We start from the raw sequence: 55,237 nt of genomic DNA, 5'->3' as shown, positions 1-55,237 counted from the left end.
GGCCCGGTCTCGGGGCGTTTATGACCCCGCCGACCCTCCGATCCGGCATGAGCGAGGCCGACGAGCAGACGGCTGCGACCGCGACCGGCCGGGAGATCTGGATCGAGAAGTACCGGCCGCAGTCGCTCGACGACATCCACGGCCAAGAGGAGATCGTCGAGCGGCTCCAGAGTTACATCGAGCAGGACGACATCCCGCACCTCCTCTTCAGCGGCCCTGCCGGCGTCGGAAAAACGACCGCCGCCACCGCGATCGCTCGACAGGTGTACGGCGAGGACAACTGGCGCGGCAACTTCCTCGAACTCAACGCCTCCGACCAGCGCGGGATCGACGTGGTGCGCGACCGGATCAAGGGGTTCGCGCGCTCGTCGTTCGGCGGCGACTTCCGGATCGTGTTCCTCGACGAGGCGGACTCCCTCACCGACGACGCGCAGTCGGCGCTCCGCCGGACGATGGAGCAGTTCTCCGACAACACCCGATTCATCCTCTCGTGTAACTACTCGTCGAAGATCATCGACCCGATTCAGTCGCGGTGCGCCGTCTTCCGCTTCTCGCCGCTCTCGGACGAGGCCGTCGCCGCGCAGACCCGCGAGATCGCGGCGGCGGAGGGGATCGAGGTGACCGACGCCGGCGTCGACGCCCTCGTGTACGCGGCCGACGGGGACATGCGCCGCGCGATCAACTCGCTGCAGGCGGCGGCGACGACCGGGGACGTAGTCGACGAGGAGGCGGTGTACGCGATCACGGCGACCGCGCGCCCCGAGGAGATCGAGTCGATGGTGACGAACGCGCTGGAGGGGGATTTCACACGGGCGCGGGCGACCCTCGACACCCTCCTCACGGAGACCGGGATGGCCGGCGGCGACGTGATCGATCAGCTCCACCGGTCCGTCTGGGAGTTCGATCTGAGCGAGCGCGAGGCGGTCGCGCTGATGGAGCGGATCGGCGAGGCGGACTACCGGATCGCCGAGGGGGCGAACGAGCAGGTGCAGCTGGAGTCGCTGCTCGCGTCGCTGTCCTTGGAAGAATAGTCGATCTCGGACGATGCCGGGATCGGTTGTAGGGGTGCTGGCAGACTGACGGCGAACGCCTTCGAGGCCCCGATAGCCCGGCGATACGTGATCGGCGTTGCTGCGGTGAACAGCTTCAAAGCCCCAGCCGCGACGACTCGCGCGCTTTGCTGCGCTCCTCAGTCGCTCGTTTCACTCGCTCCTTGCGGTGCTTGCAGCAGCGTGCTTCGTCCTCGCGGCAGCGAGGCGCTTCGCGCCTCTGGCAGCCGGCGGCTCCGCCGCCGGCGACTGCCCCTTTGAGTCCCGCCCGACCGCACAGCACCGCAGCCTCACGCCTCCCCAGCCTCGCCGCGGCCGCCACTGGCGGCCGCGGGCTCCCTCGCGCGTGCTCCTCGCGCCCGCTGGGCGCTCGGAGGCACGCGCCACCGCATACACGCTCAAGTGTGAGTCGGCGTCGACGCCGGGCGCGATTTTTAAGCCGGACGCGAACCGACGGCGAGTATGCTCGTCGTCGTCTCGGACACCCATTCGCGCGAGGAGACGAAGCTGCAGGGCCGGACCGCGGAGGCGGTCCGCGAGGCCGACCTCGTCGTTCACGCCGGCGACTTCTACCGCGAGCCGGTGCTCGACGCGTTCGAGTCGACCGCGCGGAGCCTGCGGGCCGTCTACGGCAACAACGCCGACCCGGCGATCCGCGACCGGCTGCCCGAAATCAGGACGGTCGAGTACGAGGGAGTCCGGTTCGCGGTCACGCACCGACACCGCAGCGGCGACACCGGGCTCGTGATGCTCGGCCGCGAGCGCGACGCCGACGCCGTGATCTGCGGCCACAGCCACCGTCCCCGCTTCGACGACTCGGGGGCGCTCCCGATACTGAACCCCGGAAGCCACGCGCAGCCCCGCGGGAACCGACCGGCGCACGCGGAGCTCGAACCGGTCTCCGGAGGGGAGCGCGCGCTGAACGGACGGCTCGTCACGCCGGACGGCGACGTCTTCGAGGAGTTCCGGATCGCGCACTGAGTCGGAGGAAGGGTGAAACGGTACCGCCCGCCGAACCGGGAAGGGGGGAGGGATCGGCGGGCGAACGCGACGCCCCGCGTGGATCGGTCGGACCGGGAGGCGGGCGTGGAGGGAGGGAAGGGGGCTGAGCGGGGAGGGTGGTAGAGACCCGAGCGGGTGCGGGTCGTGTGCCGTCGCAGCTCGCCGGTCGGCGACCGATCGTGGGGAGAGGGCCGAAGCGGGGGTCGCATCGACACCTTGCGCCGGTGATAGCTTATAGGTAGCTTATGGACAAAGGCGCGTTTTAGTCACCGGGCGACTCCGGTCGGGAGCGACGCCCGAGATCGACGCCCGAAACCGGCGGCCGGGAGCGACGCCCGGAACCGGCGGACTGAACCGGCGGTCCATCGCCTGCCGAAACGCATAACACCGTGCCGACGGATTCGAGTGTATGCTCCCGGTCGAACCGTTGTTCGTCGTGATCCTCCTCGTCTTGCTCGGGTTCTTCTTCTTCGCGTTTCTGCTGGTCCGGCGCACGCTGACGGGGCTCCGCGAAGGGTACGAGGACGGGCAGCGGTAAGATGGTCGTCGCAACTGTCGCCACCCTCGGGGTCGCCGCCGCGGCCAGCCTCTTCATGGCGTGGTCGATCGGGGCCGGCTCCTCCGGGTCGACCCCGTTCGCGCCGGCGGTCGGCGCCAACGCCATCTCCGTGATGCGCGCGGGGCTCGTCGTCGGGGTGTTGGGCCTGCTCGGCGCGATCCTGCAGGGCGCGAACGTGACGGAAGCGGTGGGGACCGAGCTGATCGGCGGCGTCACGCTCACCGCCGGCGCCGCCATCGTGGCGCTGCTCACCGCGGCCGCGCTCGTCGCGATCGGGGTGTTCGCCGGCTACCCGATCGCGACCGCCTTCACGGTCACCGGCGCGGTCGTCGGCGTCGGGCTCGCGATGGGCGGCGACCCGGCGTGGCCGAAGTACACCGAGATCCTCACGCTGTGGGTGCTCACCCCGTTCGCCGGCGGCGGGGTCGCCTACGTCGTCGCTCGCGGGCTCATCGGCGACGCGCTCCCGGAGCGACCGCTCACCGCCGCGCTCGCCGGGCTCGTCGGCGCGATCGTCGCGAACGTCGGATTCGCGCTGCTCGGGCCGGCGGGCGAGCAGGCGTCGCTGTCGGAGGCGCTCGGTCCCGGGCTCGGGCTCGGCGCGATCGGGACGCCCCTGATCACGGCCGCGGTCGCCGCGATCGTCGCGGTCGCGGTGTACGCCGACCTCGGTCGCGACCGCGAGGGCGCTCAGCGCCGGTTCCTGCTGGCGATGGGCGGGCTCGTCGCCTTCTCGGCCGGCGGCTCGCAGGTCGGCCTCGCGATCGGCCCGCTCGTGCCGATCTTCAGCGACGTGGGCGTCCCGCTGTGGGCGCTGCTCGTCGGCGGGGGCGCGGGGCTGCTCGCCGGGTCGTGGACCGGCGCGCCGCGGATGATCAAGGCGATCTCGCAGGACTACGCCTCGATGGGACCGCGGCGGTCGATCTCGGCGCTCATCCCGTCGTTCGCGATCGCACAGACCGCCGTCGCGTTCGGGATCCCCGTCTCGTTCAACGAGATCATCGTCTCCGCCATCGTCGGCGCGGGCTACGCCGCGGGCGACGCCGGGGTGAGCCGGGCGAAGATGGGGTACACCGTGTTCGCGTGGATCGCGTCGCTCGTCGGGTCGCTGGCGCTCGGGTTCGGCGTGTACTCGGCCGTGCAGTTCGTGCTGTAACGATCACCCGGATCCACGAGCGGTGAGTCTCCAGTTATATAGATTAACAGCGGATCGGTGGTGAATACCTCCAAAGCCCCAGTCGGCTCCGGTCGAGGGGCTCGCTCGGGGCTCCCTCCGGTCGCCCACTCCGCTCACCGCTCCCTCGCGCGTGCACCTCGCGCCCGTATCAGGGCGCTCGGCGGCACGCACCGACCGCAAAGCGACGGTGGGAACTACTCGTCGCTCGGGTACGTCGGCAGCCGGGCGGACTGCGCGCTCCCTCTGACGGAGGGGAACGGGAGGTCGGCGCGGGTCGCCGGCACCTCCTCGCCGTCGACGCGCACGGTGGGGTCGGCGAGGTCGGCGTCGAACCTGACGAGCGCGAGGGCGATCGGGTCGCCGGCGGCGGGACCGACCGCCGCGCGGGTCACCTCGCCGACCGCCTCGTCGCCGTCGAAGACGGCCGCGCCGGGATCGGGCAGGACCTCGTCGTACCCCTCCGGATTCGCGTCGCCGTCGATGTCGGCGGTCGCGTCGGCGAGGCCGCCGAGGTCGAGCCCGACCAGCCGCCGGCTCGGTCGCCCCTGGTTCTCGACGCGGGAGACAACCTCCTGGCCGACGTAACAGCCCTTGTCGAAGTCCAGGGCGTTGCGGAGCCCGAGGACGTTCGGCACCGTTCCCTCCAGTTCGTACTCGAAGAGGGGCGTGCCGGCCTCGAGCGAGAGCGCGTCCCACGTCCGGTAGCCGAAGGGGGCCGCGTTGAGCCCGCGGTTGAGCAGCGTGTCGAGCACCTCTTCGGCGTCCTCGGCGGCGCAGACGACCTCGTACCCCTCCTCGCCGAGGGGCGCGTCGGTCGCGATCACGGTGACGCCGGCGTCGACCATCGACCCGCGGACGAAGGAGAGCGGCTTCTCGGGGGCCCCCGGTCCGCCGAGCACCGAGGCGATCTTCTCGGTGGACTTGGGACCGTGGACCCCGAAGACGCCGAGCTCCTCGGAGACGTCGTCGATCGCCACGTCCTGGATGAACACCTTGCTTGCCCAGTCCTCGGCGACCGCCTCGGCCCGCTCGGGCGGGAGGAAGACGAGCAGGCGCTCGTCGGCGTTGTACACGTACATGTCCGTCTCGATGCCGCCCTGCGGGTCGAGCAGGAGCGCGTACACCCCCTGTCCGTCCTCGTCCGGCACCCGGTTGGAGACGGCGTTGTCGACGAACTCGACGCGGTCTTCGCCCGTGACGGCGAGCACGCCGTACCCCATCTCGATCGCGCCGACGACGTTGCGGACCGCCTTGCCGACGCGCTCGGGCTTCCGGTAGTGGTCGACCACCTGACGGCCGCCGCGGTCACGGTACACCGCGCCGTGGGCGCCGTGAGTGTCGGAGACGAGAGTCATACCGGTACGGAGTCGGGCGAGCGGCAAAAGGCCGCTGGCTTCGGCGGACGCGGGGCGATACCCTGCCGCCCCCGCACCTCGCGGGTGCGTTTCGTGTCGTTACGTCCCGATCCGGTGTCCCTACAGACCGAGCCGGTCGCGGACGGCGTCGACGAGGGAGCCCGCTCCGTCGTCAATCTGGTCCTCGGGGTCGGGGATGACGCGGTCGTGCGGGTACACGCGGACCCGTTCCCGACTCTCGACGGTGATGAGCGAGTCCTCTTTCAGCGCCGACAGCGCCTCCTCGACGGCGTCGATGTCGGCGTCGACGGCCGCGCGCAGCTCCAGCACCGTCATCCCCTCGTCGCCGCGGTCGACGAGCGCGTCCAGCAGCGCGACCTCGACGTCCGGCCGGTCGCGGTACTCCGGCTTTGCGGCCATACACCGCAGTTAGACAGGATACGGTTTACGTCTACCGGCGGCGGGGAGTCGCCGACGGAGCAGCGAGACGTCTACCGGACGAGCCGCGAACAGGAGCCGCAGAGGTTCTCCTCTTTCACGTCGACCTCGCGGACCGTCGGCGAGAAGGACATGACGCACTTGCTGTTGTCGCAGTGCTCCAAGCCGAGCGTGTGGCCGATCTCGTGGACGACCTCCTTGCGGACGCGGTCGGAGAACACGTCGACCGCGGGCTTCGTCGAGACGCCCCCGTCGGAGGAGGTGCGGAGGCGATGGGTCGAGATCACGGAGCCGCTGCCGTTGAGGTACGCGAGCCCGAACACGTAGTTCCGGCGGCGGTAGTAGAGGTCGCGTGGGGTGATCCCGATGTTCTTGTCGCCGCCCCCGACGCGACCGACGGTCTCGATGAGGTCCTCGGCGCGGTACTGGTCGCGGTCGCCGTCGTAGGCCGTCTCGGGGATCGGCTGGTCGTCGTGGACGGTCACGTCGCAGTCGTACACCGAACGGAGCGCGGCGGAGGCCTCGCGTTTCACGCGGGGGGTGACCTCCCCGACTGGGACGATGTCCACGAGCATGGAACCGCTTATGACCGCCGCAATCATAAAGCCCGCGCCGTGGTCTCATCCACCCGTCGCGCGCTGGTCGAAGAAATTGCGGGACACGACCGCCTCGTCGAGGTCGGCGTCGGCGACCGACCGGGGGTCGCGCGAGCGCTCGCGGAGCGGGGGTGCCGGGTCGTCGCCGTCGACGTCGAACCGGGAGACCGGACGCGGGCGGCCGCACAAGAAACCGAGAGCGAGGAGGTTGCGGGGTCGCTCCGCGTCCGGCGAGGGGACATCCTCGCGCTCGCGGACGGGAAAAGTGAACGCGACGGCGATCCCCTCGCTGACCCCGACGACGACGCGGACGGCCGCACCGCGGTCGACGCGGTGTACGCGTGTCACCTTCCGGCCGAACTGCAGAGCCCGACCGTCGCGCTCGCCGACCGGCTCGACGCGGCCTGCGCGTTCACCACCCTCGGGTTCGAGGAGCCCGTCGTCCCGGTGCGGCGGCGTTCCGTCGACGGAGCCGTGCTGTACGTCGCACGGGACGGGGAGCGCGGGGGACCGCCGCCAGGCCCGGAATGAGCCGACGGGAGCGAAACCGAACGAACCCGACCGGATCGACGAGAACCCGAACGTTCTTTCCCGTTCCTGCCGGCGTACGGGTATGCAGGTCGACGCAGTCGTCCTCGACATCGACGGGGTGTTGGTCGACGTGGCGGACTCCTACCGGCGGGCCATCATCGAGTCCGTCGAACGGGTGTGTGACAAGACGATCGATCGCGACGCGGTCCAGTCGTTCAAGGACGCCGGCGGGTTCAACAACGACTGGGAGCTGACGAACGCGGCCGCCCTCTACGTGCTCGCCCGCCGCGAGGGGCTCGGGATGGACGTGGAGACGTTCACCGACCGAGTCGCCGAGGAGGGCGGCGGGCTCGACGCCGCGAAGGCGGTCGTCGGCGACCTCCCCCGCGTCGCGCAGGCGCGCGTCCGCGACCAGTGGGACACCGACCGCCTCCGCGAGACGTTTCAGGCGCTGTACCTCGGCGCGGACCTGTACCGCGAGCTGGAGGGCGGCGAGCCGCCGCTGTCGGCGCCGGGATACATCCACGACGAGCCGACCCTGGTCGATCCCGAGACGATCGCCGACCTCACCGACCGGTTCGACGTGGGCGTGTTAACCGGGCGGCCCGCCGCCGAGGCGGAGATCGCCTTGGAGCGCGTCGGCCTCGACGTGCCCGAGGACCGGCGGTTCACGATGGACGACTGGGAGGAGGGGAAGCCGCACCCGCGGGCCCTGGTGACCCTCGCGGAGCGGTTCGACGCCGACCGGGTCGCCTTCGCCGGCGACACGCTCGACGACGTGCGGACCGCGCGCAACGCCGACGACGAGGACGCGAGCCGCGTCTACTACGGGATCGGCGTCCTCACCGGCGGCCTGACCGGCGAGGATGGGCGTCGGAAGTACACCGAGGTCGGTGCGGACGCGGTCGTCGAAGACGTGAACGAGCTGGTGACGCTGTTGGAGTAGAAAACGAGAAAACGGGAGATAGAGGATGGGCCTTGCCGGATTTGAACCGGCGATCACTCCGTTATGAGCGGAGGGCTTTGAGCCAGACTAAGCTAAAGGCCCGACAGATCCGGGATATACGAGGCACGTTCTTTAGCCTACCGCATTACCCCGATCGGAGGCGATCGAGGACCGTGTCAAGCCGGTACTCGGTGTGCCAGTTCACGTTCGCCCGGTTGTTGTTCGCGGCGGGTTCGTACCGGATCGTGGTCGCCGTCGATCCGGCGTCTTCGATCGGGACGAGATAGATCTCCTCGTTCGTGACGTTCAGGGCTGCGAAGTAGTCGATCTCGCCGTCGTATCCCTCTCGTTCGTACCCCTCGCTTTTCGTCCGAACGCTTCGGGTCCGGAACTCCACCGCACCGTCGCGTTTGCCGTCGAACGCGGTCTTGACCTGTATCCGGTGAAAGCTGCCGTCGATCTCCATCACGAGGTCGTATGGTTCGTTATCGTACGCCGGGGTGAGGACGGAGACGCCGCGAGCGATCAGCTCCGCCGTGACGATCGCTTCCGTGGCCTGTCCGCGCTTCTGAGGTTCGCCGAGTCGGTCGTACTGCTCGGAGCGCGACATACGACGCCCTGCGTCGGTTTCGTACAAAACGCGTGGTCGTCATCAAGACCGTATGAAAGAAGCGCCGAAGCCAGGACTCGAACCTGGGACCGCCTCGTGACTGTGACGTCCGGGGGGAAACCCACCGAGCGTCGTAACAGCGAGGCGCTCTACCAACTGAGCTACTTCGGCTCATCTCCGAGTACTCGACTCGTTTTGATAGGGCTTTCGTTTCCGCCCGACGCGAGTGCGATCAGTTGGCGCGGCGCAGTCGAACCCGCCCCTCGTCTCCCGATCGCGATCCCGATCACCGCTTTCGCGCGGCCACCGACACGTTTTCGGCCGGACCGCGAGAAGCCGACTCCATGGACGATCTCGAGGCGGTGCTGTCGCGCGTTCGCGACCGGGTGGTGCCCGAGCCGGCGGAGCGCGAGCACCTGCGAGCGGTCGCCGCCGATCTCACCGAGCGGACCCGGGAGGCGATCGCCGACCTCCCCGTCGACGCCGACGTGGTGCAGGTGGGGTCGACGGCGCGGGGCACGTGGGTCTCCGGCGACCGCGACATCGATCTCTTCGTACGGTTCGACGCCGACCTCGACCGCGAACAGCTGGAGGAGTACGGGCTCGCCGTCGGCCACACCGTCCTCCCCGACGGCCACGAGGAGTACGCCGAACACCCCTACGTGAAGGGCACCCACGAGGGGTTCGACGTGGATCTCGTCCCCTGCCACGACGTGGCGACCGCCGGCGACCTCGTCTCCGCCGTCGACCGCACCCCCTTCCACGACGCGTACCTGTCCGCGCGGCTGGACGAGGACCTCGCCGACGACGTGGTGCTCGCGAAGGCGTTCCTGAAGGGGATCGGCGCGTACGGCAGCGACCTCCGCACCGAGGGGTTCTCGGGGTACCTGACCGAGCTGCTCGTCTTGGAGCTCGGCGGGTTCGTCCCCCTCGTGGAGTCCGCGCGGAGCTGGCACCCTCCCGTGGAGTTCGACCCTGAGGGCCACGCCGAGCGGACCTTTGACGACCCGCTGGTCGTGGTGGATCCGACCGACCCGACGCGGAACGTCGCGGCCGTGCTCTCGGCGGCGAACCTCGCGCGGTTCCAGCACTACGCCCGCGAACTGCTCGCGACGCCGAGCGAGGAGCCGTTCGAACCCGAAGCGCTGACGCCGCTCGGCCCGGGCGACGTTCGCGACCACCTCGACCGGCGAGAGACGACGCCGGCCGCCGTCGTGTTCGACGCGCCCGACGTGGTCGACGACCAGCTGTGGCCACAGCTCCGGCGGTCGCTCGACGGGGTCGTCCGGGGACTGAACGAGCGCGGCTTCGACGTGCTCCGCGCGCAGGCGATGACGGACGCGGCGGACGGGGCGGACAACGGAGGCGACGGTAGAGACGACAACGAGTCCGGCGCCGAGCGCGCAGCGCTGTACGCCGAACTGGAGGTCGCGACGCGGCCGGCCGTAGTGCGCCACGAGGGGCCCCCGGTCGCGGTGCGGAAGCACGCCGCGAGCTTCTACGAGTCGTACGCCGACGACGTGGACCCGGAGACCTACGGCCCGTTCATCGACGGCGACCGGTACGTCGTCGAGCGAGAGCGGGAGTTCACGACGGTCCGCGAGTACCTCGAAAGCGACGCGGCCGGGGACGTGGCGCTCGGCGCGCAGGTCGAGCGGGAGTTCGCCGAGCGCGACGTGCTCGTCGGCGACGCGGTGGCGACGCTCGCGCCCGCGTTCGGAGTGCCGCTCAGGGAGTTCTACGAGCCGCATCCGTAGTGGCACGGAGGGGTCCGAGAGCGCGGCCGAGAACTGCGACCGGAGAACCGCGGCCGAAGAGCAGCCTACCGCGAGAGCCGATCCGAGACGAGGTACACGAGCGCGACGAGCGCGAGCAGGACGGCGCCGACCGCCGACATGAACGCCGCGACCCGCGGGAAGACCAGCCAGAAAGCGACGTAAAACGAGAACGCGAACGCGAGCAGACCGGCGATCACCACCCCGCGGGTCGGGTTCTGGACGGCGGCGACGAACGCGCGCTGCGGGAGCGAGAGATCCCCGAAGTCGACCGGCACGTCGGGTTCGTCGGCGTCGTCGGGACTCTCGCCCGGAGCCTCGGTGGTCGAGGCGTCGATCCGATCCTCGGCGTCGTCGGTCACGCAAAGCGGTAGGGTCCGGACCCGCCTGTACCTGTCGTTCCCCGAACCGCGGTCAGGCGAGCGCGCCGCCGACAGCCGCCCCGACGAGGAACGCGAGCAGCGCGACCGTCAAGTTCGCGGCCGCGAACCCGACCGCGGCTCGTCGCTCGCCGTCGGCCGCGGTCGAGACGGTTTCGACGGCGAACGAGGAGAACGTCGTGAACGCGCCGCAGAACCCGACGGCGGCGAGGAGCGTCGCCTCCGAGCCGATCGGCGCGGCGAGGAGGACGCCGAGCGAGAGGCTCCCGAGCGCGTTGACGACCACGACCGAGCGGCGCCCCTCGACCCGGAGGCCGACCGCGTGCCGGGCCGCGGCGCCGGCCGATCCGCCGATTCCGACGAGGACGGCCGCAAACAGCGGATCGGTCACAGTCGCCCCCCGACGAACAGCCCGGCCGCGGCGGCCGCGAGCCCGGCGACGTAGCTCGCGGCGACGTACGCGGCGCCGGCGGTCGTTCCGAGCGACGCGGCGTCGGCGACGAAGGTGCTGTAGGTGGTGAACGAGGAGAGCGCGCCGGTCCCGACGAACAGCCGCGTCCGGCGGCTCGGTGCGCACGCGAGCAACACGCCGAGCGCGAAGGAGCCGAGGACGTTCGCGAGGAGGGTCCCGACGCCGGTCGCGTCGCCGGCGGCGACGTCGACCCCGTGTCTGGCGACGGCGCCGACGAACCCGCCGAGCGCGACGAGGAGGAACCCGAGCGGCGTCCGTTCCATACCGCGTCGTCGTCCCCGCTTATCATGGGTCTTCGGACTTCGCGGCGGCGCTCGCGGCCGCCTCGGTCCCGCTCGCGCACGGGCTCCCGCCGCCGTGCGGGGTCCGGCGCTCGCGGATCCGGACGGTGTGGGCCGTCTCCGTCGCGTCGTCGACGACGAGCGCCTCGCCGGTCCCGGCCGGGAGCCGCGAGGCGAGGTCGCCGGCGAGGTAGGTCGCCTCCGCCTCGGCAAGCCGGTCGAGGTCGCGCTCGGCGGTGAGGCGGTGGGCGACGAGCAGGTCGGACTGCGAGACGGCGACGCTCGGCAGCGCGCCGGGACGCTGCGTCGCACAGACCAGCGAGACGCCGGGCGCGCGGCCGCGCGTTAACAGCGTCCGGAGCGCGGGGTCGGCGACGCCGCCGAAGAAGGCGTGCGCCTCGTCGACGAGCAGCCACGGGAGTCGGTCGAGCGCGCCGCGTATCCGGGCGTCGTAGAGCCCGCGAGCGACCGCCCTGACGACCGCGGCCGCGGCCGCCTCCGGGGTCCCGGCGAGGTCGAGCACGGTAGGCGCGCCGTCGGCGGCGAGCCGTTCGACGGGAGACGCGTCCGCGTCGAAGACCCCCCACGACTCCGCGAGCCGCAGGTGGTTCGCGGCCGCGCGACGGTCGGCGGCGGGCGCGTCAGCGGCGGCGACGCGCTCGCGGATCGCCGCGAGCGAGGGCGAGTCGCTCGAACGCTCCGACCCGCCAACGGCGGCGTCGACGGCGTCGGCGACGACGCGCCAGACAAGACTTCCCGGCCCGCCCGCCGAGTCGAGGCCGAGCAGGTCCGGCCAGGCCTCCGGGGGGATCGCCGTCGGGCGGATGCGCGGTTCGACGACCCGTCCGCCGGCCGACTCCAGACCGCCGAAGACGCCCATCGGATCGACCACGACCGGAGAGACGCCGCGGGCCGCCCCGAGCCCCTCCGCGAGGACGCCGAGCGTGTACGACTTCCCGGTGCCGCGTTTACCGAAGACGACGCCCGCGTGCGGGCCGTCGGCGTCGACGCCGACCGCGGCCCCGGCGCTGCCGTCGCGCGCGAGGAACGAGCCGAGCCGGACGGTCGGGATCCGGTCGCCGCCGGACCCGTCGTTCGCGCCGTCGGTGATGGCTCCCTCGTCCGAACCGAAGTGGCGTCCGAGCACGTGCATGGGCGCGGTGGCCGCGGTACCGCACAAAAAGGTCGGGGCGCGACGCGCCGGCCGATCCCCCCGACCCGCTCGACTCGTCCGATCCTTTATCAGTGATACCGCGGCCACCGGCCATATGCCGCACTCGAAACGGGACGGACGCACCGCGAACCGCCGATCGTTTCGCTCGGACCGTCGGGCGATCGAGGGCCTACCGGTCAGGCTGGTCATCGCGCTCGTCGTCGGCGTCGCGAGCCTCAGCGTGATGATGGGGATGATCGGCGACATCGACGGGCTGGCCGCGACGGAGGTCGACGCGCAGCCGCAGCCGGAGGTGACGACGCCGGGCGAGCAGTCGCTCGACGTGGCGGTCCTCGATCCGGACGGGTCTCGGGTCGCGGACGCGACGGTGATCGTGCGAAGCGGATCGGCGCAGATCGACGGCGTCGCCACCGCGACCACGGGATCCGACGGCACCGCGACCGTCGACGTCGACCCGGAGCTCGGACCGAACCAGCCCGACGGGACCCTCACCGTCGACGTGAAACCGCCGGCGGAGGGCGACTACGTCGACGAGCGCGGGAACACCGAGGTGCTGGTGGTCGCGGAGTGATCAGAGCTGGTCGTCCCAGTCGATCCAGTCCTGCTCCCAGCCGTGGCGCGCGAAGTGGCCCTGCTGGGCGCGCTCGGCGTCCTCGCGGCGCGTGCGGTTCCGCTCGACGCCGCGCTGCTCGCCGTCGGCGAGCATCGGCTGCAGCCGCGTCGGGCCGGCGGTCTCGACCGTCCGGAACCCGGTCGGCGCCTCGTCGTCGGCCGGCTCGTCGGACGGCGCTCCCTCCGAGTCGGGTTCGATCGCGGCGATCGTCTGGACCGCGGTCCCCCGCGGGTAGACGATCCGACCGCCCGCAGCCAGCTGTTCGCGGAGCGCGCGCGGCGGCTCGACCACCCCGGCTTCGAGGAGGATCCGGTCGTACGGGGCGTACTCCGGGAGCCCGTTCGCGCCGTCGCGCCGGTCGACGAGGACGGCGTCGTATCCGGCCGTCGAGAGGTTCGAGCGGGCGAGCGCGACCGCCTCGCGGTCAATGTCGACCGCGTGGACGCGCTTCGCGCCCGCGATCTCGGCGAGCAGCGCGACCGAGTAGCCGACCCCCGCGCCCACGACCAGCACCTCGTCGCCCTCGCGAGCGTCGAGCGCGGAGATCAGCCGCACGACCGTCGCCGGCGCGAGCGACCGGTCCCCGTTCCCGCCGTCCCCGCCTCCCCGGCCTGTCTCGGCCCCGACCGTCGAGGCGTCGTCGACGAACGGGTCGCGGGAGACGCGCTGGAGCGCCGCCAGCACGGGCTCGTCGAGCGTCTCGCCGATCTGATGTTCGAGCCCCTCGATCATGTCGGCCCGAAGCGACGCCTCGTCCATAGCCGGACTCGGTGCTCGGCCCTCTAAAAGCGCTCGCTCGTCGTCGCACGGTTCGCCACCGGTCGGCTGCCGCCGTACCGCTCGTCACTGCATCGGAACGAACCGGACGCCGCCGTGGTCCTCGCGGTCGAGGCCCTCGTGGCCGACCGTCAGCCTGACGAGCCGCTGTGCGCCGGCGCGACCGACCGGCGCGACGACCCGGCCGCCCGTCCGTACGCGGTCGACGATCCGGTCCGGGACGCCGTCGCTCGGCGCGCAGGTCAGGTACGCCGCGTCGAACGGCGCCTCCTCCGGAAACGCCGTCCGTCCGTCGCCGGCTCGAACGGTCACGTCGTACCCGAGCCGCCGGAGCCGATCGCGGGCCGCCTCGGCCAGCTCCGGGACGTACTCGACGCTGTAGACGTTTCCCGGACCGACGACCTCGGCGACGACGGCGGCGTGGTAGCCGCAGCCCGTGCCGACCTCGAACACCTTGTCGCCGGATTCGACGTCCAGCAGATCGGTCATGACCGCGACCATGTGCGGCGCGCTGATCGTCTGATCGTGGCCGATCGGGAGCGGCCGGTCGGCGTAGGCGCGCGACCGGTGGCGCTCCGGGACGAAGGCGTGTCGCGGCACCGCCTCGATCGCCGCGAGCGTCCGCTCGTCGACGTCGAGGCGGCGGCGGAGCCGGGCGACGAGCTCGCGGCGCGCCGCCTCGTGATCGGCGTCGTCCATGCGTCGGCATAGCACGCGGCGCGTGGAGAAAGTGTCGGCGGGGTGGAAAACGGGGTTGAATCGGGCCTACGCCACGTCGATCCGGTGGCCGTCGGCCGCCTCGTCGACGGCCTTCGGGAGCGTGACGGTGAGCACGCCGTGGCGGTACGTCGCGCTCGCGTCCTCGTCGACGACGTGTCCCGGAAGGTCGACGGAGCGAGTGATCGACTCGTGGCGGCGCTCGCGTCGGAGGTACCGCCGGTCCGCGTCCTCGCTCTCCGCGATCTCGGGATCCGCGCCGCGCTCGGCGGAGATCGTGAGCCGCCCCTCCGTCGCCCGGACATCGATGTCCTCGCGGTCGTATCCCGGGAGGTCGGCCATGACGACGAACTCGTCGTCGTACTCGGCCACGTCGATGTCGGTGGTCCGGAGGTCGCGCCCCCACATGCGGTCGCCGCCGAGGGTGGTGCGGCCGAGGAACTGCTCGATCTCGTCGAAGGGGTTGGTTCTGTTCATGATACTCACCTCATGGACGCACTCTGTGGTATTAAAGACGACAGGATAGGTGATAGCTCGCGGCAGTCGGGTCGAGAAGTGCGGAATGACGGCGACGGGGGACCGATCGCGGCCGATCAGTTCACGTCGATGCTATGACCGGCGGCGTCCGACGGCGACCGCTTGGGGAGGGCGACGGTGAGCACGCCGTCGTCGTACGAAGCGGTCGTCCCGTCGCGTTCGACCGGCTCGGGGATCGGAATCCGACGCGACACCGCGCGACGGCTTCGCTCGCGGCGGTGGTAGCGAACCTCCCCGTCGCCTGCCGCGTCGCCCTCGGCCGCGTCGCTGTCGCCGACGGTCGCCTCCGCGTCCCGCGTCTCCTCGCGGGTGGCCGCGATCGAGAGCGCGTTGTCGCGGAGCTCCACCTCGATCTCGTCGGCGTCGAAGCCGGGGAGGTCGGCGAGCACGGTGATCGCCTCGTCGTCCTCGATCACGTCGACGGCGACGTCGCGGGCGCCCGGGAACCCCGGGACGCCGGAGTCCGGCGCGTCGAGCGTACCGCCGAGCTCCTCGAACTCCTGACCCATCCGTTCGAGCAGGTCCTCTATCTCGGTGAAGGGATCGCGTCGCGTCATACAGGTCAGGATTCGAGTCGGAGGGACTTGAACGTACGGGCGGATGTCGGCGAGCGGGGGAAGCGAAGGCCGAAGCGGAGGGCGAATCGGCCGATAGGACCGTTGAGTCGGGCGCTCAGAGGAACGGCCGCCAGTAGTACGGGCTCACGAATCCCTCGATGAACGCGGCGACCGCGATCAGCGCGCCGACCCCGATCAACACCCAGAACGCGTTCTCCAGCGCGTCGGCGAACGCCTCGCGGGACAGGCTGCCGCGGAACGTCCGCCACGAGACGATCCCGAGGTGGATCCCTAACGCGCCGGAGACGAACAGGGCGGGGATCTCGAGGATTCCGTGGGGGACGACGAACGCGACCAGCGCGGCGAGGTTCTCCTCGAGCGCCGCGGTGGCGCCGAGGGCGAGCCCGTTGAACGCGATCGACGAGAGCGCGGGGACCACGAGCGCGGTGCCCGCGAACGAGGTCGCGATCGCGACCGACCAGTTGTTACCGAAGAAGTTGAGCGCGGCCGTCGGCGGGAGGTGACCGACCAGCCGCGACTCGATCGAGGTGGTGACCGCGCCGACGAAGGGGTCGACGGCGAGCCATCCGACCACACCGAACCCGACGCCGACGAGGACGGTGACGAGGTGGAGCCCCGGCGTCCGCCGAACGAAGCCGACCATCTCTCTCCAGCCGCGGCGGAGGCCCCCGACGAACTGGTCGCGGATCCGGGCGTCGACCGGCTCGACGGGCGCGACAACGCCGCGGTGGTCGCCGTACAGGAGGGTCTTGAGTAGGTCGAGCGCGGGGGCGGCGACGACCGCGCTGGCGAGCGCGACGGCGGCCCCGCCGCCGAGGAACGCGAGCGCCGACGCGGCCGAGGAGATCGCCACGAGCACGCCGACGGCGACGACGAGGTACGCGAGGGCGTCGACGGGGTTCCTCCGGATGAACCCGCCCGCTCCCTCGACGGCGCCGACCACGCCCGTCTCGTCGATGACCACCGCGGCCGGCGCGAACGCGAACACCGCGCGGACGAGGAGCAGGACGACCAGCCCGACCAGCAGCGCGACCAGCGCGACCGCGGCCCCGAGGAAGGGGTTGACGAGGAACCCCCCGGCGACCGCGAGGCCGGCGAGCAGCGTCACCCCGACCCACAGCAGGAGTTCGGCGACGTAGAGGCCGAGGAACGTGAGCCAGCGCTCCCGGACGCCGGCGATCCCGGCCGTGAGCCCGCGACCGCCGCGAACGCGGCCCGCGACCGCCGACATCTGCCCCGCGGAGACCGCGGCGTACGTGAGGATCGCCAACAGGAGGGTCACGGCCATGCCGACGGTCACGAGGAGGAGCGCGGTCGGGGACGCGAGGGGTTCGAGCGCGGGCGTCACGCTCTCGGTCCACGCCTGAACCGCCTCGGGGTCCTGCGCGTCGGGCGGCGTCAGGTCCAGCTCGGCGAGCGCCCGGCGCGCGTCGGCGAGTCGCCCGGTCAGCTCGTAGTGGAGGTACGTCCCGGCGAGCGCGACGAAGAGGCCGATCCGGGCGACGACGGGGACGGCCGTGCCGAGGAGGTAAAACGGGAGCAGGTCGGCGGGGCGCCGCCGGAGGGTCGAGGCGGCGGCGGAGACCGCGGATGACAGGTCCATGCGAGTCGGTTCGGCCGTCCGGTACTTAAAAACCCGAGCGGTCCGGAGGCTCACTCCGAGGCGCGGTTGGGCCGATCCTCCGACGACAGTTCGGCGCCGGCGGCATCGGACGACTCACCGTCGGCGGCATCGGACGACTCACCGCCGGCGGCATCAGTCCCCCGCTCGGCCATCATCGCCGCGGCGCGGTCCGCCCAGCCCGAGTAGCGGAAGCCGGCGATCACGACGAGCGCCATCCACGCGTACGCGAGGAACACGCCGACGTACGCCCCCTGCGGGCCGAGTCCGGCCGTGCGCCCGAGCAGCCACGACGCCCCGAGGAAGAGACCGAACATCCCGGAGACGCGGGCGACGAGGGGGATCCGGGTCTCGCTCGCTCCCTGTAGCGCCCCGGAGAGCGCGGAGAAGCAGACCAAGACGGTGCCGGCGAGCCCGTAGACCCGGGCGAAGTCGACCGCGTACGCGATCGTGGGGCCGTCGTCGGTGAAGATCGGGACGAGCCGGGGCGCGAGCGCGACCAGGGCGAGCCCGATCGATCCGACGGTGAGCACGCCCAGCCCGGCGACCGCCCAGCCGTTGAACCGGGCCTCGCCCGGGTTGCCGGCGCCGAGCGACTGGCCGACGAGCACCGAGGCGGCGACGTTGTACCCCCGCGAGAGCGGCCCGGTCACCTGCTGGTACACGCGGCGTCCGATCTGGAACCCGGCGTTGACCGACTCGCCGAAGCCCAAGAGGAGGGCGTTGAAGGGGAACTCGGCGATCTCCGAGCCGAACCCCTCGAGGACCCGTGGGGCGCTCACCCGGAGAAGCTGGCTCGCGATCGTGAGGTCGCGGGGGCGCGCAAACGACGCCTCGGTCCACGGGCCCCGGATGGCGAGACACAGGAGCCCCGCGGTGAGCACGTTGGCGCCGGCGGTCGCGAGGCCGACGCCGACGACCTCCAGCCGCGGGAGTCCGAAGAGGCCGAGCCCGAGGGCGACCGAGCCCGCGATGTTGACGGAGTTGGCGGCGACGTTGACGTACATCGGGGTGCGGGTGTCGCCGGTCCCCTGCAGGGCGCGGGCGGCGACTAAGGCGACGTGGCGCGCGGGGGCGGTCGCGAAGACGATCGCGAGGTACGTCGAGCCGAGGTCGACGACGGTCGGGGAGGTCCGCTCGCCGACGAGCCGGCCGAACACGTCGATCGCGTACTCGCCGAAGAAGAGCCCGAAGAGCACGAACGGGATCCCCGCGAGCGCGCCGACGAGGATCGCCTGCGTCACCGCCTCGTCGCGCGTGTCCGTCGCGCCCGCGCCGGTGCCCTGCGAGGAGAGCGCGATCGCGCCGCCGCCGAGTCCGAGCCCGATCCGGAGGGGGAACCGGGCGTAGAGGTCGGCGAGCCCGATCGCGACCACGGCCGCCGGCGAGAACAGCGCGGTGACGAGGACGTCGGTCGTCCGCATCGCGGTGCGGAACGTCTGCTCGGCCATGACCGGCCACGCGAGCGAGAAGACGCGCGTCCAGACGCGCCGGAGCCGCGGAAGGTCCATCTGTCACCGCGGAGGGACGCGCGGGGCTTTTGCGTGTCGGAGGCGGCGGCCACCGCCGGATGCGACCCGCCGGACGGAGGTCGCTCTCGGGCCGTAGCGGTCGTCCGCCGCCCGAACGTTGAAGCGTGCGAACGACGCACACGGACCATGGACGTCTTCGTGTACGGAACCCTCACCGAGCCGGAGCGGGTCGCCGAGGTGCTCGGCTCGTATGTGTACGTCGGGCCGGCGACGCTGTTCGGCCTCCACCTCGTCGAGGGGCGGTACCCGACGCTCGCGCCGGGCGGCGAGACCGCGGGGCGGCTCCTCCGCACCGAGGAGGTGGGCGCGCTGGACGAGTACGAGCGCGTCGGGGAGGAGCTGTATCGGCGCGTGTCGGTCCCGCTCGACGCGCCCGACGACCACCCGGACGAGGCGGCGGTGTACGTCGGCGACCCCGATCGGCTCGACGCGGACGCGGCGTGGCCGGGCGACAGCGAACTCGGATTCGCCGAGCGGGTCGATCGGTACCTCGACCGGGAGGACGTTCGGGTGCGCCTGACCCCCTGAGATCCCGTCTGACGGAGCGATGACGGCCGCGCAGTCGTGCGGTTTCACTTTCACTCCGCTAGCCCCACCTTTTTGTGTTCGCGCCGTCTCGTTTCACTCGCACGTCACACGCGTGCATTCCCCCTTTCACAGACGGCGAGCCTTCGGCTCGGTCACGGACGGCGAGCTCGCGGCTCGCTCTCGACGCGGTCTCGACTCGCCCGTTCGCGCGTTCGTCGGCGAGAGGGAACGGACCGGAACCGATTAGCGCCCGGCGCGGCGATGTCCGCACATGATCAGCCTCTCCGACGTTCGCGAGGCGCGCGAGCGCGTCGGCGACGCCGCCCGACACACACCCTTGGAGCGGTCGCGGAGCTTCTCCGAGATGAGCGGCGCGGACCTCCACCTCAAGCTGGAGAACTTCCAGCGCACCGGGGCGTTCAAGATCCGCGGGGCGATGAACCGGATCGCCACGCTCTCCGAGGCCGAGCGCGAGGCCGGCGTGGTCACGGCGAGCGCGGGCAACCACGCGCAGGGCGTCGCCCTAGCTGCCGACCGCGCCGGCGTCGACGCCACCGTCGTGATGCCGAAGTTCGCGCCCGTCTCGAAGGTGAAGGCCACCCGCGGGTACGGCGCCAGCGTCCGGCTGGAGGGCGTCGACTACGACGAGGCGCAGGCGTACGCCCACGAGCTGGAACGCGAGGAGGGCCGGACCTACGTCCACGCGTTCGACGACCCCGTGGTGATGGCCGGACAGGGGACGCTCGGCTTGGAGATCGTCGAGGACTGCCCCGACCTGGACACGGTCGTCGTCCCGATCGGCGGCGGCGGGCTCATCTCGGGCGTCGCGGTCGCGATCAAAGAACAGCTCCCGGACGTGCGCGTCGTCGGGGTGCAGGCCGAGGGCGCGGCCTCCGCCGGTGAGTCCCTCAAAAAGGGCGAGGTCCACGAGATCGACAGCGTCGACACGATCGCCGACGGGATCGCCACCCGGTCGATCGGCGAGCAGACCCTTGAGGTGATGCGCGAGTACGTCGACGAGGTCGTCACGGTCGACGACCGCGAGATCGCCTTGGCGCTCACGCTCCTGTTGGAGCGCTCGAAGACCCTCGTCGAGGGGGCCGGCGCGGTCGCGCTCGCGGCCGTCCTCTCGGAGGCGTTCGAGTACGACGAGGGCGAGACGATCGTCGCCGCGCTCTGCGGCGGCAACATCGATCTCAACCGCCTCGGCACCGTGATCCGCCGGGGACTGGTCCAGATGGGCCGGTACCTCAAGATCACGATCGACCTGAAGGACCGCCCCGGCGAGCTGGAGCGCGTCTCCAGCATCGTGGCCCGCACCGGCGCGAACGTGTACGCGGTCCACCACGACCGCACCTCGCGGGACGTGGCCGTCAACGCCGCGGAGCTCGAACTGGAGCTGGAGACCGACGACGCCGAACACGCCGCCGACATCGTCGACGCCCTCGAAGCCGAGGGGTACGAGGTCGAGATACTCTCGTGAGCGCCGTTCTTTATAAATAGGGCGCGGTGGCGCGTGCCGCCGAGCGCCCGAAGGGCGCGAGGTGCACGCGCGAGGGAGCCCGCGGCCGCCAGCGGCGGCCGCGGCGAGGCTGGGGAGGTGTGAGGTGCGGTTGCTGTGCGGGGTGGGACTCAAAGGGGCAGCCGCGAGGACGCCACAGGCGACGCAAGCACCGCAGGGAGCGAACGAAGTGAGCGACCGAGGCGCGCAGCGAGCGTGTGGCGTCCTCGCGGCTGGGGCTTTGGAGGTCTTCTCCGCGCCGATCAGCGATTTATAAGCAATCGCATCGTCGTACAGCCGAGCGGCTGGGGCTTTGGAGGTCTTCTCCGCGCCGATCAGCGATTTATAAGCAATCGCATCGTCGTACAGCCGAGCGGCTGGGGCTTTGGAGGTCTTCACTACGGAGTCGTCGATCGTTTATAAACAACCGAACGCAAACGCATCCATCCTCCGAATATAAAGCCGCTACTCCTCGCCGAAGTCGTCCTCGCTGGCCGGGGTCGTACAGACCGGGCAGCCGGTGTCGAGGATCGTCTCCCGCATCTCCTCGTTGACCTCGATGGTCTGCGTGCAGTCCGAACAGGTGAATTGAACCGTGGGCACGCTTGCTCTCGTTGTCGGAGACGGCGGCGGGCGATATAAATGACCGGCTTCCGTTTCGGGACCCGGGAATCCGCGTCGAGAGCGGCCGCCTCAGTCCGTCCGCGGGACCGCGTACGCCCCCAGCGCGAGGAACGCGACGGCGAGCGCCGAGAGCACCGCCAGGTCGCCGAGCCACGGCCCCGGCTCGTGGACGATCGCCCGCGTCCCGCGGGCGAAGTACGTCAGCGGCGAGGCCGCGACCGCCGGGAGGAACCACTCCGGCAGCAGGGCCGGCGAGACGAACGTCTCGGAGAGGAACAGCAGGGGGAGCGCGACCGTGTTGCTCGCGGCGATCACGCCGTCCTGCGAGTCCGCGAGCGCGCCGAGCAGCGCGCCGAGCCCGCAGAACAGCGCGACGGCGACGGCGACGAAGACGGGCAGCGCCGCCAAGGCGGGCGAGACGACCAGTTCCGCGTCGGTCACGACCAGGACGAGCGCGAGGATGAGCAGGCTCGCCGCGCCGATGATCGCGACGTTGACCAGCGTGTGCGCGAGCAGCCACTCGGCCCGCGAGAGCGGCGTCGTCGCCAACTTCTCGAACCGGCCGCCGTCGCGGTGGCGGGCGATCTCGGAGCCGACCCGCGACAGCGGCGTGAAGAGGACGACGACCGCGAGGTAGCCGGGGATGTAGTAGCCGGCGGGCTCCGCGAACAGCCCGCCCCCGGTCGGTTGCGTCTGGACCAGCGCACCGAAGATCATCACGAGGATGACGGGGAAAAAGAAGGTGAAGAACACCGCCGTCCGCCGCCGGAGGAACGACCGGGACGCCGCGCTCGCCTCCGTCGCGATCCGGGCGAGCCGGCTCATCGGTCGCCCCCGTCGGCCGCGGTCTCGTCGAGGGGCCCCTCGCCGGGCGCCTCCGGTCGCGGCGAGTACTCCTCGCCCGTGAGCCGGAGGTACACGTCCTCCAGCGAGGGCTCGGACCACGCGAGCGACTCGAAGGCGACCCCGGCGGCCTCCAGCGCGTCGACGGCGTCGCCGATCCCCTCGGGCCGGACGCCCGCGATCCGGAGGCCGTCGCGGGTGGCGTCGACGGCGGGCGCCTCGTCGCCTTCCCCCGCCGACGCTCCGAGCGCCTCCCGGACGGCTTCGACCTCGGCCGCTGAAGCCGAGCCGTCGAGCGCGACCGCCAGCCGCGGCTCGCCCCCGTGTTCTTCGACCAGCTCGGCGGGGGCGCCGACGGCGACGACCGCGCCGTCCCGGAGGAGCGCGACGCGGTCGGCCAGCCGCTCGACCTCGTCCATCGCGTGGCTCGTGAGGAAGACCGTCGTGCCGCCGTCGGCGAGCCGCTCGATCAGGCGGTGGATCGAGCGCCGGCCAGCCGGGTCGATCCCCGTGGTCGGCTCGTCGAGGAAGAGCAGGTCGGGGTCGTTGACGACCGCGGTGGCGACGCAGGTCCGGCGCTGCTGGCCGCCCGAGAGCGTCTCGTACCACGCGTCGGCGTCGTCGGCCATCCCCACGTCACGGAGGACGGCGTCGGTGTCGCGGGCCGCGTCGTAGAGCCCGCCGTAGTAGTCGACCAGCTCGGCCGCCGTGAGCCGCTCCGGGGGGCCGAACGACTGCGGGAGCAGCCCGATCCGCTGCGGGTCGACCTCGCGCGGCGGGACGCCGAACACGCGCAGGTCGCCCTCGGCCTCGGTCGTCCCCGTCAGCGCGCGGACGAGCGTCGTCTTCCCCGCGCCGTTGGGACCGATGAGGCCGAACACCTCGCCGGGCTCGACCCGGAGGTCGACGCCGTCGAGCGCGACGACCTCGCCGTACGACTTGCGGACGCCCTCTCCGACGACGACCGGGCCAGAGTCGGCGGCAGTGGCGTCGGAGGCGTCGGTGGCGTCGCGGTCCGGTTCCCCGTCCTCGGCCGCGGACGCCGACGCGGCCGCAGTCTCGTTCATGCGAACGGGTCGGTGTGCCGCGCGCGTAAGGGTTGCTCTTCCGGGCGGACGAGGGGCCGGGCAGACGGGGGACCGGGACGGGCCGTCGAGGGAAGCCACGGCGCAGGGCCGCGATCGTCCCGGTCCGTTACGCCTAAGCGACGGCGAGCCGACCCACGGCGTATGCACTACCACGAGGCGGCGGCGTTCCTCTTCGACCTCCGCCGCTTCTCGGTGAAGCCGGGGACCGAACGGATCGCGGCCCTCCTCGATCACCTCGGGAACCCGGAGGAGGACGTGTCGTTCGTGCAGGTCGCGGGCTCGAACGGGAAGGGGAGCACCGCGCGCATGACCGAGTCGATCCTGCGCGAGGCCGGGCTCTCCGTCGGCCTCTACACCTCCCCGCACCTCTCCGCGCTCTCCGAGCGGATCCGCGTCGACGGACTGGAGATGACCGACGAGGCGATCGCCGACTTCGTCGCCGAGGTGAAGCCGTGGCTCGTCGAGCGCGCCGCGGCCGGCGAGCCCCTCACCTTCTTCGAGGTCGTGACGGCGATGGCGGTCCACGATTTCGCGCGCCGCGAGGTCGACGTGGCCGTCCTGGAGGTCGGGCTCGGCGGCGAGTACGACGCCACCAGCGCGGTCGACCCCGTCACGACCGCGGTCACGAACGTCTCGCTCGAACACACCGCGGTTCTCGGCGACACGATCGAAGAGATCGCCCGCACCAAAGCGCGGATCGCCGAGCCGGACGCACCGCTCGTCACCGCCTGCGAGGGCGAGGCCCTCTCGGTCGTCCGCGAGGTCGCCCGCGAGGCGGGCGCGCCGGTCGCGACGGTGGCGAGGGCGGGCGAGGACGCGGACGGGAATGCGGAGGGGGGCGACGGGGCCGACCCGGCCCTCTCCGTCGCCTACGAGGGACGCGTGAGCCCGACCGACGCCGAGGTGACGCTGTCCGGCGAGGTCGACGGGACCTACCGGATCCCGCTGGTCGGCGACCACCAAGCGACGAACGCGGGGATCGCGGTCGCGCTCGCCCGGCGCACCGCGGGGGCCCTCGGTGACGGGGACGGCGGCTCCGCCCCCGACCTCCCCGACGCCGCGGTCCGCGACGGCCTCGCGCGGGCGACGTGGCCCGGGCGGTTCGAGGTGGTCGACACCGCCCCGCTGACGGTGCTCGACGGCGCGCACAACCCGGCGGCCTGCCGGACCCTCGCCGGCACCCTCGCCGAGTACGACTACGACGACCTCCACCTCGTGTACGGCGCCATGCACGACAAGGACCACGCGAGCGCCGCGAGCGCGCTCCCCGACGCCGCCTCGGCGGTCACCTGTCGCCCGGACCTCGACCGCGCGGAGGACCCCGAGGTGTTGGCGGCCGCGCTCCGGAGCGCCGGCGTCGACGACGTGACCGCCGGCGACGACGTGGCCGCCGCCCTCGACGCCGCGGTCGAGCGCGCCGCCCCCGGCGACTGCGTGCTGCTCGTCGGCTCGCTGTTCGCGGTCGCCGAGGCCCGCGCGGCACGGGTGCGCACCGTGACGCCGCGATCGGTCGGCGGCGGAACGACCGGCCGCGAACGCGGCCCGCGCGCTCGACGCCGGCGGCGTCCCGCCCGAGACCGGAGCCGACTCGGCCGCGGACCGCACCGAGGATCGACCACCGCGTCCTCTCGCTCCGGCTCCGCGGCGACCGCGCGGAGCGGATCGCGGCCGCGCTCCGCGCGGTCGGGGGCGAGGCCGCGATCGGCGGGCTCGGCGGGGGCGAGGGACGCGTCCCCGGCGGCGAGCGCGTCCCGGTCACGCTCGCGGGGACGGTCGCGGAGTACCGCGAGCTGCTCGGCCGGCTCCGCGAGCGCGAGGGGTTCGCGGGGATCGCCGACGACATCGCCGACCGGGTCGGGATCGACGGGGGTGACTCGGGGTCCGGGAGCGGTTCCGGCACCGCCGAGTCCGCCTCAGACTCCTACCCCTGGACCGACGGCACCGCGGTCATGGGCGTGCTCAACGTCACCCCGGACTCCTTCCACGACGGGGGGCGACACGCCGCCCTCGACGACGCGGTCGCGGGCGTCGAGCGGATGGTCGAGGCCGGGGTCGATATCGTCGACGTGGGCGGCGAGTCGACCCGGCCGGGCGCCGAACCGGTGCCGGTCGACGAGGAGATCGACCGAGTGGTCCCGACGCTCGAAGCGATTCAGTCGGTGTCCGCGGTCGCCGACGGCGACGTGCTGGTCTCGGTCGACACGCGGAAGCCGGCGGTCGCGGAGGCGGCGCTGGCGGCGGGCGCCGATATCATCAATGACGTGACCGGGCTGGCCGACCCGGAGATGCGCGAGGTCGTCGCCGACGCCGGCTGCCCGGTCGTGGTGATGCACAGCCTCGAGGCCCCCGTCGACCCGACGAACGACCCCGAGTACGACGACGCCGTCGACGACGTGATCGCGGCGCTCCGCGAGCGGCTCGCGCTGGCCGAGACCGCCGGGATCGACCGCGAGAAGGTGATCGTCGACCCGGGGATCGGCTTCGGCAAGTCGGCCGCCGAGGCGTTCGAGCTGATCGACCGCGCCGGCGAGTTCGACGCGCTCGACTGCCCGGTGCTGATCGGGCACTCCCACAAGTCGATGTACGGGGCGGTCGACCGGGGACCGGACGACCGCGAGCACGCCACCGTCGCCGCGACCGCGCTCGCCGCCGACCGCGGCGCCGACATCGTGCGCGTCCACGACGTCGCCGAGAACCGCGCCGCGGTCGACGTCGCCGCCGCGGTGAACGGCTCCCTGCGCGGGGGAGATGGCGGCGGCGAGGCCGGCGAGGGGGGCGGCGACGATGGCGGCGGCGAGGCCGGCGACGATGGCGGCGGCGAGGCCGGCGACGAGAGCGACGACCGCGGCCCCGAGGTGGGCGCCGAGGCGGACGACCCCGACGAATGACGGCAGCGTTTTGCGTCGCGACCCCCTCGCGCCGGTATGGCCCGACGCCTGCTGCTCGGCTGTAGCGCGGTCGGGAACACGCTCGTCGAGCGCACCCGCGAGTCGCGCGGCGAGCTCGTGGCGATCACCGACGACACCGGGTGGGCCTCGACCCTGCGCGACCGCAACGTCGCCACCGTGGAGGCCGACCCGACCGACCCCGGGACGTACCCCGACAGCGCCGCGGTCGTGCTGGTCGCGAGCGACGACCCGGCGCGGAACGTCGCCGCCGCGGAGGCCGCGCGGCGCAGCTACCCGGACGCGATGATCGTCGCGCACGTCGGCACGAACCCGACCGCGGCCCAGCAGGACGCGCTGGGGGCGGTCGCCGACCGCGTCGTCGACCCCGTCGAGGCCGTCGCCGCCCGTGTCCGCGAGGCGACCGGCGCCGACGCCGACGAGGAGCCGGTCCGGCTGTTTGGGGCGCTCCGTGACCTCGCCGGCCCCCTGCTCGTCGTCGCGCACGACAACCCCGACCCGGACGCCATCGCGAGCGCGCTCGGGCTGGCGCGGGTCGCCGAGGCGGTCGGCGTCCCCGCGGACGCCTGTTACGGCGGCGAGATCGCCCACCAGGAGAACCGCGCGATGGTGAACCTGCTGGACCTCTCGCTGCAGTCCTTCGACGGGATCGACCTCGACGACTACGACGGGGTCGCGCTCGTCGACCACTCCCGCGCCGGGATCAACGACAGCCTCCCCGAGGGGCATCCGGTCGACGTCGTCATCGACCACCACCCGCCTCGCGGACCGGTGGCCGGGGAGTTCGTCGACATCCGGCCGGCGGTCGGCGCGACGAGCACGCTGATCGAGGAGTACCTCTCGCGGCTCGGGATCGAGCCGGACCGTGGGCTCGCGACCGCGCTCCTGTACGGGATCCGGATCGACACGAAGGACTTCACGCGGTCGACGTCGATCCCGGACTTCGAGGCGGCCGCGTCGCTGTCGCCCCACGCCGACGAGTCGACGCTCGAACGCGTCGAGAGCCCGAGCGTGAGCCCGGAGACGCTCCGGGTGCTCGCCCGCGCCATCGAGGAACGGGACGTGCGCGGCTCGACCGTCGCCTCCTGCGTCGGCGAGATCGGCGACCGCGACGCCCTCGCGCAGGCGGCCGAGCGCCTCCTCGATCTGGACGGGATCGCGGTGACGTTCGTCTTCGGCTACATGGACGGCGTGGTCTACGGCTCCGCGCGGGCCCGCGGCGCGGACCTCGACGTGGGCGAACTACTCCGGGACGCCCTCGACCCGGTCGGCTCCGCCGGCGGGCACGCGACGATGGCCGGCGCGCAGGTCCCGCTCGGCATCCTCCAAGAGGTGTCGGACGAGGAGTCGCTCGAAGACGTGGTCGAGGAGTTCGTCGCCGGGCGGTTCTTCGAGGCGCTCGACGACGCGCCCTCGCCGCCGACGGGGACCGTGCCGGAGTTCCCGACCGACTGAGAGCCTCCCTCGCGGTCTCGTCCGACCGCCGCAACGCACACCTTTCCGGCCGCCGATCCACCGACCGCATGAGCGACGGACTGTACGACGAGCACCCGGAACTGTACGACGCCGTCCAGTCCGACTGGGACTACGACCGCGACGTCGCATTCGTGACCGACCGGCTCGCGCGCCACGGGGCCGACGGCGACCGACTCCTCGAGGTCGGCTGCGGCACCGGCGAGCACGCGCGCCGGTTCGCCGAGCGCGGGTTCGCGGTCACGGCGATCGACAAGCACGGGCCGATGCTTGACCGCGCCCGCGAGAAGTGCGGGGGTCGGTCTCCCGACGACCGGGACCTCGACGTCGACTTCCGCGAGGCGGCGCTTCCGGAGCCGGACCTCGGCGGGACCTACGACGCGATCGTCGCGATCCGCGGGGTGATCAACCACCTCCCGCCCGCGTCCCTCTCGCCGGCGCTCGACGCCCTCCGGGACCGCCTCGCCGACGGCGGGCTCCTCGTCTTCGACAACTCCCCGCTCCCGCCCGGGGGCAATCGCCCGGGACTCGACACCGGCACGGTCGGCGGCGAGCGGTACGCCCGCGTCAGCCGACACGTCCCGGTCGAGGGCGGACGGCTCGACTGGCGCTCGGTGACGTTCGCGCCCAGCGGCGAGGTGTTCACCGACCGGCGTCGGATGACCCCGTTCGCGGACGACGAGATCGCCGCCGCGCTCGACCGCGCCGGGTTCGCGGTCCGCACGGCGGACGGCTACGGGCCGGGTGACGACCGGACCGTGTTCGTCGCGCTCGGATGAGGCGGGCGGGTCGCCCCGGGAGTCGTCGGGTCGCCTCAGGCGCCGTCGGGTCGCCGAGACGGCCGGCGCCTCCGGACCGTTCCGGTCTGCCGCGGCGCGCGCCCGAGGGCGCAACCTACATACTTCGCGGCGGCGAAGCGGTATCCATGACCGACGACGCCGACGAACACCGCCGGCTGATCATCGCCGGCACCGGGATCGCCGGGCTCTCCGCGGGCATCTACGCCGCGCGGTCGAACAACGACCCCCTGCTCATCGAGGGCGACGAGCCGGGCGGGCAGCTCACGCTCACGACCGACGTGGAGAACTACCCCGGCTTCCCCGAGGGGATCTCCGGCCCGCAGCTGATCAACGACATGAAAGAGCAGGCGACGAAGTTCGGCGCCGAGACCCGCAACGGAGTCATCGAGGACGTCACCAAGGAGCCCGCGGGCCACTTCCGCGTGGAGCTCTCTAACGGCGACGCCTACACCGCCGACGCCTTCATCGCCGCCTCCGGCGCCAGCGCCCGCACGCTCGGCGTTCCGGGTGAAGACGAGCTGATGGGGTACGGGCTCTCGACGTGTGCGACCTGCGACGGCGCGTTCTTCCGCGGCGAGGACATGCTCGTCGTCGGCGGCGGCGACGCCGCGATGGAGGAGGCGAACTTCCTGACGAAGTTCGCCGACACCGTCTACATCGCCCACCGCCGCGAGGAGTTCCGCGCGGAGGACGTGTGGATCGACCGCACGATGGAGAAGGTCGAGGACGGCGAGATCGAGCTCCTCCTCAACACCGAGCTCACCGAGATCCACGGCACGCCCGAGGACGGCGTCGACCACGTCACCCTCGTCGAGCACCCGGACGGGCACCCGAAGGAGAAGCTGGAGGACCCGGCGACCGCCGACGAGGTCGACGAGTACGACTTCGACGTGGGCGCCGTCTTCTTCGCCATCGGCCACACCCCGAACACGGACTTCCTGGAGGGGACGGGGATCGAGACCGACGACGACGGCTACCTGATCACCGAGGGCGGTCGCGGCGGGAATCAGACCGCGACCGGCGTCGAGGGCCTCTTTGGCGCGGGCGACGTGGTCGACTACCACTACCAGCAGGCGGCCACCGCCAGCGGGATGGGCGTGAAGGCCGCGCTCGACGTCGACGAGTACCTCACCGAGCGCGAGCGCGCCGGCGAGCTGTACGAGCCCGAGGCCGACGCCGCGGCCGCGGACGACTGAGCGACACCGGTAGCGACTCTTTATAAACGGATTCTGCGGTGGCGCGCGCCTCCGAGCGGCCGCCATCGGCGGCCGTGAGGAGCGCGTGCGAGGGACGCGGCGAACGCGAGCGGCGAAGCCGCGAGCCGTGAGCCGCGAGGCTGGGGAGGCGTGAGGCTTCGGTGCGGTACGGGTGGGACTCAAAGGGGCAGCCGCGAGACGGGCAGAGGCGACGCAAGCACCGCAGGAGCGAATGTAGTGAGCGACGAGGAGCCGCAGCGAGCGTCTGCCCGTCTCGCGGCTGGGGCTTTGGAGGTCTTCGTAGTTGAATCGACGACAACCGCGTCTAGCCGAGCGGCTGGAGCTTTGGAGGTCTTCACCGCCGATCCGTAGCTATCCATTTATAAACGAGCGGCTGGGGCTGAGAAGAAACGCACTGTGAGGCCACCGACGGTTTATAAGTAAACGACGAACTCCTACTCGTCGTCGCGGTCGACGACGACCGTGCGACCGGTGAGCCGCTCCGGTTCGAACCGGTACAGCTCGATGTCGAGGTCCGCCTTTCCTTCGGCCCAGATCTCGAAGAGGGGCCGTTGGGCCTCGCCGTACTGCGCGATCGTCTCGGGCGTGAGATCGGCGAGGTCGACCCGGTGGAGGGTGCCGACGCCGACGACGCTCGCGTACTCCTCGCGGTCCCCCTCGCCGCCCTCCTCGTACACCACGATCCGGGCCTGCGGGTCGGACGCGAGGAACTCGCGCTTCTCGCTGTCGGGCGTCGACACGAGCCGGAGGAAGGCGTTCCGCGACTCCTCATCGAACCCGTACGAGATCGGGATCGCGTACGGCGTCTCGTCTCGCGCGAGGGACAACACTCCGGTCTCGTGCCGGGACAGGAGCGCGTCGACCTCGGCGTCGGACATCTCGACCTCGCTTCTCGTCGCCATACGCTATCTCTCTGGATACGAGGGGATAAAGGACACGAGACTGAGCGAGGCGGAGCCGACGGCTATCGGTGACAGCGGTCCGCAATGGCGAGGAGCCACGCGGGGGCCGAGGGACTCGAACGGTCCGCAGGGGACGACGGTCGCTACGCGGTCTGGGGGTCCGCGATGTCCCCCTCGCCGATGGGGGCGCCGCAGACGACACAGCCCGCGTCGAGCAGCGTCGCCCGCATCTCGTCGTCCACCTCGATCGATCGGCGACACTCCGGGCAGACGAAGGTGTGCGTCCGTGGGCTCATGCCCGGAAATACGACACGGATCCACATGAAGGATGATTCGAATTCCGAGGCCACAGGAATCCGACGGATCACGGGACTCGAAGGCGAGCGAACGCCGGACGGAGGACGGGCGGAGACCGATCTAATCGAGCAGCGCCGAGAGCAGCTTCCGCTGTGCGGCCGCCACGTGCTCCGAGAACGTCGACCGATCGATGTCGAGCGACGCCGCGACCTCGCCGGCGTTGGCCCCCTTTGGATGGTCGAAGTAGCCGGCGTCGTAGGCAACGGTGAGCACCTCACGCTGGCGCTCGGTCAGCTCGCTCCGGTCGACGGTGACCAGGTCCGATTCCTCGGGCGTCGACGACGACTGGAGCAGCCGCAACACCTGCATGTCGGAGCAGGATTCCCGGAACTCGTCGAGCACGGCGCGGAGCGTCGGGAGATCGGTCGCGTGGAAGGTGACGAGCAGCCGGCCGTCCCGGATCGTCGTCTCCGAGGCGGGGACCCCGTGCCGGTCGAGCACCGCGAACGGTGACTCCTCGACGCACGGCGTCTCGAAGCGATAGGCGGCCTTGGCGCCGTAGTCGAACACGACATCGACCCCCTCGGGGACGGGGAGGTCCGCGTCGGCGATGAACTCGAAGACGACCGACTCCGGGTCGCCGGTCGAGGCGCTGCGCGCGACGCTGTAGATCGGCGTCGACCCGTCGACGACGCCCTCGAACGGGGAGGGCGCCGCCGTCGGGAGCGAGACCTCCGCCCTGATTCCGGATCCCATCTGCGTCCGTTCGTGTCCGCCGGCCGGCAAAACGTTGACGCCGTCCGGGCGTCGCCGTTCGGGTCCGCTTATAAAACACCCCACATATGCAGGGCCGGTGTTGGGGTGGACGGAGCCGTTACCTACATCCATGAAGCGAAACGCGCTGCAGGCGACCGGACCGACGACCGCGACGGAAGGCGACGAAACGCTCGACGACACGTTCGACGCGCTCGCCGACCCCGACTGCCGGGCGATCCTCGGGGCGGCCGACACGGCGATGACGACGAGCGAGCTGGCCGAGGCGTGCGACATCGCGCTCTCGACCGCGTACCGCAAGGTGGAACGGCTCAGCGAGACGCCCCTGCTGGTCGAGGGCGTCCGCTTCGACCCCGACGGCGACCACGCGGCGGAGTACACGCGGGGCGCGACCGACGCGACCATCGAGCTCGGCGAGGGCGGCGTCACGCTGACCGTCGACGACACCGAGACGGACGCGGTGAGCGCCGCGTTCGACACCACCGGCGTCTCGGCCGACTGATCGCTACTGGCGTCTCGACCGACCGCGGAAGCGAGATTTCCCTCGTGATAATCAGGCGATTAGCCTTATCAATCGCCTCGGAAAACGGGTACCCATATGGCCGAGTCTCCGGATCCCGCCGCCCTCCTGGATCTCGCCGGAGACAAGATCGCCGTTCTGGACGAGGACGGCGTCTATCGACACCTCAACGCGTCCGTCGCCGATCTGCTCGGGTTTCGGTCGGACGTGCTCGTCGGGACTGACGCCTTCTCGCGAGCGCATCCCGACGACGAAGAGCGGCTCCGCGAGACCTTCGCGCGGGTCGTCTCCGGAGAGCTGGGCGCCGTCGACTCGCTGGAGTACCGGTACCGAACCGCCGAGGGGGAGTGGGTGTGGCTCCGGTCGTCGGTGCACCCGCCCGCGGAGACGGGGATCGACGGCTACGTAGTGACCTCGCGGGACATCACGGTCGAGGTCGAGTCCCGCCGCCGGCTGGAGACGATCGCGTCGGTGTCGTCCGACGTGTTCTGGATGTTCTCCGCCGAGTGGGACGAGCTGCTGTTCGTCAACGACGCCGTCGAGGAGATATTCGGCGTCTCCCGAGACGAACTCGGGCGGTGTCCCCAGAGCTTCCTCGACGCTGTCCACCCCGACGACCGCCCGTACGTCGAGCGGGCGATGAGACGGCTCTCGAACGGTGAGTCGACGCGGATCGACTACCGGCTGGGCTCCGCCGACGGGACCACGAAGTGGGTCCGCGTGCCCGGGAAGCCGGTGACGGAAAACGGCGAGGTCGTCGCGGTCACCGGGTTCGCGCGCGACGTCACCGACGAGTACCGCCGCGAGCGACAGCTCGCCGTGATGGACAACCTCATGCGGCACACGATCCGCAACGACATGAACATCGTCGACGGGACTGCGGAGCGCATCGCCGACATCGTCGCCGCGTCGGACGCGTTCGACGCGGAGGCGCGAGACGGGGAAGCGATTCCCGGAGGCGACGACGATCCGACCGATCCCGACGCCCTCGCCGAGCTCGGCGCGGACCTGCAGGAGCACGCGGAGACGATCCGGCGGGTCGCCTCCGACCTGCTGACGACCGCGGAGAAGCAGCGCGGCGTGATCGACCTGCTTCGACAGCGCGGCTCGCCCCGAGCGGTCGAGGTCGCGCCGATCGTCGAAGAGGCCCTCGGCATGGTCGTCGACGGCTACGACGAAGCGGTCGACCTCACCTATCGCGATCCGGTCGACGACGGGGACGCGGCGGGGAGCGAGTCCGGAAACGAGCCGGGGGACGCAACCGAGGACACGGACTGGATGACCGACGGGACGGCGGCGAGCGCGGAGGTGGGAGACGAGGAGGCGGCGAGCGCGGAGGTGGGAGACGACCACCCGCCGCGGCCGCGGGTGTCGGTCTCGTACCCGCCGAACGCGAGGGCGTTCACGCATCCGGAGCTCGACTACGCGATCGCGGAGCTGGTCGAGAACGCGCTCGAACACGCGGAGTCGACGCCGCGGGTCCGGATCGACGTGCGCGCGGCCGACGAGGCGATCGAGGTGTCGATCCGCGACAACTGCCCGCCGATCCCGGTCGAGGAGCGGTACGTCATCACCGACCGGTGGGAGATGGACGACCTCCGTCACACCGGCGGGATGGGCCTGTGGCTCGTGTACTGGGTCGCGAACCGGTCCGGCGGCGACCTGACCTTCGACACCCACGCCGACGGGAACGTCGTGACCCTCACGGTGCCGAACGCGGAGACCGGCGCGGCCGACGAAAGAGCTCCCGGGGCAAGCCCGTCGAAGCGGCGAGGGACCGCCGCCGCGGGACGGCCTGACACGGAGATGCGAACGGACGGATCCGCGCCCTCGGATACCGAGGACGGCGACCGGGAGCCCCGGGACTCCGACGGCGAGGACTGACCGGGTGGGTCGAGTCTCGGTCTGCGGCGCGAGGACCGAGCCGATCGACGGATCGGGAGCCGAAGCGACGGAACACTGGACCGAACGGGAGATCACCTCTCCGGACCTCGAACGAGCCGGCGTCGATGCGATCGGTCGTTCATTAATATTCAGGATATGAGAACGCTCCCGTCGATCTTAAACCGCCGGTGCGTATAGTCACGTACCGATGGGTACGCTCAACGATCTGTTCGACCCGGACCGGGTCGCCGTGGTCGGCGCGACCACCCGAGAGGGGGCCGTCGGTCGCGCCGTCACGTCGAATCTGCTCGACGACTTCGACGGCGACACCGTTCCCGTCAACCCGAACTACGACGAGGTGCTCGGGACGCCCTGCGTCGACGAGGTGGGCGACGCCGACGCCGACGTCGCCGTGATCGTCGTGCCGCCGTCGATCGTGTTGGACGCGATCGAGGCGTGCGGCGAGGCCGGCGTCCGGAACGTCGTCGTGATCACCGCCGGGTTCGGCGAGACGGGAGAGGACGGGGCCGCGAGGGAGCAGCGCCTCGCGGAGCTAGCCGACGAGTACGACCTCGACCTCGTCGGCCCCAACAGCCTGGGGATCATGTCGACGCCCTCGGGAATGAACGCGACGTTCGGCCCGGAGAACGCGCTGCCGGGCGGGCTCTCCTTCATGAGCCAGTCCGGGGCGTTCGTCACCGCGGTCCTCGACTGGGCCAACGACAACGGGATCGGCTTCAAAGACGTGGTCTCGCTGGGCAACAAGGCGGTCTTAGACGAGACCGACTTCGTCGACCACTGGGGCGACGACGAGGAGACCGACGTGATCATCGGCTACCTCGAGGGGATCGAGGACGGCCGCGAGTTCATCGAGACCGCCCGCGAGGCGACCCAAGACACCCCGATCGTCGCCGTGAAGTCGGGCCGGACCAGCGCGGGCGCGCAGGCCGCCTCCTCGCACACCGGCACCCTCGCCGGCTCCGACAAGGCGTACGAGGCCGGCCTCGACCAGGCGGGGGTCATCCGCGCCGAGTCGGTCGACGAGCTGTTCGACTCGGCGGGCATCCTCGGGAGCCAGCCGCTCCCCGACACGGACAGCGTCGCGATCGTCACCAACGCCGGCGGCCCCGGCGTGATGGCGACCGACGCCGTCGGCGACGCCGACCTCGACATGGCCTCGTTCACCGGAGAGACGAGCGACGCCCTCGCCGAGTCGATGCCGGAGGAGGCGAACATCCACAACCCGGTCGACGTGATCGGCGACGCCGACGTGGAGCGCTTCCGCGAGGCGCTGGAGATCACCGTCGCCGACGACAACGTCGGCGCCGCCCTCGTGTTGGCCGCGCCGACCGCGACGATCGACTTCGACGAGCTCGCGGACGCGGTCCGCGAGGTGAGCGACGAGATGGACGCGCCCGTCGCCGCCTGCCTGATGGGCGGCGACCGGACCCGCGAGCCGAAACAGAAGCTCCAGGCGGAGGGGATCCCCTGCTACTTCGACCCCGCCCGCGGGATCGAGAGCCTCGCGACGCTCGCGGAGTACCGCGACATCAAGGCGCGCGAGTACGCCGACCCGATGTCGTTCGACGTGGACCGCGAGCGCGCCCGCGAGATCCTCGGGACGGTGCGCGACCGCGACGACAACCGCCTCGGCGTCGAGGCGATGGAGCTGCTCGACGCCTACGGCATCCCCACGCCTGCCGGCGAGATCGTCGACTCGCCGGAGCGCGCCCGCGAGGTCGCCGCCGACATCGACGGCGGCGTGGTGATGAAGATCGTCTCGCCCGACATCCTGCACAAGTCCGACATCGGCGGCGTCGCCGTCGGCGTCGAGGACGACGAGGTCGCCGACACCTACGAGGACCTGATCACCCGCGCGCGCAACTACCAGCCGGACGCGACCGTGCTCGGCGTGCAGGTCCAGGAGATGGTCGACCTCGACGACGGCGTCGAGACGATCGTCGGGATGAACCGCGACCCGCAGTTCGGTCCGCTGCTGATGTTCGGGCTCGGCGGGATCTTCGTGGAGGTGATGGAGGACACCACCTTCCGCGTCGCCCCCGTCTCCGAGCCGGAGGCCCGCGAGATGACCGAGGAGATCCAGTCGGCCCCGCTCCTCAGGGGGGCCCGCGGCCGCGACCCGGTCGACGTCGACGCCGTGGTCGAGACGATCGGCCGGCTCTCGCAGCTGGTCACCGACTTCCCGGCGATCTTGGAACTCGATATCAACCCGCTCGTCGCACTGCCCGACGGCGACGGCGACACGAACGCCGCCGCCGTCGACGTGAGACTCACCGTCGACCCGGAGGAGCTCGACTCGAACGACCCCGACGCGGCCGAACCTGACACGGAGGAACTCGACAATGTCTGACACCACCACCACACTCGTCACCGCGACCGGAGACAGCGCCGGAAAGACAGCGATCACCGTCGCCCTGGCGCGGCTCGCCGCCGACCGCGACCGCAGCGTCGGCTACATGAAACCGAAGGGGACGCGGCTCCAGTCGAACGTCGGCAAGACGCTCGATCAGGACCCCATGCTCGCCCGCGAGGTGCTCGACCTCGACGCCGAGATGCACCAGATGGAGCCCGTCGTCTACTCGCCGACGTTCGTCGAGGGCGCGATCCGCGGCACCGAGGACGCGGACGCGCTCCGCGACCGGATCCGCGAGGAGTACGAGGAGCTCGCCGCCGACCGCGACCACATGTTCGTCGAGGGCGGCGGTCGCTGGACCACCGGCGGCGTCGTCGACCTCACCGACGTTGACGTTGCGGAGCTCCTCGACGCGCGGGTCGTGCTGGTCGCCGGCTACGACTCGCCGAACGACCTCGACGAGGTGCTGGCGGCCGCCGACGCGTTCGGCGACCGGCTCGCCGGCGTCGTGTTCAACAAGGTCTCCGACGACGCGTTCGAGTCGCTCGACCAGGACGGGATCCCGTTCCTGGAGTCGAAGGGGATCACCGTGTTCGGCGCGCTCCCCCACGAGAAGGAGCTGGCCGGCGTCACCGTCGGCGAGCTCGCCGACGAGCTCGGCGCGGAGCTGCTCACCGACGCCCCCACCGACGGCTTCGTCGAGCGCTTCCTCGTGGGCGCGATGGGCGGCGACGAGGCGCTCCGGTACTTCCGGCGCGCCCGCGACGCCGCCGTCATCACCGGCGGCGACCGCGCCGACGTCCAGACCGCGGCGCTCGAGGCCTCCGGCGTCGCGTGCCTCGTGTTGACCGGCGGCCACCGCCCCTCGGGCGCCGTCTTGGGGAAGGCGGCCGACGCCGGCAAGCCCGTCCTCGCGGTGAACACCGACACGGTCACCGCGATCGACCGCGCGGAGGAGGTCGTCCGCGGCGGCCGCACCCGCGACGCGCGCACCGTCGACCGGATGGCGGAGCTGCTCGACGCGCACGTCGACGTGGACGCGCTGGTCTGAGTCGGAGCCGGCCGCCGAGCGAGGGAGATCCCCCAGCCCGATCCCCGTTCCGTCCCGCGCCGCGGGCGAACGTCTGACATACTGTTTTCAGGGAGGACGACGTAGGGCGCGTATGACCAGTCTCTCGGAGGCGTACGGCGGACGGGGGCGCTCCGAGGTCGACCCGCGCCGACTGTACCTGGGCGTGGGCTCGTTCGTCGCCGGAACGCTGCTCCTCGTCGCCGGACTCCTCGTAGCCGCGGAGGTCGTCCTCCCGAGCGGCTACAGCTCCGGCGAAGCGAGGCGTCTCGGCGGCGTACTCGGTGGCGTGGGCGTCCCCCTGGTGTTTCTCGGCGTGATGACCGTCCTCCCGGCGGACCGCAACACCCGCGTCGCCGCGGTCGTCGGGGCGGGCGTGATGTGTCTCGGCGTCGCGCTGTTCGCATACGCCTACCCGTACCACTGGGTCGGCGGCCCGCGTCCCGAGCTGACGGACCTGACGCTGCCGACCGCGGGCCTGTACTTCGCCGGCGCCGCGACGACGCTGTGGAGCGTGTTCGTCGGCGTCGCCAACTTCAAGACCCGGAACGACCCCGGCGGCACCGTCACGATGGAGGTGACCCACAAGGGGGAAACGAAGGTGATCGAGGTCGACCGCGCCGAGCTCAACCGCGGCGGCGGCGTCGGCCTGCTCGGGGGCACGCCGGACGGCGACGTGGAGACGCAGACGAACCGGCGCGGCGGGAGCGGCTCCGGTGCCGGTTCCGGCTCGCGATCCGGGTCGGTCCCGTCCGAGTCGACCGGTCCGACCGGATCGTCTCCCCCATCCGGATCCGCCGGAGCGTCCGGGTCGACCGGATCGTCCGGCGGATCGCGATCGAGCGGGAAGAGCCGGCCCGCCGGCGTGAGCGACGGCGGCGCGACCGCGAGCGACATCCGGTCCCCGCTCGACGGGGCGGGCGACGGGAGCGGTTCCGACGGCCCGTCCGGACCCGAGGGCCCGGTCACTCCCGGCGTCTCGCCCGCCGCGCGCGACGGCCCGGGCGACACCTACTGCGGGAACTGCGCGCAGTTCGACTACGTCCGCACGGAGCAGGGGATGCAGCCGTACTGCGGTCACTACGACGAGCTGATGGACGACATGGACGCCTGCGAGGAGTGGACGCCGCGGTGAGCCGGTCGGGGGACAGTCGCCCGCGTCGTCACCTTTTCAAGCCGGATCCGCCGACGGGAGCTGTGACTCCGCGACCGCGAACGCGAGCGTGCTCAACACCGCGGTGAGCGTCCCGGCCGCGAGCGCCATCGCGAGGTCGGGGAGCCCGAGCGAGGTCACGCCCGGCGCGGCCGGCAGGAAGAACCCGGAGACCGCGTACAGCACGACCGCGATCGAGAGGACGTAGAAGGGCGCGTTGAGGTACCGCCACCGGAACCGGCCCGCGAGGTACTCGTCGGTGATCTGGCCGAGGCTGGAGGTGACCCCGGCGACCGCGAGCCACTGGACGAACCCGTGGACGAACGCCGCGAGCGCGACGCCGGCGGTGACGCCGCCGCGGACCCCGCGGACGGTCTCGACCGTCTCCATCCCTTGGACCCCGCCGACGACGATCAGCGCGAGCGCGACGACGTAGGTGACGAGGGTCACCCGCCCGGTGTAGAGCACGTTGCGCACGGACGCGGCCACGCCGTCGACCGTGTCTTCGAGCCCGAGCCCGCGGAACAGCGAGTAGAGCCCGACGATCCCCGAGAGGATCCCGAGGACCGCCGCGCCGGCGACGTCGAACAGGTTGGCGACGACGACGAGCGGATAAATGAGGAGGAGCACGCCGAGCGGCACCAGGATCGTGCCGCGGGTCTCCGGGTCCGCGAGCACCTGCTTGATCGTGTAGTAGAGCGACTCGAGGTCCTGCGCCTGGCGGACGACGACGCGGCGCATCCCGTCGATCGGCATCCGCGACCGGATCACCGGGAGCACCGACTCGTCTTGCGCGCCGTCGGTGATGACGACGGCCGACACCTCCTCGCCGGTCGACAGCTCCGCGAGCACGCGGTCGACCTCCTGTCCCACCGCGCGGTTCGCCCGCACGTCGGAGCCGTCGACGCCGGTGACCGCGGCGACCTCGACCGCCTCGCCGCCGGCGGCCAGCTCGTCGTAGACGTTGACGCCCTGAAAGAGGACGTTCACGTCGGAGTCCTCCGGGTCGGCGGTCGCGAGCGCGACCGCGGCCTCGGTGACCTCGTCCGCGCCGATGACGGGGGTGGGGATCCCCGTCTTCCGGCCGAGGTCGTCGTCGAGGTCGACGCAGAGGACGAGCAGCATTATCGGAGTCTACGCGAGGGGTCGGCATATGTTTTCGGCTCGGCCCGGTCGTCGCAGATCCGTCGACCGCACCGTCTCGCACGGCAGACGGTCGGGGGGATCCGTCGGCCCCGCGGCTCGATCGCGTCGCTACGCCTCTTCGTGTTCGAGCCCGTTCATCATGGCGCGGACGTTCTCGCCGTCGCCGAACGACTCGGGGTACGCGGCCAGCGGGAGGACGTAGTCGTCGCCGACCTCGACCGTCTCCGCGATGTGGAACTCGAGCTCGACGCTCACGCCGGTTCCCTCGATCTCGCCGTCGGCCGAGTACACGACGACACCGGTGTCCGCGCCGAGTACCGCCGTGGTGTACTCGGAGCCGCGTTCGAGGTCGCTGACGCCCTCGTACCGGTCCGCGATCAGCTCTGCGCGCTCGTCGGCGTCGAGCTCGCCGACCGGGTTGAACGCCTCACCGAGCACCTCGACCCGCGGCGTCGCCAGCGCGGCGAAGACCGCCGCCTGGTACCGCTCGCCGAACAGCTCGACGGCCTTGTCGTACTCGGCGATGGTGTTCGTCACCCGGACCTCGCGCGTCTGTCCGGCGGCCTCGACCTCCCGGGAGACAGTCTCTTCGCTCACGTCGTTGAGCTCGTACCCCGTCTCGGAGAGCGTCGCGTCGGCGACCGTCGCCGTGCCCGAGGAGAACTCCGCGGGCTCGTCGCCGGTGACGACGTCGAGGGCGGTACAGCCGGCGAGGCCGGCGGCGCCGACCGCGCCGGCGAGCGCGAGCGCACGGCGGCGGGTGGTCGGGGCGGTTCCCGTGCGGTCCTCCGCGGCGGCGTCGGAACGCGGCTCGGGCTTCATACCCCATCCGTCCCGGCGGCGGGGGTACATACTTTGTGTTCGTATGTTCGTCCCGACCGATTTGACCCCCGTGACAACGTATCACCCGGAAACGCGCGGTTCGGACGCTTTTTGAGGCCGCAGCCGGTAGGAGGGGGTAGATGATCTCCAAGGGCTGTGAACAGTGCGCCAAGGGCGGGAAGATGGTGCTGTTCGTCTACGGCTACTGCGACCAGCGGGACTGCTTCTACTGCCCCCTCGGAGAGAACCGGAAGAACGTCACCGACGTGTACGCCAACGAGCGGAAGGTCGAGTCCGACGAGGACGTGATCGCGGAGGCCAAGCGCATGAGCGCGCTCGGCACCTCGATCACCGGCGGCGAGCCGCAGGAGGCGATGGCGAAGACGTGTCGGTACCTCGAACTGCTGAAAGACGAGTTCGGCGAGGACCACCACACCCACCTGTACACGGGTATCACGGGCGGCCGCGAGAACATGCGCCGCCTCTCGGAGGCCGGCCTCGACGAGATCCGCTTCCACCCGCCGCTGGAGGTGTGGGGCGACATGCACGGCACCGAGTGGGAGGAGATCCTCCACATCGCCCGCGAGGAGGGGCTCACCCCCGCCTTCGAGATCCCCGGCATCCGCGCGGAGCCGGAGTTCCTGGAGTTCTTGGACGAGGGCGCCGCGGAGTTCTGTAACATCAACGAGTTCGAGATGTCCGACGGGAACTACCGCCGGATGCAGGAGGAGGGCTTCGAGCTGCAGGAGGGGCACATGTCCGCCGTCGAGGGGTCGAAGGACGACGCGATCGTCTCCGAGATGGCGAGCCACGAGAAGGTGTACTTCTGTACCTCGGTGTTCAAAGACGCCGCCCAACACCGGAACCGGCTGAAGCGGATGGCGAAGAACATCCGCCGGGAGTTCGACGAGGTGACCGACGACGGGACCTTGGTCTACGGGAAGGCGTTCGCCGACCCCGAGCGCTTCGAGGCGCTCGGCGTTCCCGAGGAGTTCTACACCGTGAAGTCGGACCACGTCGAGGTCGCGTGGTGGCTCCTCGAGGAGATGGTCGAGGACGGCGACCTGGCGGAGGGTGAGATCGTCGAGCAGTACCCGACCGTGAACGGCACGGTCGTCGAGCGCACGCCGGTCGCGTAGACGCGGAGCGGCTCGGAGACCCTTATAAATCGCTGAGGGACACGGACACCGCCGAAGCCCCAGCCGCTCGGCTGGACGGTGACCCTTATAAATCGTTGATCAACACGAACACCGCCGAAGCCCCAGCCGCGAGGCGGGCGCACGCTCGCTGCGGTCCTCACTCGGTCGCTCACGCTGTTCGCTCCCTCGTTGCGGTCCTTACGTCGCCTGCGCCCGCCTCGCGGCTGCCCCTTCGAGTCCCGCCCCGCACAGCACCGCACAGCACCTCACGCCTCCCCAGCCTCGTCGCTGGCGCCTTATAAGGCGCCAGCGACTCCCTCGCACGCGCTCTCGCCGGCGGCGTCGCCGCCGGCTGTCAGAGAGACCTTCGGTCTCTCCCTACTCGCGCCCTTAAAAGGGCGCTCGGAGGCGCGCGCCGACCGCACAAAGTTGCTTGTCAACATGGACCATGATTTAAACCGACCCGGCGCGTATCCCCGCGCATGGCCTCCGAAGAACCCGTGTTCGCCGACGTGAGTATCGGCCAAGAGGTATACGACGAGGACGGCGGGCGGCTGGGGACGGTTCGGGGCGTCGACGACGACGGCTTCTACGTCTCGTCGCCGGCGGGCGCGGAGTCGCTGCCGCTCACCGAGGCGCGCGACGTGTTCGGCACCGCCTACGTGATGTGGCGCTGTTGGGAGTGCGGAGAGATGGGCGAGATCAGCGGCGAGCTCCCCGCGAACTGTCCGAACTGCGACGCGCCGCGCGAGGATCTGTACTACTGGGCCGAGGACTGAGCCCCGTCGGGGCGACCCGCCCCTCGGAGATCTCGGTCGCCGTCACGCTTTTGCGTACCGGCGCTAAACCGAGGGAGAGATGCCCGAACGAGACCGCGTCCTGCGGGTCGACCTCTCCTCGGAGACCGTCTCCCGCGAGCGCGTTCCGGAGGCGTGGCTCCGCCGCTTTATCGGCGGGAAGGGGCTCGGTGCCCGCTACCTCTACGACGGGCTCGACGCGGGGACCGACCCGCTCGGCCCCGACAACCTGCTGGGCTTCTGCGTCGGTCCGCTCTCGGGATACCTGCCGGGCGAGACGCGCTACGCCGCGGTGACGAAGTCGCCGCTGACCGGGGGCTTCCTCGACTCGTACGCCGGCGGCGACTTCGCGGACCGCCTGGTCGGCTCGCTCGACGACTGCCTCGCCCTGCTCGTGACCGGCGTCGCCGACGAGCCGGTCCGGATCGTCGTCGAGGGCGGCGACGCCCGCGTCGAACCGGCCGAGACCTGGGGCGCGGACACGGTCGAGACCGACGCGGCCCACCCGGACGCGGGCGTCGCCTGTATCGGTCCGGCGGGCGAGCGCGGCGTGGCCTACGCGACGATCGCCTCCGACGCGGGCGACCACCACGCCGGTCGCGGCGGCGCCGGCGCGGTCATGGGGTCGAAGCGGCTCAAGGCCGTGGTGGCCCGCGGCGATCCGCCCGGGGTCCCGCCCGCGCTGGCCGCCCTTCGGGAGCGCGACGAGCGCGCCTACGCCGAGGGCGACACGGGGCGCTGGCAGGCCGCCGGCGAGACCATCGAGAGCGTCGACTTCGCCAACGAGGTGGGCGCGCTCGCCACCGAGGGGTGGCAGCGCGACCGCTTCGAGGCGGCCGACGACATCGGCATCGAGGCCGCCCGATCCGCCGCGGTCGGTCGGGAGCGCCCCGACCGCGAGGTTCCCGGCGGCTTCGAGGTCGAGACCGACGCGGGGCGGTCGGTCCCCCGCGGCGCGGCGCCGATGACCCTCGGCGCCGGGCTCGGCGTCGCGGAGTTCGACGCCGTCGCGGCGCTCGGCGAGCACTGCGACCGCCTCGGCGTCGACGTCATCTCGGCGGGCAACGCCGTCGCCTGGGCGGTCCGCGCGGCCGAGGCCGGCCGCGTCGACTGCGAGGTCTCGTTCGGCGACCCCGAGGGCGCCCGCGCGCTCATCGAGGCGATCGCGACGGGCGGAACCGGCCCCTGCGAGCCGGGCGTCGCCGACGCGCTCGCCGGGGGCGTCGACGCCGCGGCCGACGCCTACGGCACCGACGACGCCATCCCGACGGTCAAGTCGATGGAGCTGCCGTCGTACGACCCCCGGGCGGCCGTCGGCATGGCGCTGGCGTACGCGACCAGCGACCGCGGCGGCTGTCACCGCCGGGCCCGCCCCATCGAGTGGGAAGCCGTCGCCGACGGGGCGTCGACGAGCGACCGGGTCGCGGCGGTCGTGACCGCGCAGAACACTCGGTCGGCGCTGTGGAGCTTCGTCGCGGACGACTTCGCCGGCGAGCCGCTGTGGGACGGGTTCGGCGCCGAGTGGTTCGACGCGCTCGGCTACGACCACGACGCCGCGTCCCTCCGGCTGGCCGGCGAGCGCGTCTGGAACCTCGTTCGGCTGTTCAACGCCCGCGAGGGGTTCGACCGCGAGGCGGACGAACTCCCGCCCACCCTGACCGAGCCCGTTACGGACGGCCCCGCGGCGGGCGACCGCGTCGAGCCGGCGGCCTTCGAACGCCTCCTCGACGCCTACTACGCCGCCCGCGGCTGGGACCGCGACGGGCTGCCGACCCCCGAAACGCTCGCCCGGCTCGACCTCGATGCGGTCGCCGACGCCGAGACGCCGGTCGGAACCCCGCCCGAGAACGACCCTCCGAGACACGACGATGACTGAACGGATCGACCTCGACGACATCGAGACGGACGGTGACGACGACTCCCGACCCGACCGCGACGCCTGGCTACAGCGGAGCGAGGACGGCGACGAGACCGGCGCCGACTCGGCCGGCAGCGGGTCGCCCGATACCGACTCGGTCGCCGCCGACTCGCCCGATTCCGACGCGGCTGATTCCGACGCGGCCGACGACAGCCCGTCCGGCGCCATCCCGCGAGTCCCGCGGGAGAACGACGACAAGCCCGCCGGCGTGCCGACCGACCGCGGCGGCTCCGGCGCGGGCGCGACGGTCTCGGAGGCGCCCGACGACGCCCGTCCGATGGGCGGCGGCCCGCACGGCGGCGGCACCGACGAGATGACGATGGCGTTGACGTACAACGCCTTGACCGCGCTCGCCGACCCGCGGCTGGTCGTCGCCTCCGCCCGCGAGTGGGCCGACTGGATCGGGATCGTCGGCGACGTGAGCGCCCCGGTCATCACGCGGTTCCAGCGCGATCACGGCGTCGACGCCGACTTCTTCAACGGCACGGGTGACGGGCCCGCCGAACGGCTCGCCGAGGTCGACGAGACCTCGATGTTCCACGCCGAGCGGCTGGCGGTCGTCGGGACGCCCGACGACGAGTGGATCGCCGAGGCGGCCGGCTGGGAGTTCGTCCCCCTGGAGACGGCGGCCGAGAAGGCCGGCTGGGACCTCGCGTAGCCGCGGGGGAGTCGCCCGCCGCTCGAGCGGTTCCGGACCGCTTGCCGGCACGGGGAACACTTTAGACCGTGTGGTGAAATATCACGGGCATGGGTCTTCGAACCGCGAGCCAGCAGAACGGACTGCTTCTGGCAGGACTGCTGTTGTTCATCGGATGGGGCGCGCTCACCGCGCTGAACGTCGCGACGAGCGCCGGACCGATAGCCGCCGACTGGTGGATCGGCCAACACGGCGTCGGCGCCGTCGTCGGGGCCGTCGTGCTGTTGGCCCTCGTCGGGTTCGCCATCGCCCTCGTCGGCGAGCTGAACGAAGATGGTCCCGCGCCGGACGAGTGGCCGCCGCAGTAGATGTACTACGAGTGTGCCGAGTGCGGGCTCGTCGACCGGGGGAACCCGCTGGACGAGCCCGTCGTACGCGAGTGTCCCGACTGCGGAGTGACCACGACGTGGGAACCGGCCTTCGAGGGGGCGCCGAACTCGTGAGCGACCCGATCGAGGTCCCGATCTCGGAACGGTTCCGCCGCGGGGCCGACCAGTGGGCCGAAGAGCGCGTGATGACCGAGGAGGCCGCCCTCGAGGCCAAGGCCGAGCAGGCGCTGCTGGAGATCGAACACCTCGCGACCGGCGCTCAGGAGGTCGACTTCGAGCTCGACGAGGAGGGGGAGATCATCCGATACGTCCCCAGCGGGGAGCTGCGGGCGTTCCTCGACGCCCAGGCCGAGGCGTCCGGCGTCGACCGCGAGACCGTGCTGCGGCTCCACGTCGATCTCTTCGCCGGCGCGTTCCTCGACTCCGACACCGTCACGCCGGAGTCAGTGACCCACGACTGAAGTCCTGTCTCTTACCCACAACTCCTATCGCTGTAGTTCGCCGAGAAAGAGGCCAAGATGCAGAGTGGTTCACAGAACCGGCGGTCTGACGTAGACGATGAGAGTGAGCGATGTGAGACAGATGTCTCTGGCAAGGTTCGTGAGGAGTTCCAGTCTGCTGAGTTTGGTGACCAACGGCTTACGAAGCGATTGATAGAGGTCGGAGATCGGCTCGGCAGGGCACCTGCCGAGTCGATCCCAAACGCGTGCGAAGACTGGGCCTCCACAAAGGCTACGTACCGATTTTGCGACAACGAGCGTGTGGATCCGAACGAGATTCTTGATGCACATAAGCGAGCACAACGGTCACGAGTGCAGGACAACGACGAGCTCTTGGTCGTCTCCGACACCACTGAACTCGTCTTTCCGAGACATCCGTCGAAGGAAGGGCTTGGCGACATCGGCAACTCCAAGACAGATCTTGAAGGCGTCAAAGTTCACTCGACGATTGGACTTGATCCACAGACTCACCGCATGACGGGGGTCATCGATCAGCAATCGCTGATCGAGGACCAGCAAGCCAGCACGAAGCACGATGCGAATGGAAAGAACGATCCAGTCGAATTAGAGAGTGAACAGGAAAAATGGATTCGGGGAGATAGACAAGCCAGCGACTGGCTTGCCGAGGAGGTTCGGCCGATATTCATCCACGACCGAGGAGCTGACGCATTTGCCTTCTACCGCGAAGTTACAGACGACTTGGACGCTGGATTCGTCGTCCGTGCGAATCAGAACCGGTGTATTCAGACGCCGTCCGGAACGGACGGCCGTCTGATTGACTGGAGTGAAGACCTTCTTGAACAAGGTCGCACGTCTATCGAGATTGACCAAGGGAGCGGAAGAGAGGCCAGAGAAGCTGAGCTACTCGTCAAAGCCGGTTCATGTGAGTTACTCCCTCCAAAGAACGATTCAACTCATACGGATCCAGTTGAGGTAAACGTCGTACGAATCGACGAACTTGGAGAACAAGATGACCCGATTCAGTGGGTGTTACTCACCACTGAATCGGTCGATACGTTCAGTGATTCGCTGAGGGTGGTAGAGTCCTACCGCGCCCGGTGGACGATCGAAGACTGGCACAAGGTGCTGAAAACTGGATGCCGAATCGAGGAACGCCGGCTAGAAACATGGGAACGTATGGAGGTCTTGTTGAGTGTCTACTCGGTAATTGCGTGGAAGGTGCTGGAGTTGCGGGAACTTGCTCGGGGAGAGACATACTACTCACCTGATGTCCTCCTGAGCGAGACTGAACGGTCAATTCTGGAAACGAAATTTCCAGAATTGACCGACAATGGGGATCAAGCGTACGCAATTGCGGTTGCGAAGATCGGTGGCTACCTTGACCGAAGTTCCGATCCACCGCCTGGTTGGGAGACGATGTGGAAAGGTCTCAAGAAACTTCAGACCTGGGCGGAGGGATACGAACTGCACTCCTGAGACTTATGGGTAAGAGACAGGACTGAAGTCGTGGGCTTCCGCCTCGTGCCTCTGTGAGCCGTCGGCTCCCGTCCGTTTCGCCTCGCCGCCGGACCGAGAAAACGCGGTCGAGGGGAAGCTATTTGTCCGTGCACGGGTATGACAGTCGTATGCACGAAGACAGCGGATGGCGTCCCGACACCGGCTGTCAGCGGTGTAACGGTCACGAGACGTGGACGCACAACGCGGCCCACGAGATAAACGACGGCCAGCGCGACCCCGACGAGATGGACCTCGGACTGACCGAGGACGACGAAGACGACGAGTAGGGCGCCGGAAGCGGCGAACGCCCAGCCGGCCGGTCAAGTCATCTGACTCGCGATCTCCTCCTCGAAGGCGACGTACCCCGACAGCAGGTACGCCGCCGCCTCGTAGAACGGCTCGTCGGTGTTGTCCAACACGTCCCGCGCGCAGTCGTCGATCCACTGCGAGAGGTGTTCGTCGTGGAAGACGCGCTGGAACCCCAGCGTCTCCTCGTCGCCCGCCCGCTGGCGCTCGATCAGGTGCCGGAGGAACGCCAGCTCGACGGCGATGTGGTCGTTCTCCTCGGGGTAGTCGTCGGGCGGCGACCAGCCCGCGGCCCCGTAGCTGGCCTCGACCTTCGCGAGCCCCTCGCCGCGGAAGTCGGTGTCGTCGCGGTAGTGCGTCTCGTGGGGAAGGACCGGCGGCCGCGGGCCGACGAAGACGCGGGTGTACTCGCGTTCGAGGTCGTCGCGGACCGCGTCGACGTCGCGCCCCTCGTTGTCGGCGGCGAACGCGCGGAGGCGCTCGAACCCGGCGTCGAGGTCGTCCGAGACGGCCTGCTCTGGGACCTCGAAGTCGCCCGAGAGCAGCCGTTCGAGCAGCTCCTCCGGCGGGTAGTCGGCGAAGGCGTCCACGAGGAACCCCGAGAGCTCGAGGCGGGTCTCGTAGAGGGCGGTCTGGTCGAGGCTCATCGGTCACCCCCCACGTCGCCGCTCCCGTGGAGGAGCCGCACGCGGCAGTCCGGACAGTAGTCGAAGACGTTCTCGTCGCCGGCGGTGAGCCCCTCGACGAGCCCGCCGACCTCCTCTTGGATCTTGCTGGCCGTGCCCTCGCTGGCGAAGGGCGTCCCGCAGTTGGCGCACTCGCGCATCTCGCCCTCGAAGGCCGTCTCCCACGACTCCCCGTCGCGGTTCTCCGGGAGCCGGTCGAGGTGGATCCCCGGATCGAGCTCGATCGCGTCCTCCATACACCCCTCCTCGCAGAGTCCGCAGTTGACGCACCGCTCGTGGCTGAACTGGAGCTCGGCGCCGTCTCGGCGGAGCGCGTCGGTCGGACAGAGGTTCGAACACGTCGGCGTCAGCGCGCAGTCGTCGGACACCTCGACGGCCGCGAAGTCCTTCAGCCCGCGGATCACGTCCCGCTCGGGGTCGACGTGGTCGAGGATCGTCCGGACGCTCTCTAACGTCCAGTCGTGGCTGTTGAACGCGGGGTTCGGGCGCTCGCCGCCGCTCGGCTGGGCCGCGATCCCGCCGTCGGTCAGGGCAGCGCCCGCCCCGTCCCTCCCGGCGCCCGGGTCGACGAGCCGCCCCGTCGCCTCGTGTTCGCCGGCGGGGACGGGCGACGGGTCGAGCGACTCGACGAACGCGTCGAGCTCGTCGACGAACGGCCCGTGGTCGGCGAGATTCGGCGCGAAGAAGGCGACGCGCTCGCCGAGGCCGAGGTCGGTCGTAGCGCGGTTGAGCCGGTCGACTAACTCGGCCTTGGGGTCCGGTCCGGAGTGCAGGCAGTCGTCGCCGCAGCCGACGACCGCGACGCCGTCCGCGCCCGCGGCGAGCGCGTGGGCGACGTGCGCCTCGCCGACGGTGTCGGTGCAGTTGACCCGGACGGGGAGGATCGGCGGGTACTCGACGCCCGGCCCGATCTGCGAGCGGCGGCCGTACTCGGAGAGCGCCTCGGCGGCGCGCTCCGAGCAGACGAACGCGACGACGGGCGTCTCGATCCCGTCCGAGCCGCGGTCGAAGAGCCAGCCGCCCGAGTCGTCCGTGGTCGGGCGCAGCAGGGCCTCCACCTGTCGGGCGATGCGCTCGTTGTCGGGCTCGCTGAGCGTGACCGCGCCGGTCGGACACGAGCTGGTGCAGGCGCCGCAGTTCCGGCACGCCTCCTTGAAGAAGTCCACGTCGTCGACGCGGGGGCGCTCGACGGCGCCGTGGGGGCAGGCGTCGACGCAGGCGGTACAGCCCTGCTGGCCCGACTCGCCGGCGGCGCAGACGTCCATGTCGAGATCGAGGTGGTCCGGACCCTCGTAGCCGCCGAGCATGGACTCGATCGCCGAGACCGCCCCGGCGTCGACGTGCGTGTAGAACCCGATCCGACCACCGCGGGTGTCGGCGTCGGCGCCGGGGTAGACGACCTGGTCGACCTCCAGCTCGCGGGCGACGCCGTCGGTGTCGATGGCGTCGACGGGACAGCAGTCGGTCCACGCGCCGTCGGGCGCGTCGGGGTCGATGTCGACCGGCCTGGTCGTGACCATCCCGTCGGGTCCCCGTCGGACGCACTCCATACAGGAGATGCAGTCCTCGGTGACGCGGGCCTCGAGCGTCAGGGTGAACTCGCCGAACCGCCCCGAGACGTCGGCGACGCGGCCGCGCTCGACGGTCACCTCGTCGAGGTCCGCCTCGCCGGCCAGCTCCCGGCCGTCGGCGACGAGCGTCACGTCGGCCGTGTCGGCGAGCGCCGCGGCGGTCTCGGCGTCCCCGACGACGGCGACCCGGTCGCCTGCCTCGCGGGTGTGGACGCGCTCGACCGGCTCGTGGTCGAAGCGGGTGGCCGCGGCGTTGGCCAGTCGCGCGGTCTTGTCGGTGGCGGCGGACTCGCCGTGGACCCAGCCGGCGCCCTCGCGCTGGTCGACGAACTCGATGGCGTCCGGGTGGAGCCCGTGGTCGACCGCCTCCTCCCGGAGCGACTCCTGGACGCCGGGCTCCGGACAGGTGACGACGAGCTGGTCGAGGTCGTGCTCGTCGATGACCGCCGACATGGCATCGCGGCCGTCGCCGCAGAGCATCCGCGAGCTCGCGGCGACGTCGACCCCCTCGATGCCCTCTCGGGCCTCGGCGAGGTCGACGTCGCAGGTGTCCGCACAGGAGCAGACGAAGGTCCCCGTGTTCATGCGAACCGGGTTATGGCCGGAGTGTCAAAGGGCTTGCTGCGAACCGAACCGGATCCGGTCAGAACCGCCGCGACCGCCGGCACGGATCGGGCCGCGACCCGCACGTGGGTCTGTCCCGGGCACAGATCAGTGTCCCGCGCCGGACTCGGAATGCGTCACCGCTCGCACCGCGCGTCCGCCGATCGCGGGCCGGCGCGCGCGAGCGATATCCGCGCCAATCGGTAGCACATTCATCGCCCTTCGTCGGAGGGTTTAAATACTATAAATAGATTTTCCGCGTTCCAGCGGTCTGAAAAGTAACTATAATCATAAATACAGGAAGATCTGGCCGGTTCTGTCGGAAGTTTCTTTTGATTACGGTCGTGGGCCCATGCTGTATGCCGATCCGGCGTGCGGGACACGTGGGGTTGGGCACACGGAGCGGCAACCAATGAGCGAGCCCGTAACACTCGACCTGGACAGGCGGTCGTTCATGAAGGCCTCCGCGCTGGCGGGCGCGGTCGCCTTCGGGGGCGGCGCGACTGGACAGGTCCTCGGACAGGAGGAGGAACCGGACGGCGTCGGCGACGACGCCGAGACAGCGAAGGTGATCTGTAACTACTGTTCCATCGGCTGCGGCTTCAAGGCCGTCAAGGACGGCGAGGCGTTCGTCGGCCAGGAGCCGTGGCACGAGAACCCGCTGAACAACGGGTCGCTGTGTTCGAAGGGGGCCGGGATCTTGGAGACCGAGCACTCCGAGCGGCGGCTCAAACACCCGATGCGGAAGGAGGACGGCGAGTGGCGGAAGATTTCGTGGGACGAGGCGTACAGCGAGATCGCCGAGACCTACGAGGAGACGGTCGAGCAGTACAGCCCGGAGAGCGTGATGCTGCTGGGATCGGCGCACCACTCCAACGAGTCGGCGTACGCCTCCCGGAAGTTCTCCGCGTTCCTCGGCACCAACAACATCGACCACCAGGCGCGTATCTGCCACTCGACGACCGTCACCGGCCTCGCGAACACGTGGGGCTACGGGGCGATGACCAACACGATCAACGACTACCGGAACTTCGACCTCCTCATCATCATCGGGCAGAACCCGGCGGAGGCGCACCCGGTCGTGATGCAGCACATCTTAGAGGGGCAGAAGCGGGGCGGCACCATCGTCTCTATCGACCCCCGGTACACGAAGACGTCGGCGCACGCCGACCGCTTCCACCGGATGCGCCCGGGGACGGACGTGGCCATCATGATGGGCCTCATCAAGTACGTCCGCGACCAGGGCGAGCTCGACGAGGAGATGCTCGACGAGCGGACGATGGGGTGGCCGGACGTCGACGCCGAGCTCGACCAGTACGACCTCGAGACCGTCGCCGACATCTCCTGGATAAGCGAGGAGAGCCTCCAGGAGATCGGCGACCTCGTGATCGAGAACCAGCCCAACATCCAGATCGAGTGGGCGATGGGCGGCACCCAGCACAACAACGGGACGCAGAACATCCGCTCGTACGCGCTGGCGTCGCTGGGGTGGGGGTCGGCCGCCCGCTCCGGCGGCGGCCTCCAGGTCATGCGCGGCCACGCCAACGTCCAGGGGGCGACCGACCTCGGCGTCGAGTCGTCGATCCTTCCGGGCTACTACGGCGTCGGCGGCGCGGGGTCGTGGGAACACTGGACCAACGTCTGGAACCAGAGTCCGTGGACCTCGGGGTCGATCACGGCCGAGGAGCTCCACGACGACTACTTCGCCACGATGGACGACGAGCTCTTCGAGAAGATCAACGGCGGGCCCCCGGGCGACGACCGGGACACGAGCTGGCCGGACACCGCGGGCAACATGATGTTCCGCGAGGGGCTGACCGTCGCCCGGTGGTACGAGGCCGCGCTCGACCAGAGCGACCGGCTCAACGAGTCCGACCTCTACCAGCCCGACCCGGTGAAGATGGCCTTCTACTGGGGCCACTCGGCGAACTCCATCTCGGAGATGGACAAACAGCGACAGGCGATGGAGGCGCTCGACCTCCTGGTCGTGGTCGACGTCTTCCCGGCGGTCGCCGGCACGCTCCCGAAGGAGGACAACGTCCTGCTACTGCCCGCGTCGAGCCAGTACGAGCACGTCCGGACGCTGACCAACACCAACCGCTCGGTCCAGTGGTCCGAGCGCGCCTCGCCGCCGGCGCACAACTCCAAGCCGGACCTCCAGATATTCATGGAGCTGGCCCACGAGCTCGGCTTCGGCGAGCACTTCGACTGGGGCTCCGGGAAGGGGATCTACAACGGCCGGTCGACCCACGAGGACGTCGTCCGCGAGATCAACCTCGGGACGCGCTCGATCGGCTACCAGCAGCCGCCGGAGAAGCTCCAACAGCACGTCGAGTACGACTACCTGTTCAACACCGACACGCTCCGCGCCGACGCGCCGGGCACGCCGGTCGACGGGGAGTACTGGTCGCTGCCGTGGCCCTACTGGGGCGGCGACCACCCCGGGACGCCGATCATCTGGACCTCCGAGCTCGACCCGCGCGACGGCGGCCACGACTTCCGGACCAGCTGGGGGACGCAGGCCCCCACGCCCGACGAGTGGGACGACATGGGCGTCGACAAGCCGTACCCGATGTCCGAGACGGTCGCCGAGGAGGGCGAGGCGGACGGCCTCGACCTGCTGCGCGACCCCTTCGAGCCCGAGTGGTGGGACGACACCATCGAGGGCGTCCCGCAGTATCCGGCGTTCACGACGACGCTGCCGGACGACGTGACCGAGCCGCACCAGCAGTCGCTCCCGCAGGAGTACGCGCTCCGCGAGGACCGCTCCGCGTTCGACGCGGCACAGGAGCTCAACGAGAACTACGGTCACGACCATGACCTCGACTTCTGGGCGCAGTTCGACAACAACCAGCCGGACCCGCCGACGGGACGCGGCAAGGCCCGCGCGGTGGCGTGGAACTTCCTCGACACCGTCCCGGTCCACCGCGAGCCGATCGAGAGCCCGCGCCCGGACCTCGTCGAGGAGTGGCCCGCGAACGGCCAGCAGCACAACTTCTGGCGGCTCGACCAGAACAACGCGACGACACAGGAGAACGCGATGCAGGAGGTGCAGTCGGCCCAAGCGGAGATGCCCGACGGCGCCCAGCAGCTGATCCTCACCTCGGGGCGACAGGTCGAACATCAGGGCGGCGGCGCCGAGACGCGCAACAACCCCCTGACGGCCGATCTCCAGCCGCACATGTACGCGGAGATCCATCCGGACGTCGCCGAGGAGATGGACCTCCGCGGCGGCGAAGACCACGTCATCGTCCACCCGACCGCCTCGGAGAAGAGCTCGATCCTCGTGAAGGCGAAGGTGACGGAGCGCCCGAACACCGAGGAGATATTCCTGCCGTACCACTGGGGCGGGGTCTTCAGCGGCCAGAGCCAGGCCGACGCCTACCCGGAGGGGACGAAGCCGCTGGCGATCGGCGAGTCGGCGAACATCGTGACGGCCTCCGGGTTCGACGTCGAGACGCAGATGCAAGAGACCAAGGCGGGGATCGTCGTGATGGAGAAGGCGACGGAGGCGCGCGTCGAGGAACTCGACATGGAGTTCATCGACTACCCGCAAGACGAGGCCGGCATCGGCCGCCAGAAGTCCTACGACACGCGCGACTGGGACATGGCACAAGAGAGCTTCGGTGACGACTAATGTCAACACACAACCAAAACCGGATGAGCGACGGCGTGATGTCCACGGGCGAGGGGATGCGCATCTTCCCCGACGTGGAGGCCTGCATCGACTGCGGGGCCTGCGTCGTCTCGTGTAAGCGCACGTGGGACGTACCGAACACCGAACAGCGCATCGAGATATCGACCATGCTGGAGGGCCGCGAGGGCGACGAGGGGTACAACCACCGCCAGACGGCGGCCCTCGCGGAGGGACAGAACCCCGGGGAGACCAGCCTCCCGATGCAGTGTTACCACTGCGAGAACGCCCCGTGCGTGTCGGTGTGCCCGACCGACGCCCTCCAGAAGGAGGACGACGGCTTCGTGACGGTGTCGGACGACCTCTGTGTTGGCTGTCAGTACTGCCTGTCGGCCTGCCCGTTCGGCGCCCCGCAGTTCCCGGACGGCGAGGGGACCGTCAGCTCCGAGGTGTTCGGCACCGGCGGCGTGATGGACAAGTGTACCGGCTGCCGGTCGCGCCAGAAGGCCGGGAAGGGACCGGCGTGCGCCGAGGAGTGCTCGACGGACGCCATCCTCGTCGGCTCCGCCGGCGACATCGCGGACGAACTCGAACAGCGCGGGAGCGGGTCGTTCTTCAACGACACCGCCCTAGAGATAATCTTCGGCGACGACGCCGACATGGTGAGCGACGCATGAGCGATCCCGACCCGACCGACGGCGACACGAGCGACGAGGAGCCGGCGACGACGGAGGCGTCGGGGGCATCGAGCGGCGGCGACCGCGCCGACGGGCTCGTCTTCTGGGCCTGTGCGGTCTTCGGCCTCGCGCTGGCGACCGGGTCGGTGTGGTTCTTCAGTTCGCAAGGGATCTGGCACGAGGCGCTGATGCGGGTCCACCCCACGCTGAGCGGCGGCGGCGTCGGCGCCAGCTGGGAGGCCGGCGTCACGAACACGGTCCTGACGTTCCTGATCGACTTC

54 protein-coding genes, 2 tRNA genes and 1 pseudogene (1 of these 57 running past the window's edge) are annotated in these 55,237 nt (G+C 70.8%); 31 read left to right on the top strand and 26 right to left on the bottom strand.

All coding sequences use genetic code 11. The features are described 5' to 3' along the window. Positions 1 to 47: 47 nt before the first annotated feature. The 4 genes from JIN95_RS01295 to JIN95_RS01285 all read left to right on the top strand — a co-directional run bounded on the left by JIN95_RS01295 (position 48) and on the right by JIN95_RS01285 (position 3,766). On the top strand, positions 48 to 1,031 hold the full coding sequence (locus JIN95_RS01295) for a replication factor C small subunit (RefSeq protein WP_200530292.1): 984 nt from the start codon (positions 48 to 50) through the stop codon (positions 1,029 to 1,031). 480 nt (positions 1,032 to 1,511) lie between these two features. After that, positions 1,512 to 2,030 carry a metallophosphoesterase gene (locus JIN95_RS01290; protein ID WP_200530291.1) on the top strand — a complete coding sequence of 173 codons (519 nt, stop codon included), beginning with the start codon at positions 1,512 to 1,514 and terminating at the stop codon, positions 2,028 to 2,030. A 430-nt stretch (positions 2,031 to 2,460) separates the two neighbouring features. Beyond that, entirely contained in the window at positions 2,461 to 2,589 is a 129-nt protein-coding gene (locus JIN95_RS16390) for a hypothetical protein (RefSeq protein ID WP_255521205.1), read from the top strand. Between the two features lies 1 nt (position 2,590). Next, a complete protein-coding gene (locus JIN95_RS01285; RefSeq protein ID WP_095635328.1) occupies positions 2,591 to 3,766 on the top strand; it encodes an inorganic phosphate transporter in 1,176 nt (391 codons plus the stop codon). A 215-nt stretch (positions 3,767 to 3,981) separates the two neighbouring features. On the opposite strand, the gene JIN95_RS01280 is transcribed toward JIN95_RS01285, so the two are convergent. The 3 genes from JIN95_RS01280 to JIN95_RS01270 all read right to left on the bottom strand — a co-directional run bounded on the left by JIN95_RS01280 (position 3,982) and on the right by JIN95_RS01270 (position 6,155). Beyond that, positions 3,982 to 5,142 (bottom strand): aminomethyltransferase family protein, encoded by a 1,161-nt coding sequence (locus tag JIN95_RS01280; protein ID WP_200530290.1) that lies wholly within the window; start codon positions 5,140 to 5,142, stop codon positions 3,982 to 3,984. 120 nt (positions 5,143 to 5,262) lie between these two features. Beyond that, positions 5,263 to 5,562, bottom strand: coding sequence for a DUF6432 family protein (locus tag JIN95_RS01275; protein ID WP_095635330.1), 300 nt, complete (start codon positions 5,560 to 5,562; stop codon positions 5,263 to 5,265). Positions 5,563 to 5,633: 71 nt separating this feature from the next. Next, positions 5,634 to 6,155 (bottom strand): archaemetzincin family Zn-dependent metalloprotease, encoded by a 522-nt coding sequence (locus JIN95_RS01270; protein WP_095635331.1) that lies wholly within the window; start codon positions 6,153 to 6,155, stop codon positions 5,634 to 5,636. A gap of 39 nt (positions 6,156 to 6,194) precedes the next feature. Here JIN95_RS01270 and JIN95_RS01265 point away from each other — a divergent pair, with 39 nt between their 5' ends. Together JIN95_RS01265 and JIN95_RS01260 are read left to right on the top strand one after the other, a co-directional pair. After that, positions 6,195 to 6,707: a UPF0146 family protein gene (locus JIN95_RS01265; RefSeq protein ID WP_200530289.1), complete on the top strand. Its 513-nt coding sequence runs from the start codon at positions 6,195 to 6,197 to the stop codon at positions 6,705 to 6,707. A gap of 82 nt (positions 6,708 to 6,789) precedes the next feature. After that, positions 6,790 to 7,653, top strand: a complete 864-nt coding sequence (locus JIN95_RS01260) for a TIGR01548 family HAD-type hydrolase (protein ID WP_095635333.1) — start codon at positions 6,790 to 6,792, stop codon at positions 7,651 to 7,653. Between the two features lie 26 nt (positions 7,654 to 7,679). Here the strand turns inward: JIN95_RS01260 and JIN95_RS01255 are convergent. The 3 genes from JIN95_RS01255 to JIN95_RS01245 form a co-directional block, all read right to left on the bottom strand. Beyond that, positions 7,680 to 7,755, bottom strand: a tRNA-Ile gene (locus JIN95_RS01255). A gap of 43 nt (positions 7,756 to 7,798) precedes the next feature. After that, positions 7,799 to 8,263 carry a group I intron-associated PD-(D/E)XK endonuclease gene (locus tag JIN95_RS01250; protein WP_095635334.1) on the bottom strand — a complete coding sequence of 155 codons (465 nt, stop codon included), beginning with the start codon at positions 8,261 to 8,263 and terminating at the stop codon, positions 7,799 to 7,801. 62 nt (positions 8,264 to 8,325) lie between these two features. Beyond that, positions 8,326 to 8,434 (bottom strand) — tRNA-Asn (locus tag JIN95_RS01245). A gap of 173 nt (positions 8,435 to 8,607) precedes the next feature. On the opposite strand from JIN95_RS01245, the gene cca reads away from it, so the two are divergent. Then, the gene (gene cca / locus JIN95_RS01240; protein WP_200530288.1) at positions 8,608 to 10,020 is read left to right on the top strand and encodes a CCA tRNA nucleotidyltransferase; all 1,413 of its coding nucleotides are present in this window, start codon (positions 8,608 to 8,610) and stop codon (positions 10,018 to 10,020) included. Between the two features lie 65 nt (positions 10,021 to 10,085). Here cca and JIN95_RS01235 read toward each other — a convergent pair whose 3' ends face one another. From JIN95_RS01235 to JIN95_RS01220, 4 genes are read right to left on the bottom strand one after another with little or no spacing between them, the layout of a single operon-like run. Beyond that, positions 10,086 to 10,400 carry a hypothetical protein gene (locus tag JIN95_RS01235; protein WP_095635336.1) on the bottom strand — a complete coding sequence of 105 codons (315 nt, stop codon included), beginning with the start codon at positions 10,398 to 10,400 and terminating at the stop codon, positions 10,086 to 10,088. A gap of 52 nt (positions 10,401 to 10,452) precedes the next feature. Continuing rightward, positions 10,453 to 10,809, bottom strand: coding sequence for a CrcB family protein (locus JIN95_RS01230; RefSeq protein WP_095635337.1), 357 nt, complete (start codon positions 10,807 to 10,809; stop codon positions 10,453 to 10,455). Beyond that, on the bottom strand, positions 10,806 to 11,153 hold the full coding sequence (locus JIN95_RS01225) for a CrcB family protein (RefSeq protein WP_095635338.1): 348 nt from the start codon (positions 11,151 to 11,153) through the stop codon (positions 10,806 to 10,808). Before JIN95_RS01225 ends, JIN95_RS01230 begins: the two co-directional genes overlap by 4 nt. Before the next feature lie 22 nt (positions 11,154 to 11,175). Next, positions 11,176 to 12,324, bottom strand: coding sequence for a DUF87 domain-containing protein (locus tag JIN95_RS01220; protein WP_200530287.1), 1,149 nt, complete (start codon positions 12,322 to 12,324; stop codon positions 11,176 to 11,178). A 115-nt stretch (positions 12,325 to 12,439) separates the two neighbouring features. On the opposite strand from JIN95_RS01220, the gene JIN95_RS01215 reads away from it, so the two are divergent. After that, positions 12,440 to 12,916, top strand: a complete 477-nt coding sequence (locus JIN95_RS01215) for an Ig domain-containing protein group 1 domain-containing protein (RefSeq protein ID WP_095635340.1) — start codon at positions 12,440 to 12,442, stop codon at positions 12,914 to 12,916. Here the strand turns inward: JIN95_RS01215 and JIN95_RS01210 are convergent, their stop codons facing one another. The 6 genes from JIN95_RS01210 to JIN95_RS01185 all read right to left on the bottom strand — a co-directional run bounded on the left by JIN95_RS01210 (position 12,917) and on the right by JIN95_RS01185 (position 18,699). Beyond that, positions 12,917 to 13,717, bottom strand: a complete 801-nt coding sequence (locus JIN95_RS01210) for a methyltransferase (RefSeq protein WP_095635341.1) — start codon at positions 13,715 to 13,717, stop codon at positions 12,917 to 12,919. A gap of 84 nt (positions 13,718 to 13,801) precedes the next feature. Further along, entirely contained in the window at positions 13,802 to 14,434 is a 633-nt protein-coding gene (locus JIN95_RS01205) for a protein-L-isoaspartate(D-aspartate) O-methyltransferase (protein ID WP_095635342.1), read from the bottom strand. Between the two features lie 66 nt (positions 14,435 to 14,500). After that, positions 14,501 to 14,929 carry an Hsp20/alpha crystallin family protein gene (locus JIN95_RS01200; protein WP_095635343.1) on the bottom strand — a complete coding sequence of 143 codons (429 nt, stop codon included), beginning with the start codon at positions 14,927 to 14,929 and terminating at the stop codon, positions 14,501 to 14,503. Between the two features lie 116 nt (positions 14,930 to 15,045). Beyond that, positions 15,046 to 15,546, bottom strand: coding sequence for an Hsp20/alpha crystallin family protein (locus tag JIN95_RS01195; protein ID WP_200530286.1), 501 nt, complete (start codon positions 15,544 to 15,546; stop codon positions 15,046 to 15,048). A gap of 115 nt (positions 15,547 to 15,661) precedes the next feature. Continuing rightward, on the bottom strand, positions 15,662 to 17,170 hold the full coding sequence (locus JIN95_RS01190; protein ID WP_200530285.1) for a stage II sporulation protein M: 1,509 nt from the start codon (positions 17,168 to 17,170) through the stop codon (positions 15,662 to 15,664). Positions 17,171 to 17,220: 50 nt separating this feature from the next. Beyond that, positions 17,221 to 18,699, bottom strand: coding sequence for an MATE family efflux transporter (locus tag JIN95_RS01185; RefSeq protein WP_200530284.1), 1,479 nt, complete (start codon positions 18,697 to 18,699; stop codon positions 17,221 to 17,223). A gap of 147 nt (positions 18,700 to 18,846) precedes the next feature. On the opposite strand from JIN95_RS01185, the gene JIN95_RS01180 reads away from it, so the two are divergent. Beyond that, positions 18,847 to 19,248 carry a gamma-glutamylcyclotransferase family protein gene (locus JIN95_RS01180; RefSeq protein WP_200530283.1) on the top strand — a complete coding sequence of 134 codons (402 nt, stop codon included), beginning with the start codon at positions 18,847 to 18,849 and terminating at the stop codon, positions 19,246 to 19,248. A gap of 271 nt (positions 19,249 to 19,519) precedes the next feature. Beyond that, positions 19,520 to 20,731, top strand: coding sequence for a threonine ammonia-lyase (ilvA, locus tag JIN95_RS01175; RefSeq protein ID WP_095635348.1), 1,212 nt, complete (start codon positions 19,520 to 19,522; stop codon positions 20,729 to 20,731). A gap of 483 nt (positions 20,732 to 21,214) precedes the next feature. Here the strand turns inward: ilvA and JIN95_RS01170 are convergent, their stop codons facing one another. From JIN95_RS01170 to JIN95_RS01160, 3 genes are all read right to left on the bottom strand, one after another. Next, complete coding sequence (locus JIN95_RS01170) at positions 21,215 to 21,352, bottom strand: zinc ribbon domain-containing protein (protein ID WP_144049497.1); 138 nt, start codon at positions 21,350 to 21,352, stop codon at positions 21,215 to 21,217. A 90-nt stretch (positions 21,353 to 21,442) separates the two neighbouring features. Then, positions 21,443 to 22,198, bottom strand: coding sequence for an ABC transporter permease (locus JIN95_RS01165; protein ID WP_200530282.1), 756 nt, complete (start codon positions 22,196 to 22,198; stop codon positions 21,443 to 21,445). Continuing rightward, the gene (locus JIN95_RS01160; RefSeq protein ID WP_200530281.1) at positions 22,195 to 23,283 is read right to left on the bottom strand and encodes an ABC transporter ATP-binding protein; all 1,089 of its coding nucleotides are present in this window, start codon (positions 23,281 to 23,283) and stop codon (positions 22,195 to 22,197) included. Before JIN95_RS01160 ends, JIN95_RS01165 begins: the two co-directional genes overlap by 4 nt. Positions 23,284 to 23,445: 162 nt before the next feature. On the opposite strand from JIN95_RS01160, the pseudogene folP reads away from it, so the two are divergent. The 4 genes and pseudogenes from folP to JIN95_RS01140 all read left to right on the top strand — a co-directional run. Beyond that, positions 23,446 to 26,051: pseudogene (gene folP, locus JIN95_RS01155) on the top strand (dihydropteroate synthase); the annotation flags it as partial. Between the two features lie 177 nt (positions 26,052 to 26,228). Then, positions 26,229 to 27,665, top strand: coding sequence for a bifunctional oligoribonuclease/PAP phosphatase NrnA (locus tag JIN95_RS01150; protein ID WP_095635352.1), 1,437 nt, complete (start codon positions 26,229 to 26,231; stop codon positions 27,663 to 27,665). Positions 27,666 to 27,733: 68 nt separating this feature from the next. Then, positions 27,734 to 28,462 (top strand): class I SAM-dependent methyltransferase, encoded by a 729-nt coding sequence (locus JIN95_RS01145; protein WP_200530280.1) that lies wholly within the window; start codon positions 27,734 to 27,736, stop codon positions 28,460 to 28,462. Positions 28,463 to 28,608: 146 nt separating this feature from the next. Next, a complete protein-coding gene (locus JIN95_RS01140; RefSeq protein ID WP_200530279.1) occupies positions 28,609 to 29,679 on the top strand; it encodes an FAD-dependent oxidoreductase in 1,071 nt (356 codons plus the stop codon). 455 nt (positions 29,680 to 30,134) lie between these two features. On the opposite strand, the gene JIN95_RS01135 is transcribed toward JIN95_RS01140, so the two are convergent. From JIN95_RS01135 to JIN95_RS01125, 3 genes are all read right to left on the bottom strand, one after another. Then, positions 30,135 to 30,602, bottom strand: a complete 468-nt coding sequence (locus JIN95_RS01135) for a pyridoxamine 5'-phosphate oxidase family protein (RefSeq protein WP_095635355.1) — start codon at positions 30,600 to 30,602, stop codon at positions 30,135 to 30,137. A gap of 143 nt (positions 30,603 to 30,745) precedes the next feature. Next, positions 30,746 to 30,898, bottom strand: a complete 153-nt coding sequence (locus tag JIN95_RS01130; RefSeq protein ID WP_200530278.1) for a hypothetical protein — start codon at positions 30,896 to 30,898, stop codon at positions 30,746 to 30,748. Between the two features lie 121 nt (positions 30,899 to 31,019). Beyond that, positions 31,020 to 31,655 (bottom strand): helix-turn-helix domain-containing protein, encoded by a 636-nt coding sequence (locus tag JIN95_RS01125; RefSeq protein ID WP_095635356.1) that lies wholly within the window; start codon positions 31,653 to 31,655, stop codon positions 31,020 to 31,022. A 130-nt stretch (positions 31,656 to 31,785) separates the two neighbouring features. On the opposite strand from JIN95_RS01125, the gene JIN95_RS01120 reads away from it, so the two are divergent. From JIN95_RS01120 to JIN95_RS01100, 5 genes are all read left to right on the top strand, one after another. Further along, positions 31,786 to 32,175, top strand: a complete 390-nt coding sequence (locus JIN95_RS01120) for a helix-turn-helix domain-containing protein (RefSeq protein ID WP_095635357.1) — start codon at positions 31,786 to 31,788, stop codon at positions 32,173 to 32,175. A 96-nt stretch (positions 32,176 to 32,271) separates the two neighbouring features. Next, positions 32,272 to 34,077, top strand: coding sequence for a PAS domain S-box protein (locus JIN95_RS01115; protein WP_095635358.1), 1,806 nt, complete (start codon positions 32,272 to 32,274; stop codon positions 34,075 to 34,077). A 208-nt stretch (positions 34,078 to 34,285) separates the two neighbouring features. Continuing rightward, positions 34,286 to 36,448 carry an acetate--CoA ligase gene (locus JIN95_RS01110; protein ID WP_095635359.1) on the top strand — a complete coding sequence of 721 codons (2,163 nt, stop codon included), beginning with the start codon at positions 34,286 to 34,288 and terminating at the stop codon, positions 36,446 to 36,448. Then, complete coding sequence (locus JIN95_RS01105) at positions 36,441 to 37,502, top strand: phosphotransacetylase family protein (protein WP_095635360.1); 1,062 nt, start codon at positions 36,441 to 36,443, stop codon at positions 37,500 to 37,502. The genes JIN95_RS01110 and JIN95_RS01105 overlap by 8 nt, the downstream gene beginning before the upstream one ends. Positions 37,503 to 37,614: 112 nt before the next feature. Continuing rightward, positions 37,615 to 38,655, top strand: a complete 1,041-nt coding sequence (locus tag JIN95_RS01100) for a hypothetical protein (RefSeq protein ID WP_095635361.1) — start codon at positions 37,615 to 37,617, stop codon at positions 38,653 to 38,655. Between the two features lie 36 nt (positions 38,656 to 38,691). On the opposite strand, the gene JIN95_RS01095 is transcribed toward JIN95_RS01100, so the two are convergent. Next, positions 38,692 to 39,798 (bottom strand): DUF373 family protein, encoded by a 1,107-nt coding sequence (locus JIN95_RS01095; RefSeq protein ID WP_095635362.1) that lies wholly within the window; start codon positions 39,796 to 39,798, stop codon positions 38,692 to 38,694. Between the two features lie 129 nt (positions 39,799 to 39,927). Further along, on the bottom strand, positions 39,928 to 40,641 hold the full coding sequence (locus JIN95_RS01090; RefSeq protein WP_095635363.1) for a DUF6517 family protein: 714 nt from the start codon (positions 40,639 to 40,641) through the stop codon (positions 39,928 to 39,930). Between the two features lie 140 nt (positions 40,642 to 40,781). Here JIN95_RS01090 and JIN95_RS01085 point away from each other — a divergent pair, with 140 nt between their 5' ends. The 9 genes from JIN95_RS01085 to JIN95_RS01050 all read left to right on the top strand — a co-directional run bounded on the left by JIN95_RS01085 (position 40,782) and on the right by JIN95_RS01050 (position 47,766). Next, positions 40,782 to 41,780 carry a radical SAM protein gene (locus JIN95_RS01085; protein ID WP_200530277.1) on the top strand — a complete coding sequence of 333 codons (999 nt, stop codon included), beginning with the start codon at positions 40,782 to 40,784 and terminating at the stop codon, positions 41,778 to 41,780. 482 nt (positions 41,781 to 42,262) lie between these two features. After that, complete coding sequence (locus JIN95_RS01080) at positions 42,263 to 42,559, top strand: hypothetical protein (protein ID WP_200530276.1); 297 nt, start codon at positions 42,263 to 42,265, stop codon at positions 42,557 to 42,559. Between the two features lie 79 nt (positions 42,560 to 42,638). Then, positions 42,639 to 44,453, top strand: a complete 1,815-nt coding sequence (locus JIN95_RS01075) for an aldehyde ferredoxin oxidoreductase C-terminal domain-containing protein (protein WP_200530275.1) — start codon at positions 42,639 to 42,641, stop codon at positions 44,451 to 44,453. Continuing rightward, entirely contained in the window at positions 44,446 to 45,153 is a 708-nt protein-coding gene (locus JIN95_RS01070; RefSeq protein ID WP_095635368.1) for a hypothetical protein, read from the top strand. The genes JIN95_RS01075 and JIN95_RS01070 overlap by 8 nt, the downstream gene beginning before the upstream one ends. Before the next feature lie 89 nt (positions 45,154 to 45,242). After that, the gene (locus JIN95_RS01065) at positions 45,243 to 45,500 is read left to right on the top strand and encodes a hypothetical protein (protein ID WP_095635369.1); all 258 of its coding nucleotides are present in this window, start codon (positions 45,243 to 45,245) and stop codon (positions 45,498 to 45,500) included. After that, positions 45,501 to 45,635, top strand: a complete 135-nt coding sequence (locus tag JIN95_RS16385) for a hypothetical protein (RefSeq protein ID WP_255521204.1) — start codon at positions 45,501 to 45,503, stop codon at positions 45,633 to 45,635. Continuing rightward, entirely contained in the window at positions 45,632 to 45,982 is a 351-nt protein-coding gene (locus JIN95_RS01060) for a hypothetical protein (RefSeq protein WP_095635370.1), read from the top strand. Before JIN95_RS16385 ends, JIN95_RS01060 begins: the two co-directional genes overlap by 4 nt. A gap of 57 nt (positions 45,983 to 46,039) precedes the next feature. Next, positions 46,040 to 47,458 carry an IS4 family transposase gene (locus JIN95_RS01055; protein WP_200530274.1) on the top strand — a complete coding sequence of 473 codons (1,419 nt, stop codon included), beginning with the start codon at positions 46,040 to 46,042 and terminating at the stop codon, positions 47,456 to 47,458. 149 nt (positions 47,459 to 47,607) lie between these two features. Beyond that, positions 47,608 to 47,766: a hypothetical protein gene (locus JIN95_RS01050; protein ID WP_158224013.1), complete on the top strand. Its 159-nt coding sequence runs from the start codon at positions 47,608 to 47,610 to the stop codon at positions 47,764 to 47,766. Between the two features lie 33 nt (positions 47,767 to 47,799). Here the strand turns inward: JIN95_RS01050 and JIN95_RS01045 are convergent, their stop codons facing one another. Together JIN95_RS01045 and JIN95_RS01040 are read right to left on the bottom strand one after the other, a co-directional pair. Then, positions 47,800 to 48,432 carry a molecular chaperone TorD family protein gene (locus JIN95_RS01045; RefSeq protein ID WP_200530273.1) on the bottom strand — a complete coding sequence of 211 codons (633 nt, stop codon included), beginning with the start codon at positions 48,430 to 48,432 and terminating at the stop codon, positions 47,800 to 47,802. Further along, on the bottom strand, positions 48,429 to 50,627 hold the full coding sequence (locus JIN95_RS01040) for a hydrogenase iron-sulfur subunit (protein WP_095635372.1): 2,199 nt from the start codon (positions 50,625 to 50,627) through the stop codon (positions 48,429 to 48,431). Before JIN95_RS01040 ends, JIN95_RS01045 begins: the two co-directional genes overlap by 4 nt. Positions 50,628 to 51,057: 430 nt before the next feature. Between JIN95_RS01040 and JIN95_RS01035 the strand changes: the two genes are divergently transcribed. The 3 genes in view from JIN95_RS01035 to JIN95_RS01025 are tightly spaced (each overlapping or abutting the next) and all read left to right on the top strand, a layout consistent with a single transcriptional unit that may run on beyond the window. After that, entirely contained in the window at positions 51,058 to 54,282 is a 3,225-nt protein-coding gene (locus tag JIN95_RS01035) for a molybdopterin-dependent oxidoreductase (RefSeq protein ID WP_095635373.1), read from the top strand. Further along, entirely contained in the window at positions 54,282 to 54,956 is a 675-nt protein-coding gene (locus JIN95_RS01030) for a 4Fe-4S dicluster domain-containing protein (protein ID WP_095635374.1), read from the top strand. The genes JIN95_RS01035 and JIN95_RS01030 overlap by 1 nt, the downstream gene beginning before the upstream one ends. Next, positions 54,953 to 55,237, top strand: partial view of a hypothetical protein gene (locus JIN95_RS01025; protein WP_200530272.1) — the 5' portion only. It continues 171 nt past the right edge of the window; the window shows 285 of its 456 coding nt (coding positions 1-285); the start codon lies at positions 54,953 to 54,955; its stop codon lies beyond the right edge, outside the window. The genes JIN95_RS01030 and JIN95_RS01025 overlap by 4 nt, the downstream gene beginning before the upstream one ends.

This window comes from Halorubrum sp. LN27 (assembly GCF_016635065.1).
GTDB lineage: Archaea > Halobacteriota > Halobacteria > Halobacteriales > Haloferacaceae > Halorubrum > Halorubrum salipaludis.
Note: the sequence above shows the minus strand (reverse complement) of the source record. Positions and strands in the feature narration are given on the sequence as shown.

Coding starts and splice junctions, on each gene's coding strand:
- JIN95_RS01295 (WP_200530292.1), top strand. CDS start 48: ATGAGCGAGGCCGACGAGCAGACGGCTGCGACCGCGACCGGCCGGGAG.
- JIN95_RS01290 (WP_200530291.1), top strand. CDS start 1,512: ATGCTCGTCGTCGTCTCGGACACCCATTCGCGCGAGGAGACGAAGCTG.
- JIN95_RS16390 (WP_255521205.1), top strand. CDS start 2,461: ATGCTCCCGGTCGAACCGTTGTTCGTCGTGATCCTCCTCGTCTTGCTC.
- JIN95_RS01285 (WP_095635328.1), top strand. CDS start 2,591: ATGGTCGTCGCAACTGTCGCCACCCTCGGGGTCGCCGCCGCGGCCAGC.
- JIN95_RS01280 (WP_200530290.1), bottom strand. CDS start 5,142: ATGACTCTCGTCTCCGACACTCACGGCGCCCACGGCGCGGTGTACCGT.
- JIN95_RS01275 (WP_095635330.1), bottom strand. CDS start 5,562: ATGGCCGCAAAGCCGGAGTACCGCGACCGGCCGGACGTCGAGGTCGCG.
- JIN95_RS01270 (WP_095635331.1), bottom strand. CDS start 6,155: ATGCTCGTGGACATCGTCCCAGTCGGGGAGGTCACCCCCCGCGTGAAA.
- JIN95_RS01260 (WP_095635333.1), top strand. CDS start 6,790: ATGCAGGTCGACGCAGTCGTCCTCGACATCGACGGGGTGTTGGTCGAC.
- JIN95_RS01250 (WP_095635334.1), bottom strand. CDS start 8,263: ATGTCGCGCTCCGAGCAGTACGACCGACTCGGCGAACCTCAGAAGCGC.
- cca (WP_200530288.1), top strand. CDS start 8,608: ATGGACGATCTCGAGGCGGTGCTGTCGCGCGTTCGCGACCGGGTGGTG.
- JIN95_RS01225 (WP_095635338.1), bottom strand. CDS start 11,153: ATGGAACGGACGCCGCTCGGGTTCCTCCTCGTCGCGCTCGGCGGGTTC.
- JIN95_RS01220 (WP_200530287.1), bottom strand. CDS start 12,324: ATGCACGTGCTCGGACGCCACTTCGGTTCGGACGAGGGAGCCATCACC.
- JIN95_RS01215 (WP_095635340.1), top strand. CDS start 12,440: ATGCCGCACTCGAAACGGGACGGACGCACCGCGAACCGCCGATCGTTT.
- JIN95_RS01210 (WP_095635341.1), bottom strand. CDS start 13,717: ATGGACGAGGCGTCGCTTCGGGCCGACATGATCGAGGGGCTCGAACAT.
- JIN95_RS01205 (WP_095635342.1), bottom strand. CDS start 14,434: ATGGACGACGCCGATCACGAGGCGGCGCGCCGCGAGCTCGTCGCCCGG.
- JIN95_RS01200 (WP_095635343.1), bottom strand. CDS start 14,929: ATGAACAGAACCAACCCCTTCGACGAGATCGAGCAGTTCCTCGGCCGC.
- JIN95_RS01195 (WP_200530286.1), bottom strand. CDS start 15,546: ATGACGCGACGCGATCCCTTCACCGAGATAGAGGACCTGCTCGAACGG.
- JIN95_RS01190 (WP_200530285.1), bottom strand. CDS start 17,170: ATGGACCTGTCATCCGCGGTCTCCGCCGCCGCCTCGACCCTCCGGCGG.
- JIN95_RS01185 (WP_200530284.1), bottom strand. CDS start 18,699: ATGGACCTTCCGCGGCTCCGGCGCGTCTGGACGCGCGTCTTCTCGCTC.
- JIN95_RS01180 (WP_200530283.1), top strand. CDS start 18,847: ATGGACGTCTTCGTGTACGGAACCCTCACCGAGCCGGAGCGGGTCGCC.
- ilvA (WP_095635348.1), top strand. CDS start 19,520: ATGATCAGCCTCTCCGACGTTCGCGAGGCGCGCGAGCGCGTCGGCGAC.
- JIN95_RS01165 (WP_200530282.1), bottom strand. CDS start 22,198: ATGAGCCGGCTCGCCCGGATCGCGACGGAGGCGAGCGCGGCGTCCCGG.
- JIN95_RS01160 (WP_200530281.1), bottom strand. CDS start 23,283: ATGAACGAGACTGCGGCCGCGTCGGCGTCCGCGGCCGAGGACGGGGAA.
- JIN95_RS01150 (WP_095635352.1), top strand. CDS start 26,229: ATGGCCCGACGCCTGCTGCTCGGCTGTAGCGCGGTCGGGAACACGCTC.
- JIN95_RS01145 (WP_200530280.1), top strand. CDS start 27,734: ATGAGCGACGGACTGTACGACGAGCACCCGGAACTGTACGACGCCGTC.
- JIN95_RS01140 (WP_200530279.1), top strand. CDS start 28,609: ATGACCGACGACGCCGACGAACACCGCCGGCTGATCATCGCCGGCACC.
- JIN95_RS01135 (WP_095635355.1), bottom strand. CDS start 30,602: ATGGCGACGAGAAGCGAGGTCGAGATGTCCGACGCCGAGGTCGACGCG.
- JIN95_RS01130 (WP_200530278.1), bottom strand. CDS start 30,898: ATGAGCCCACGGACGCACACCTTCGTCTGCCCGGAGTGTCGCCGATCG.
- JIN95_RS01125 (WP_095635356.1), bottom strand. CDS start 31,655: ATGGGATCCGGAATCAGGGCGGAGGTCTCGCTCCCGACGGCGGCGCCC.
- JIN95_RS01120 (WP_095635357.1), top strand. CDS start 31,786: ATGAAGCGAAACGCGCTGCAGGCGACCGGACCGACGACCGCGACGGAA.
- JIN95_RS01115 (WP_095635358.1), top strand. CDS start 32,272: ATGGCCGAGTCTCCGGATCCCGCCGCCCTCCTGGATCTCGCCGGAGAC.
- JIN95_RS01110 (WP_095635359.1), top strand. CDS start 34,286: ATGGGTACGCTCAACGATCTGTTCGACCCGGACCGGGTCGCCGTGGTC.
- JIN95_RS01105 (WP_095635360.1), top strand. CDS start 36,441: ATGTCTGACACCACCACCACACTCGTCACCGCGACCGGAGACAGCGCC.
- JIN95_RS01100 (WP_095635361.1), top strand. CDS start 37,615: ATGACCAGTCTCTCGGAGGCGTACGGCGGACGGGGGCGCTCCGAGGTC.
- JIN95_RS01095 (WP_095635362.1), bottom strand. CDS start 39,798: ATGCTGCTCGTCCTCTGCGTCGACCTCGACGACGACCTCGGCCGGAAG.
- JIN95_RS01090 (WP_095635363.1), bottom strand. CDS start 40,641: ATGAAGCCCGAGCCGCGTTCCGACGCCGCCGCGGAGGACCGCACGGGA.
- JIN95_RS01085 (WP_200530277.1), top strand. CDS start 40,782: ATGATCTCCAAGGGCTGTGAACAGTGCGCCAAGGGCGGGAAGATGGTG.
- JIN95_RS01080 (WP_200530276.1), top strand. CDS start 42,263: ATGGCCTCCGAAGAACCCGTGTTCGCCGACGTGAGTATCGGCCAAGAG.
- JIN95_RS01075 (WP_200530275.1), top strand. CDS start 42,639: ATGCCCGAACGAGACCGCGTCCTGCGGGTCGACCTCTCCTCGGAGACC.
- JIN95_RS01070 (WP_095635368.1), top strand. CDS start 44,446: ATGACTGAACGGATCGACCTCGACGACATCGAGACGGACGGTGACGAC.
- JIN95_RS01065 (WP_095635369.1), top strand. CDS start 45,243: ATGGGTCTTCGAACCGCGAGCCAGCAGAACGGACTGCTTCTGGCAGGA.
- JIN95_RS16385 (WP_255521204.1), top strand. CDS start 45,501: ATGTACTACGAGTGTGCCGAGTGCGGGCTCGTCGACCGGGGGAACCCG.
- JIN95_RS01055 (WP_200530274.1), top strand. CDS start 46,040: ATGCAGAGTGGTTCACAGAACCGGCGGTCTGACGTAGACGATGAGAGT.
- JIN95_RS01050 (WP_158224013.1), top strand. CDS start 47,608: ATGCACGAAGACAGCGGATGGCGTCCCGACACCGGCTGTCAGCGGTGT.
- JIN95_RS01045 (WP_200530273.1), bottom strand. CDS start 48,432: ATGAGCCTCGACCAGACCGCCCTCTACGAGACCCGCCTCGAGCTCTCG.
- JIN95_RS01040 (WP_095635372.1), bottom strand. CDS start 50,627: ATGAACACGGGGACCTTCGTCTGCTCCTGTGCGGACACCTGCGACGTC.
- JIN95_RS01035 (WP_095635373.1), top strand. CDS start 51,058: ATGAGCGAGCCCGTAACACTCGACCTGGACAGGCGGTCGTTCATGAAG.
- JIN95_RS01030 (WP_095635374.1), top strand. CDS start 54,282: ATGTCAACACACAACCAAAACCGGATGAGCGACGGCGTGATGTCCACG.